Source organism: Pseudomonas sp. 3B-A001-10F, from assembly GCF_056313565.1.
The window spans coordinates 1-48260 of sequence record NZ_JBQYFW010000042.1 but is presented as its reverse complement, the minus strand read 5'-3'; the positions used below and the strand labels follow the sequence as shown (position 1 = coordinate 48260).

Here is a 48260-nt window from a genome sequence, read left to right as displayed (position 1 = left end):
ACATCGTTGGGTTTTACAACAACGAACGGTTGCACTCGAAACTGGGATATCTGCCACCGACCGCTTACGAGCGGGCGATGGCGTCAAAACCACCTATCGAGGTGTCCGGAATTAGTTGACCACTGCAGTCGGCCCCCTCTCCCTCCGGGAGAGGGCTGGGGTGAGGGGCTCTTGATCCAGCACCGGGATCTAAATCCACAGTCCATATCGAACAAGTATCACCACCCCGCCCAATTAATATTGTACGAACCCACCCCCCTTTCCAATACTCGCCCTCAGCAACCACCCACCCGGGCCGGATGCGAACAGGCGAGGGAATGCGCATGTCTTGCGCATAGCAACGGCCGATTGCCCGGGACGTGGATGCCGAGAGCCGCAAGGCTCCCTTCCCCGCTATCAGGAGATCGACTGCAATGATCATCGATATCAGCTGCTATCCCACGGATCTCGTGGACCTCGCCTGGAGGCATGACGGTGACCCGTTCACCGGCGAGCGTCTGCTGGAGATGATGGATGGCCCGTACATGGTCAACGGCAAGCCGCGCCGTATCGACAAAGCCTTCATCCAGCCACCGCAGGGCAACACGATTTACACCTGGACCGACGGCGACCTCAGCGGCCGCGAATCCATCGACGCCTACATGGCCTACACCCTGAAAATGGTCCAGACCTACCCGGACCGCTTCATCGGCTGCTTCGTCTACAACCCGCGCTGCGGCGTGGAAAACGGCGTCGAGGCGATCGAGCGCTACGTCAAGGAACACGGCTTCAAGATGGTACAGATGCAGGCCAACATGCATGCCTACCGGCCTGACCGTGCACTTGACTGGGTGCGCCCATGCTTCGAGAAATGCGCCGAGCTGGGCATTCCGGTCAAGCTGCACACCGGCGATGGGCCTTACAGCATCCCGTCGGAATGGGTGCCGATGATCAAGGAGTTTCCCAACGTCAACTTCATCATGGCCCACTTCGGCGTGCAGACCGGCGGCGTCTATGTGTTCGAACCGATGCAATGGGCGATGGAATTGCCCAACGTCTACTGCGAATCCGGCTGGTGCCTGCAATCGCGGATCGTCGAATTCGCCAAGGTCTTGCCGACGCACAAGATCCTCTTCGGCACCGACACCCCGCCGAACGAACCGGGCATGTGGCTGCGCCTGCTCGAAGTGCTTTGCCACGAGCCGCCGCAAGGCCTGAACCTCGACGAGGACACCCTCGAAGAGTATCTGGGCAACAACACCGCGCGGATGATCGGCCTTGAGCCAACCCCGCCACCGCGTTCCGTTTCCGAAGCAGAGGCGCAACTCAAGCGTCCCGTCACTACTCAACTGGCCAGGAGCTGAACCGATGATCATCGACACCCATCTGCACCCCACCAATCTGGTCGACGAGGCCTGGCGCCACACCGGCGAACCGTTCACCGGTGAGCGCATGCTCAAGTTGATGGACGGCCCGTACATGATCAACGGCAAACCGCGCCGCATCGACATGGGTTTCATCCAGCCGCCACCGGGCAACACCGGTTATCGCGACGGCAACCGCCGGGGCCGCGAGGGCGTGCGCGACTACATGTCCTACGTCGCCGAACTCTGTGTGAAGTACCCGGACCGCTTCATCGGCAACTTCAACTTCAACCCGCGCTGGGGGCCGGAAAACGGTGCGGCGGAGCTGGAATTCCACATCAAGGAATACGGCTTCAAGATGCTCAAACTGCACGCCAACATGCACGGCTATCGCCCGGATCGCGCACTCGACTGGTTGCGCCCGGCGATGAAGGTCTGCGCCAAGTACAACATCGTTGTGCTGATCCACACCGGCGACGGCCCGTACACGATTCCGACGATGTTCTACCCGATCATCCGCGAGTTTCCGATGGTCAATTTCATCATCGGCCACTTCGGTATCCAGACTGGTGGCAACTACTCATTCGAAGCGTTCTGGATGGCCATGGACACGCCGAACGTTTACTGCGAATCGGGCTGGTGCTTCCAGTCGCGGATCGTCGAATTCGCCAAGGAGCTGCCGCGCAACAAGATCGTGTTTGGCACCGATTCGCCGCCGAACGAACCGGGCATGTGGCTGCGCGAACTTGAGGTGTTGTGCTCACCGGCGCCGCAAGGCCTGGGCATCGATGAGGATCATCTCGAAGACTACCTGGGCAACAACATCGCCCGGTTGTGCGGGATCGAACCGACGCCACCGCCCAAGAATCTGGTCGAGGCCGACATACGCCTGACCACCACCTATCTGTAGCCATACACATACCCCACTGTAGGAGTGAGCCTGCTCGCGATAGCGGTGTGTCATTTAGCGGTGATAGTGACTGATACACCGCTATCGCGAGCAGGCTCACTCCTACAGGGGATCAGTGTTCAACCCAGGCACACAGCGACTTTACAGGCACGAAGATGACCCGGCGTTCGCTCGACCGGCAGGCCAACGGCTGGCCGCGCGATCGCCCTCTCAACCCTGCGTGCCTGCTTTTTACGAGGTGACACCATGACCCGTTCGACGCTCGGCGATTCTCAGGACTTTCACGTGTTCATCGACGCCTATCGCCGTGAGTACCCGGACGATGTGCTGACTGTCACCCCAGCGATTTCCGCCGATCAGGACGTCACCGCCCTGGTCGATGCCCTCGCCGCCCAAGGTCGCGATCCACTGCTGATCTGCGAACACGTCGGCAACCTCGGTGTGCCGGTGGCGACCAATCTGTTTGCCTCCCGAACCCGCATTGCCCGGCTGTTCGGCATCACTGCGGCGCAGTTGCACGAAACCTTCCAGACCCGCGCCAACCAGCCCATCGCACCACGCTATGTGGAGAGCGGTCCGATCCTCGATGAGGTCTTCGAAGGCGAAGCGCTGGACCTGGCGCTGCTGCCGATGCTCAAGCATTTCGCCAGCGATCGCGGCCCATACATCACTAACGCCATCATCATTGCCGAGGACCCGCTGACCGGCATCGCCAACATGAGCTATCACCGCTCGATGCGCCACGCCCGGCAAGCACTTGCGACCAGCCTGCATTCCCGTGGGCACTTGTGGCGGATGTTGCAGACCGCTCGCGAGCGTGGCGAAGAACTGCGCGTGGCGATGGTCGTCGGTGCGCATCCGTTGTTCATGCTCGCCGCCGCTGCACGTTTGCCCTACGGCAGCGATGAACGCGCTGTGGCTGGCGGACTGTTCGGCGCACCGCTGGAGCTGGTGAAAACCCCGCGCTACGGCATCGGTGTACCAGCGTATGCCGAGTTCGTGCTGGAAGGTGCGATCGACCCGGCGGCATACGCCGAGGAAGGCCCGTTCGGTGAGTTCAGCGGTTACTCCTCGGATCGTTCGACCAACAACGTGCTGCGCGTGGATACGCTGTTAAAGCGCAAAGACGCCTGGCTGGTCGACGTCATGGGCGGCCGCTACGCCGAACACCTGACCCTCGCCCGCCTGCCGCGCGAAGCGGAAATGAGCGAGAAACTGAAAGCGCGTTTCCCCGCCGTCACCGCCGTGCATTACCCCAATTCCGGCACGCACTTTCACTGCTACGTGGCGCTGGATCAGAGCCGCGACGGCGAGGCGCGGCAGATCATGCTGGCGCTGCTCGGCTGGGATCCGTACCTGAAAACCGTGATCGCGGTGGACAGCGACATCGACATCAGCGATGACAACCAGGTGCTGTGGGCGCTGGCCACGCATTTCCAGCCGCATCTGGATATTTTTACCATTGATGGCTTGCCGGGCAGTCCGCTCGATCCATCGTCCTCGGTGAATGGCACCACCTCGCGGATGGGCCTCGATGCAACTCGCGGCTCCGGGTTTGACGGAATCACGGCGCAGCTCGATCAAGAGGTACTCGAACGCGCGCGGGTTCTGCTCAAAGGACTTGAATCATGAACCGCCAGCGGATGGTGGTCGGTATCAGCGGCGCGTCCGGGTTTATCTATGGCGTGCGACTCCTGCAATTGCTCGCCGAGCTGAACATCGAAAGCCACCTGATCATCAGCCGTGCCGCGCTGCTGACCATGGCCCACGAAACCGACTACAAATTGGCCGACGTGACCGCGCTGGCCAGCCATTACCACCGCGCCGATGACGTCGCTGCCGGAATTGCCAGTGGCTCGTTTCGTTGCCTGGGCATGGTCGTCGCGCCGTGTTCGATGCGCACCTTGGCGGAAATCGCCACCGGCACGTCATCAGGACTGATCGGCCGCGCCGCCGACGTCACGCTCAAGGAACGCCGCACGCTGGTGTTGATGGCCCGCGAAACGCCGCTGACCCTCGCCCATCTGCACAACATGACCGCCGTCACCGAGATGGGCGGGATCATCGCCCCGCCGGTGCCCGCCTTTTACGCGCGCCCGGAGAACCTGACGCAAATGGTCGACCACAGCCTCGGGCGCGTGCTCGACCTGTTCGGCCTCGATGCGGGCGTCGCCACCCGCTGGCGAGAACACACAACCCCCTGTAGGAGTGAGCCTGCTCGCGATGACGTTGTATCAATCACATAAATGTCGGCTGATACACCGCCATCGCGAGCAGGCTCACTCCTACAGAAAAGCAGCATCACCCGAATTCAGTGTGCACCGGTCAATCAAAGGAGCCTCACCATGAACACCCCATTCAACGCCCCAACCCGCAACAGCAAAATCCCCGTGACCATCCTCACCGGCTTCCTCGGCGCGGGTAAAACCACCCTGCTCAATTACATCCTCAAGGAAAACCACGGCCGCAAAATCGCCGTGATCGAAAACGAGTTCGGCGAAGTCGGTATCGACGGCGACCTCGTCCTCAGCTCCGAGACCGAAGAAATCTACGAGATGGTCAACGGCTGCGTGTGCTGCACTGCCGAGGTTCGCGAGGACCTGGTGCGCATCGTCCGCGAACTGGTGGCGCGCCCGGTGCGCCTCGATCACATCCTTATCGAGACCAGTGGCCTGGCCGATCCGTATCCAGTGGCGCAGAGCTTTTTCATCAATGACCCGATCGCCGAAGAAGTAGAACTCGACGCGATCGTAACCATGGTCGACGCCAAACACATCGCTCAGCATCTGGAGGATCTGCAACTCGATGGCGTCGACAATCAGGCGGTGGACCAGATTGTCTGCGCCGACCGGATCGTCATCAACAAGGTCGATCTGGTCAGCACTGAGGAAGTGGAAACCCTGCGCGGCAAGATCCGTGGCTTGAACGCCACAGCGGATCTGGTGACCTCGACTCACGCGCAAATCGATCTTACGAAAATCCTCGGCATCGGCGCATTCGAATGCACGCAGAAGCTCATGGAAATCGGTGCTGAACCTGAGCACCACGACCACCACGATCATCATCACGAAGCGCCCGATCACGAACACGATCCAAGCGTGTCATCGGTGGGCATCGCCGTGGACGGCGCGGTCAACCTGATGGCTTTCCACCGCTGGATCAGCGAACTACGTTCCTCCCAGGCCGACAATCTGTACCGCATGAAAGGCGTGCTGGCGGTGGCCAACGAGGACCAGCGCTACGTGCTGCAAGGCGTGCACAGTCTGGTGGAATTCCGCGCCTCGACCGCGTGGGGCACGGAGCCCCGCTCGAGCAAGATCGTATTCATCGGCCGCGACCTCGACCGCGCGGCGCTGAACCAGGGCTTCGCCGCCTGCCTGGCAGGCTGAAACAAGGCATCGAAGCCGGTGGATGGCGGCTTCGCAGCACGAATGACTGATGTTCGCCACTTGGGGCTGCACAAGTCCCTGTGGGAGCGAGCTTGCTCGCGAAGAGGCCGTCACATTCAACCTCTCAGTTGACTGACATATCGCCTTCGCGAGCAAGCTCGCTCCCACAGGGTTCCACTGTGTCCTTGAGCTGATCAGCATCAGACGAATACCCCTCTCTACCGCATAAAAACAGCCAGAGGTGTTTCCCCATGTCGTCAGCCCCATCTCCAACGCAATCCGCCGCCACCGTGCACCCCGTCGACCGCATTTTACCGGTGCGACAGATGCTCACCCTCGGCCTGCAACACATGGCCGTGTCGTACATCGGCGCCATCGCCGTGCCGTTGATTGTCGCCAGTGCCTTGAAAATGTCTCATGCCGACACGGTGGTGCTGATCAGCACCACGCTGTTCTGCTCGGGCATCGCCACCCTGTTGCAAACCGTTGGTTTCTGGAAATTCGGCGTGCGCCTGCCAATTCTGCAAGGCGTGGCGTTCAGTAGCGTCGGCCCGGTGATCGCCATCGGCAGCAACCCGGAGGTGGGCTTTGCCGGGGTCTGCGGGGCGGTGATCGGCGCGGGGATTTTCACCATGCTGATAGCGCCGTTCGTGGGTCGATTGCGGCGATTTTTTCCGCCGGTGGTGACCGGTTGCATCGTCACCGTGATCGGCTTGCAGTTGTTCCCGATTGCCTATGAATGGGTCGGCGGCGGGCGCAACGCGAGCAACTTCGGCGCCCCGGCGTTTCTCGGTGTGGCGGTGGTGGTGTTGCTGACGATTCTGCTGGTCAACCGCTACGGCAGCCCGCTACTGCGCAACATGGCGGTGCTGATCGGCATGCTGATCGGTGCAGGCCTCGCGTATGGCCTCGGCATGGGCAGTTTCCACAGCGTCGAAGAAGCGCCGTGGCTGACCGTACCCTACCCGTTCTATTTCGGCCTGCCGACTTTCAGCCTGATCCCGATCGCGACCATGGTGGTGGTGATGATCGTGCAGATGGTCGAGTCGATGGGGCTGTTCGTGGCCATCGGCGACATCGTTGAAAAACCGGTCGAGGACAAACAAGTCATCAATGGCCTGCGCGCCAACGGCCTGGCCAGCACCATCGCCGGGATGTTCGCCGCGTTTCCGTTTATCGCCTTCATGGAAAACGTCGGCCTGGTGATTCTGACCGGCGTGCGCAGCCGTTGGGTGGTCGCAGTCAGCGGCCTGCTGATGTGCTCGATTGCCCTGGTGCCGAAGGCCGGCGCAATCATCGCCTCGATGCCGACCGCTGCCCTCGGTGGCGCTGGCATTGCGATGTTCGGCGTAGTCGCGGCGGCGGGCATTCAGACCCTCGCCAAAGTCGACTACGAGCGCAATCGCTACAACGTGCTGATCGTCGGTTTCACCATCGCCGCCGCGCTGGTACCGGTGCTCGCGCCAACCTTGTTCAAACAACTCCCCGAGTGGTCGCAGCCGTTCCTGCACAGCAGCGTGGTCATCGCCTGCCTGGTGTCGGTGCTGCTCAACGCCGCGCTGAATGGCGTCAGTGTGGCGGAAACCACCGCCAGCAAATCCGCCTCGCACATCCTTTAGTTTGGAGCTGCCCATGACTCAACTTCAGAACATCCTGATCAAGCACCCGGTCGCGGTGATGACCGGCCTGCGCGGCCCCCGCGCGCGGGCCGGCGCCGTGGACATCCGCGTGGTCAACGGGCGCATCGCCGAAATGGCCGCGAACCTTGAACCACAACCCGGCGAACGGGTGATCGACGCGCGCAACTGCGTGGTCTACCCGGGCTGGATCAACACCCACCATCACCTGTTCCAGAACCTGCTCAAAGCCGTGCCCGAAGGCCTGAATCAGGATCTGCAAGGCTGGCTGGCGAGCGTGCCCTACCCGCGCCTTAACCGCTTTACCCCGCAACTGGCGCGAATCGCTGCACGGCTGGGCATGGTCGAACTGCTGCTGTCCGGCGTCACCACCTGCGCCGATCACCATTACCTCTATCACGCCCACGGCAGCACCGAGACCGGTGATCTGCTGTTCGATCTGGCGGATGAGTTTGGCCTGCGCTTTGTCCTGTGCCGTGGCGGCGCGCTGGAATCGGCCAGCGCCCATCCGGGCTTCTCGAAAACCGCACTGCAACCGGAAAGCCTTGAGCAAATGGTCGGCGATATCGAACGGTTGAAATCGCGGTACCACCAGGACACCCCGGACGCGATGCGCCGCGTGGTGGTCGCCCCGACCACGCCAACGTTCTCGCTGCCGCCAACCCTGTTGCGCGAACTCGCGCACACCGCGCGCGGCCTTGGCTTACGCCTGCACACACACTTATCGGAAACGCAAAACTACGTGAATTTCTGCCGCGAAAAATACAATTGCCTGCCGGTGGAATTCGTCGCCGAGCACGAATGGCTCGGCCCGGACGTCTGGTTCGCCCATGCCGTGCATCTACAACCCGGTGAAATCCGCATGCTCGCGCAGACCGGCACCGGCGTCTCCCACTGCCCGGTGAGTAACGCTCGGCTGGGCAGCGGCGTGGCGCCTGTGCCGCAGATGTATGAGGCCGGCGTGCCGATTTCCCTGGGAGTGGATGGCGTAGCCTCGAACGAGTCCGGAAGCATGGTTGGCGAAGCCAACACTGCATGGCTGATCCACCGCGCAGAACAAGGCGCCTCGGCGACCACGGTGGAAGATGTCATTCACTGGGGCACGGCGGGCGGCGCGCAAGTGCTAGGCCTCGGCGCCGTTGGCACACTTGAAGTCGGTCAGGCGGCGGATCTGGTGATCTACAGCCTCGACCATCCACGCTTCTATGGCTTCCACGACAGCGCCGTCGCGCCCGTGGTAGCGGGTGAACCGATCACGGTGAAATACAGCCTGGTCGGCGGCCGCGTGGTCGTGGAGAACGGCGTGATTCCGGGCCTGGACATCGAACGCATGCGCGCCGAAGCATGGGAAGGTGTGCAGCAACTGATGAACGTCGACGACTGATTCCAATCCACCACAACTTCAATGTGGGAGCGAGCCTGCTCGCGAAGGCATATTGTCAGCCACTGCAACATTGACTGATCCAACGCTTTCGCGAGCAAGCTCGCTTCCACATAAAGCCGTCGCATTCGCGACTTTCGGCTTTCTCGACTAACGTTATTACCTCATCGGACAGAGCCCCAGCCCGCAATACAGGGCTCTTTTTCAAGGAGAGACTGATGACGTCGCGTCGCAACATCGAACAGACCTACCGCACCTGGTCCAGCCCGATTCTGCTGGAGCTGAAAAAACGTGAACACCAAATGGCGCCGGTCGAGCGTCAGGCCCTTGAGAATGTTCTGGTGGAAAGAAGGTTGCTGGACATCGGCGGCCCGGAGGGTATTGAACGTCGTCGCAACAGCGGTGGCTGACACTGCGCTTTCGCGAGCAGGCTCGCTCCCACAGGGTTTTGGGTAACTCACAAAGCGTGTGTTCACCGGCAATCACTGTGGGAGCGAGCCTGCTCGCGAAGAGGCCGTGTAGACGTCTTCATCATTTGGGCCGACGCACCGCCCTCACCCGCCCAGTGTCTCCGCCGCCGCAATAGAAGCGATCAGCGCCGTCGGCTTCCAGTCCGGAAACACCTTGCCCCGCGGGCATTTTCAGAGCCTCAAGGACCTTGCCATCCTGCGAATCGATCCGCCGCAGCTCACTCTCATCCGCCTCCCAAGTGCCATGCCACAACCCGCCATCCACCCAGGTCACCCCGGTGACAAACCGGTTCGATTCCAGCGTGCGCAGGATCTTGCCGGTCTGCGGATCAATCTGATGAATCTTGCGCTCGCGATACTGCCCGACCCATAACGAGCCATCCGCCCAGGCCATGCCTGAGTCGCCGCCATTCCCCGGGGCCGGGATGGTGTGGAGCACGCGCCCCGTGGCCGGATCGATCTTGTGGATGTGGCGATCAGCAATCTGGTACAGGTGCTGGCCGTCAAAAGCGGTGCCGCCGTCGGCGCCAACCTTGATCGTGCGCACGGTTTCGCCACTGGCCGGATCCAGTGCATTGAGCTGGCCGTCGCTGGCGAACCAGACCTGCTGGCCATCGAATGTCACGCCGTGAATGCCTTTGATGTCATCAAAAGGACCGTACTCGCGAAGGACTTCTGCATTTGAGTGTTTCATGGCAACTTCCTCGTGGATGTGTGGCTCCAGCCTAGCCATTGCCCAGTGACACCGGGAGTAACAAGATCGTCGCGAAACCCGGTAGCGGTGGCGTCATCCAACGCCGCGCCCGGCCGACACCGAACGCCTGCACTTTGTCCGCCCGCGCCAGAGCCTCCAAGGCGCGTTGCACCTGGCGCTGGCTGTTGCCCAAAGCCAATGCCAGCGCTGAACTCGACCAGGCCTCGCCGTCGGCGAGCAAAGCCAGTAACGCCGCGTATTTGTCTTCGATCGGCAGTGTCAGCAGTGCCAAGTCCTCGGCCATCAGCGCAAAGCCCCTTGGCGTTGCGGCGATATTCGCCAGTGGCTTCAGTGCCGCACGCAAGCGGCCAATTTCGACCCGCAGGCGAGCACGGTGCGATTCATCCGTGAGGGGGAAACCAAAGGCTGTGGCGAACAGCGTTTCGCGCGCCACATCGTCCGGCCAGGCTTGCGCAAGTAATCGTGCGAGACTGAACAGCACCGGCCGCGTGGCCAGCGCCACCGTCATGCCGGCACCGCGCACGCTGTATCGGCAGGCATCGACGATCAGTGTCGACGAGTTGAACAAAGCTTCAACCTGCGCCAGATTCACCCGTTGCGCCTGACCGGCAACGATCAGCCGCGCTGCCGGCGCAGCGAGCATGTGACTGGCGTGATCGACCTCGGCGCTCAGTGCGGTGATCCCGGCCTGTTGCGCCGCAGCCTGCGCCCGAGCCAGCGCCGCACTGGCCTTGTGTGCCTGGACCCGACGCACGGCGATTCCGGCGGCGATCAACTCATGAGCAGTACGCAGCGCCGGCGGCAACGGCGCCGGGTCAGTTTCACCCAGCAACGTTTCGGCCTCTTGCAGCTCGCCAATCAACAGCAACCGGCGAATCTGCAGATAGCGCGCGTGCGCCGCGTTCACGCCGTCACCGTGCGCCTGCAACACCTGGCGCGCCGCCTCCAGCGCCTTCACCGGCCAGCCCAGATCCCGCGCTGCCAGCGCCACTTCGGCCTCGGCGACCACACAACGCGCCCGCGACAGCGGTTCATTGCTGCCGAACGCCTTTATCGCCCGTTGCAACAACGCCTTGGCGCGGGGCAGATCACCGAGCTGAGCCATGGCAATTGCGCGCAGAGCCAGCGCCGGCGGATCCTCACGCAGAGCGACGTAGTTCAACGCGCCTAGCGGATCACCGGCGGACAGCGCGCGGCCGGCGGCGTTGATCAGCGAATCCATGGCTCGTCCGTCCCTCGGTGGCTGAATCGTGAGCTGAGTCTGATCGCTGATTATGGCGCGTTTGGACGCTTGATCGGCTGTTTCAGTTGTTGCAACATCGGCACAGCTTTTCCAATGGATGGAGTCGAGCATGCTGGATGCAAACGCTAGCCACATTACCTTCACTGTCGAAGGCGCCAACGCCGACCTGCAAGTCCTCAGCTTCACCGGTCGCGAAGCCCTCAACCAACCGTTCCGTTTCGATCTCGAACTCGTCAGCGCCCGCCCCGACCTCAATCTCGAAGAACTGCTGCACAAGCCCGGCGTCCTGACCTTCGGCCCGTCCGGCGAAGGCAAGATCCACGGTCTGGTCTATCGCATCGAGCAAGGCGACTCCGGCAAAACCCTGACCCGTTACAGCCTCAGCCTGGTGCCACAACTGGCCTACCTGCGGCATAACCACGATCAGCAGATTTTCCAGCAACTGACGGTGCCGAAGATCATCGCTCAGGTGCTGGAAGATCGCGGCATTCTTGCCGACGCCTACAGCTTCCAGCTCAACGCCGAGTACCCGGAACGCGACTACTGCGTGCAGTACGACGAATCCGACCTGCATTTCATCCAGCGCCTGTGCGAGGAAGAAGGCATTCACTTCCACTTCCAGCACAGCAGCAGCGGCCACAAACTGGTGTTCGGCGACGACCAGACCGTATTCCGCAAGCTGAAACCGGTGAGCTACCAGCAAGACTCCGGCATGGCCGCTGACAAACCGGTGATCAAACGCTTCAACCTGCGCCTGGAAACCCGCACCACCCGCGTCAGCCGCCGCGATTACGACTTCGAAAAACCGAAGATCCTCCCCGAAGGCACCGCGAAAAGCACCTTTGCCCCGGACCTCGAAGACTACGACTACCCCGGCCGCTTCACCACCCGCGAGCGCGGCAAGTTCCTCTCCACCCGCGCCCTCGAACGCCATCGCAGCGACTACAAACTCGCCGAAGGCAAAGGTGACGAACCAACCCTCACCAGTGGCCATTTCCTCACGCTCGCCGAACACCCGCGCGCCGAATGGAACGACCTGTGGCTGCTGCTGGAAGTCTTCCACGAAGGCAAACAACCGCAAGTGCTCGGCGAAAACGTCACCAGCGACGTCACCGACAACAAAAGCGATTTCCACCAGGGCTACCGCAACAGCTTCCTCGCCACCCCGTGGGACGCGCACTACCGCCCTGCCTTCGAACACCCGAAACCAAAAGTCCTCGGCAGCCAGACCGCCGTCGTCACCGGCCCCGCAGGCGAAGAAATCCACTGCGACCAGTACGGCCGCATCAAAGTGCAATTCCACTGGGACCGTGACGGTCAGTCCAACGACAAAACCACCTGCTGGATGCGCGTCGCCAGCGGCTGGGCCGGCGCCGCGTACGGCGGCATCGCCATCCCGCGCATCGGCATGGAAGTCCTCGTCACCTTCCTCGAAGGCGATCCCGATCAGCCATTGGTCACCGGATGCCTGTACCACAAGGAAAACGTCGTCCCTTACGACCTGCCGGCAAACAAGACCCGCAGCACGTTCAAAACCCTGAGCTCACCGGGCGGCAAGGGCTATAACGAGTTCCGCATCGAAGACAAGAAAGGCGTCGAGCAAATCTACATCCATGCCCAACGCGACTGGGACGAAAACATCGAGCACGACCAGAAGATCCGCGTCGGTAACGAACGGCACGACACCGTTGAAGCCAATACGCTGAGCGAGTTCAAGGTTGAGGAACACCGGATTACCCATCTGGATCGAATCAGCGAGATGCGCGCGGATGATCACCTGACGGTGGGTGTGACGCAGCATGTAAAAGTCGGCACTGCTCAATTCGTCGAAGCCGGCAGCGAAATCCACTACCACGCTGGCGACAAGGTCGTGGTAGACGCCGGCATGGAACTCACCGCCAAGGCTGGCGGCAATTTCGTGAAAGTCGACGCTGGTGGCGTAACCATCAGCGGCGCCGAGGTGAAGGTCAACACTGGCGGCTCGCCTGGGGTGGGCAGCGGCATCGGGATTTTGGTGCCGTTGACTCCCGGCGCAGTTGACACCGATAAATTCGGCCAATTGCCTGACAGCGCGCCGCGCAGTCACAAGGCGCGCTACCTGTTGCTGGATGAGAAAACCGGTGAACCTCTGGTGGGCACCCCATATACGTTGAAGCTCGCTGATGGCACCCGAATTGCCGGTTATACCAACGAAGAAGGAAAAACCTTTCAGGCACTCAGCAGCAGCCCGGCAGAGGTCGAACTGCTGACACCTGTTCGCAAACCCGAGCCTGAAGAACCGTTGATCAGGGCCGGGGAAAGCGCACCCAAGGAAATGACCCTGGACTTCAAAAACGCCAACTCGGAGGGCTGAATCATGCCGGTCATGCAACCACCTCAAACGCCACAAGGCTGCACGAACACCAGTATCGAAGGTACGGTCAAACAAGCACCGCTGCCCAATCCTGATAACAAACCTTATCTGATGGAAAAAGCCAATTACGCATCGCGGTTTCCCAGATTAACGATAAAAAAAGCCAAAGATGGTGACTTCACCGGCATGGAGCTTAAACAGCTGGTAATGAGTGGATTGATTCGGGCAGATGAATACCGCTGGGATTTCAAATGGGATTACAAAGCTGAAGTCTGCTTCGACATGTCGTCCCTCCCCCCCAAACCATTCCTGAGTTCCTCATGGCTGGGCGATGACGTGAAGCCAGATCCCACGCGACGCCATTCACTCTTTCCATTCCCTAAAGGTTCAGTCAAAGGATTATTACGGCGTCCCGACGTTATCATCGTCAAGACACGCAGCTTACGTTGGCCGGGACAAGCTGGAACGGATCATCAAGGTGTTGCGCACCCGGATAATCTGGAGAGGCTAGTGGAAGTGAAGTTTCCCGGGGACGTCCTCGGTATGGCACAGCGAGAGGCTTATCTGGATATAGCAGGTGGCCCAAACCGTTTTTCTGTACTCGAAATCAATGATTGTCGAGATGACGGCGAGCGTGAACGCGACCGCGAATACAACAGACAACATAAGCCGACTGGTGAGTTCAACCCACAGCAATGGCCTGTTTTGCTGCCCCCGGCCGGAGGCCCGGGGCAAGCCCCAAGACCCGCTCCGGTACCTGTTCCCGCGTACGGCCCAACAGCGACACCCAGACCGGCGCGGGTCGAAAGCTGGACGCAACTTCAAGAGGCCGTTGAAGGGCTCTTGGAGCAAGGTGCTCAGGGCATTCGAAGGCTATCGCAAGAAATGCAACAACACCTCGAAGACGCCGCTACGTGGCTCGGAATCAAGGGTCAATGGATTAGACGTGAGTCTCAAAAAGCCTGGGAATGGGTCAGTGAAACAGGTGCGAAGGTCGTTCGCTGGACGGATGAGCAACTCAGGGCTGCGTGGAAGGAAATTCAGCATTTCACCGACCTGACCTTGGAAAAGCTCAAGGAAATCGACTGGATGCAAGTATTGATTGACGTAGGAACAGTCGTTGCCACCGTTGTGGTGGCTTTTGCTATTGGAGCGGCACTGGTTGCTGCCGGTGTGCCTGCTGCTATCGTCGCAGCAATTTTGGTTATCGTTCGACTGGCTCAGCTTTCATGGGCCGTGCTGGTCACCATTTTGGGCGGCGCTGCTATCACTGCTGCGGCGACAGCCTGATAAAAGAGAGCTTTATGAATACATTGGAAAAACTGAGCGAACAAGCTCCAGACCTGACGTTTGAGCTACCCGATAACACCCCCGTTGTACGACTCGGGTTGATCGCAACCCTCTACTTCAAGGAAGGCTACTCGCTGCAAAGCAAGCGCAATGTCATGCAATGCTTCACCCGATTCAAGGAAGAGTTCGGCCAGCATCTGAAGGGACAGTTCGACGACCGCTACAAGAAACTGACAGATTCCGGATTCAGCAAAACCCAGGAAAAAATCCGCGAGTCAGGGCCGAACGAACAATACGAATGGCACATCAGCAGCGCCGCAACCGCGAACGAAGCTGCTGCGTACAGCCTGTCCGCACTGAACTCGTTCGAGGTGCATGGCGATCAAAAACGCTCATACCTGAAGATGACATTGCCCTGGAGTTTCCTGAAAGAGCCCGATGGCGTCGCGCGCTTTCAAGAATGGCTGGTTTACTTGTGCGATCAGGTTGAAGCCGAACATGGCTACGGCGGACTTTCGAGCATACTGCCCTACGACTTCGATCGTTACATGCCCATGGAATTTCAACTGGCGCAGCAATATGTCGGTCTGGAAGTTGACTCAATGGTGCACAACTTCAAACGAGAACTGCTTGATCACATCAAAGGTGTCAACTGGTACACCATTGTTGGCACTCGATTTACCGAGCAACTGGGAGGCAAAGACGGATTACGCCACGCCTTCAGCGGACGTGGCGACGTCGAGATGCTGGATTATCAGGGCGGAGTGATCATTCGCGCCGGCGCTTTACCCGAACTGGGCGCTATCCATGAACCTCTACCCGTCACCTATGTAGCGGTGAACCGTGTTTTGAAACAGCTTCGTAATCCAAAACCCGATCAACTGCACACTTATTCACCCTACGGTAACTGCTTCGAACAAGACAGTACCGAGCGCTGGTACGCGCGATTCGACCAAGACGATGCGCATTCGAAAACTCCAGCACGAATAGAGGCCGGTCAGCCTTGTAGCGCCGCGGGTTATTGGTTCAGCCCTGCACAGGCAAACTCCCGACGTTACTTCGACTTGGGGGAAACCATGCCTGGGTTCAGTGGCTCGAATTGGGGCGATACGCTTTGGTATTGGTCGGGGGAAGCGTGAGTGAATTCATCCGAGCAATCCGGCGCTTTTCAGCAGCTCCTGCAAGCCATTCGGCACCAAAGGCGCCTGCTCGCTGAAGCTTGAGCTGTCATGCCAGCGTGCAGTGAAGGGCGCGCCGTCGCTTTCATGGCCATCGATCTGTGCGTTGTCGTAGACGCCCTGATCGACGAACGTCGCGTCGTATACCTGGACAATTTCGTGACCCGGTTCGCCGTTGTAGACGAAGAGGCTTTCGAGTGTGCCGAGCAGACGCACGTCACTCATGGACAGGCCCAACTCCTCCTGCACTTCGCGCACGATTGCTTCGGCGCTGGTCTCGCCAAATTCAATACCGCCGCCAATAGGCCGAAAGCAGGTTTGCTGGCTGGCCGGGTCGCGAAATTCGTTAACCAGAATTTTGCCGTGGTGATGAAAAACGCAAAGTGCGAGCGCGCGAATGCGGTGTTCGGCCATGACTGAAGTCCATTTACAAGTGTGGGGGCGCGGCATTTAAACATGCTTTACGCGACACACCCGTGGACGTCACTGGAAAAGGGTCGCTTCAGACCGGAGAAATCGTTGCGAGCAGACCGATCAGAATGGTCAGTGTCAGAAAGCCACCCAGAAAAAACGCCATCTTGTTCATGTTGCTCTCCTCAATGCTGAGCTTGCGGTGCACTGGGCGCTTCGGGATGAAGGACTGCCGCGAGTGCCGAACCGTGGGGCTATTTTGAGCGGATGACTGAACTGGTAACAGAGGCAGATCCGGCGAAAAAATACGGATCAGATGCGCATCTGATCCGCATGGGCCATGGACTGATATTCAGATCGCGGCACAAGGGTTCAATTTCGGCATGGTTGATCTAGAGTCATTGCCGTCGCGACAACAACAAGAAAAATCCTGGAGTGAACATGACCGACCTGAACCTGCAACCCAACGTCGCCGCATCGCTGGGCAAATGGCACGAAATGATCCGCACCGGCGACCTCAGCGCCTTGCCCGGCCTGCTCGACCCGCAAGCCGTGTTCCGCTCGCCGATGGCCCACACGCCTTATCCGGGCGCGCCGGTGGTATCGATGGTCCTCAATACCGTGTTCGAGGTGTTTGAAGACTTCACCTATCACCGTGAGCTGGCGACTGCCGATGGCTTGAATGTGATTCTGGAGTTCAGCGCCAAGGTGGGTTCGAAGGAGCTGAAAGGCATCGATATGATTCGCTTTGATGAGGGCGGGAAGATTGTCGAGTTCGAGGTGATGGTGCGGCCACTCAGCGGTCTGCAGGCCTTGGGCGAAGAGATGGGCCGGCGGCTCGGTGCTTATCTGGCGTCCGCCAAAGCCCTGTAGGAGCTGCCGCAGGCTGCGATCTTTTGATCTTGATCTTTCAAAAGCAAGATCAAGATCAAAAGATCGCAGCCTCGTTTCACTCGACAGCTCCTACAAAACTATTTGCCATAAAAAAGCCCACTGACCGTCGCCGGTTCAGTGGGCTTTGTGTGTCAGGCGTTTAGTTACAGCGCCATGTCACGTGCAGCGTTTTCCTTCGGAGCTTCAGCCTTTTCAGCTGCAGGTGCGGCCGGGGCAGCAGCCTGACCGATCACTGGAGGTGTCGGCAGTTCGAGGATCTTGGCGGTGTAAGCCCACTCTGCAGCTACTTTGGCTGGATCGTTGTTCAGCTGAGTGCCGTAGCTTGGAACGATCTGGTGCAGCTTGGTTTGCCACTCTGGGGTCGCGACTTTGTCTTTGAAGACTTTCTGCAGCACGCTCAGCATGATCGGTGCAGCGGTCGACGCGCCTGGCGATGCGCCTAGCAGGCCGGCGATGGAACCGTCTTGTGCAGCAACGATTTCGGTGCCCAGTTTCAGCACGCCGCCAGCGGCTTCATCACGCTTGATGATTTGCACGCGTTGGCCGGCTTGCCACAGGCGCCAGTCTTCGGCTTTGGCGTTCGGGAAGTATTCCTTCAGCGCGTTCAGACGGTCTTCATCCGACAGCATCAGTTGGCCAGCCAGGTACTCGACCAGCGGGTATTCCTTGATGCCGACCTTGGTCATAGGCCAGATGTTGTGGGTGGTGGTGCTGGTCAGCAGGTCCAGGTACGAGCCTTCCTTGAGGAACTTGGTGCTGAAGGTCGCGAACGGGCCAAACAGGATGACGCGCTTGCCGTCCAGGACACGGGTGTCCAGGTGCGGAACGGACATCGGTGGGGCGCCAACCGACGCTTTACCGTAGGCCTTGGCCAAGTGCTGTTCAGCGATGGCCGGGTTATCGGTCACCAGGAACGAACCACCGACCGGGAAGCCAGCGTATTCCTTGGCTTCAGGAATGCCCGACTTCTGCAGCAGGTGCAGTGCACCGCCGCCAGCGCCGATGAAGACGAACTTGGCATCGGTTTCGGTTTTAGTGCCGTCTTTCAGGTTTTTGTAGCTGACGCGCCAAGTGCCATCGGCATTCTTGGTGATGTCCTGGACTTCGCTCGACAGTTTCAGATCGAAGTTAGGCTTGGTTTGCAGGTACGCAGCGAACTGGCGGGTGATTTCGCCGAAGTTCATGTCGGTACCCAACGGGCTCCAGGTGGCCGCGATTTTCTGGTTCGGGTCACGCCCTTCCATCATCAGCGGGACCCACTTCTTGATCACAGCCGGGTCTTCGGAGTACTGCATGCCGGCGAACAGCGGGCTCGCTTGCAGGGCTTCGTAGCGCTTTTTCAGGAACTTGATGTTGTCATCGCCCCACACGAAGCTCATGTGCGGCGTGGTGTTGATGAACGAGCGAGGGTTCTTCAGAACGCCTTGCTGAACCTGCCAGGCCCAGAACTGACGGGAGACCTGGAACGCTTCGTTGATCTCGACGGCTTTCGGGATCGTCACGTTGCCTTTGTCGTCTTCCGGGGTGTAGTTCAGCTCAGCGAGCGCCGAGTGACCGGTACCGGCGTTGTTCCAGCCGTTGGAGCTTTCCAGGGCGACGCCGTCGAGGCGCTCGACCATTTCCATCGACCAGCTTGGCTCCAGCTCATTGATCCACACACCGAGGGTGGTGCTCATGATGCCGCCGCCGATCAGCAGGACGTCGACTTTCTTTGCTTCGTCAGCATTGGCGGATGTCATCCCCATCGCCAAAGCCAGACCCAGCAGGGCTGTGTTCACTTTCTTAAACATCTGTTGCACCTATGATAAAACGCCTTCCGCCCGCCGCTGTTATCTGTATGCGATCCGCTTTGATGACGCTCAGGCTCGCGTCGCAGATTCCGGCACACTTCAATTTTGACGGGTGGGCACACAAGGCCGACATGCTGCATCGACCTCAGTTAATGTCCCTTCTGAACTGACTTCTTATCATTATTGGCTCAGCTACTTGAGCGACAGGGATTCCGTCAGCCCGCCCGAAGGCAAGCAAACTGAATAAGGTCAAACCAAGTTGGCGCGAAGAATATCACGTCAGGGCAAACCCGCGCGTCTGTTCCCGACTTGAGAGTCTTTTTCCGCTCAGGGACTTATCGGCCGCCAGTCGCTGAACATGACCCTCTGATGAGTGCGTCGACGCAGACCATCCTGCATTCAAGTGTAGTTGCCCAGACATTGAGCACTTTTGGGCAGTGCCTTGCTCAAGCATTATCTGCTACGTTGTACGACGACTGACAAATTAGTCGTCAACCCCATAACAACAAGGGAAACAACCTCAATGACCAAGACCCGACTCCTGATCGGCTTTCTCTGTGCCTTCAACGGTTACGCGATGGCCGCCTCTGCTCCGGCGGAAAAAGACGTTGCCCAAGCGGTGGATCATCTGACCCAGGCGATGCTGCACAAGGACATCGCCGAACTGAACGCGCTCACCGCGCCCAACCTGACTTATGGCCATTCCAGCGGCAAGATCCAGGACAAGAAAGAGTTCATCGCCGACATCGAAACCGGCAAGAGCGCGTTCAAGACCCTGGAAATGCAGCACCAGACCATCACCCTGTCCGGCGACACCGCGCTGGTCCGCCACCACTTTTCCGCACAGGCGCTGAAGGGGACCGAGGTGGTGCCGACGGAGATCGAGAACTTTCAGATCTGGCAGAAGCAGGATGGCAAGTGGTTGCTGGTGGGACGGCAGGCGTTCAAGTTCTGATCGTGGTGAATTTATCCAGCATTAGTGTTGGCTGAATTGACCTCTTCGCGAGCAAGCTCGCTCCCACTGTGTTCGGTGGCGCAGCGAATATTGCATTTACACCACGAAACCTGTGGGAGCGAGCTTGCTCGCGAAAGCGCTAGCCCGGCCAACACAAATACGATGGATTTCACCACTACAACCGAAACCGATCCACCGACTGCGCCAACTGCCCCGCCAGACTCGACAATTCATCCGTGGTATTCGCCGTTTGCCCGATCACCCGGCTGTTGCCTTCGGACATCCCGGCAATCATTTCCACCTGATGGGCGATCTCGTTACTGGCCTGGCTTTGCTCGCCAATCGTGCGAGTGATGTCGTTGACCAGTTGCGTCGTGCTCAACGTCGCATCGAGAATTTCGCGGATGGCCCGCTCGACATCCGCCGTCACCGCCATGCCCTTGTCGACCTGCGCGACACCCGCCTCCATGCTGCTGACCGCCTCGCGGGTGCTGTGTTGAATGCGCGCGACCATTGCCGCGATTTCCTGGGTTGAGGCACTGGTGCGCGCCGCCAGACTACGCACTTCGTCCGCGACCACCGCAAAACCCCGACCCTGCTCGCCGGCACGGGCCGCTTCAATGGCGGCATTGAGCGCCAGCAGATTGGTCTGGTCGGCAATGCTCTTGATCACCTGAATGATGTTGAAAATGGCTTCGGATTCCTGATCCAGCGTGCGGATCACCTGCGCCGACTGTTGTGCTGATCGGGCGATATCGTCCATGTCGCTGACCACTTGATGAATGACACCGCCGCCCTCCTTGGCCAGGGTTTCGGCCTGACTGGCCATGCTCAGGGCTCGTTCGGCGTGGCGGGTGATTTCCTCGATACTCGCGGTCATCTGGCTGGCGGCAGCGGCCATGGTGCCGGCGGCGACGCTTTGTTGCTGGCTGCTGTCGGCGACCTGATGGCAGCCGTGGCTGAGTTGCTCGCTCATGCCACTGACGCCGTGAGCATTGCGCCGCACCACGTCGATCATGTTGCGCAAGTCGCGCTGCATGGTTGCCAGTGTGCGTATCAGAGTACTGGCTTCGTCCTTGCCGGATGGCTCGGCAATCGACTCGCTGAGATTGCCGTGGGCGATGCTTTCGGCGATGCGACTGGCAGTCTTCAAAGGCCCCATGATGCTCAGAATGACCCAGCGCCCCTGTATCAAGAGCAACACAAGACTGGCGATCAACACCACGCCGAGCGCGACGTTGGCGCTGCGGATGGCTGACTCGGTGCCTGCGCTGGTCTGCCGCGTATTGGACTCGATCAACTCGCTCAACGCGGCCATTTGTTCTTCAAGCTGGCCAAACGCCGTGTTGAAGGTGCCCAGTTCCTGTTGAGCCGCATCAGGGTTGTCCAGCGCCAGCCCGACAATCCGTTCGCCCGCGTTGATGTAGGTATCGAGGCTCGGTTTGATCTGCTCCAGCGCCGTGCGCAATGCCGGATTGATCGGCAATTTGAGGTTTTCCTCGAGCACCTCACGAAAATGCCCGGCATGCTCGTTGATCGAATCGCGTACCTCGCTTGCCGTGCTGGTGCTTTTGCCCAGCCCGACCAGCATCGCCGAGTAGACATCGGCGCGCAGGGCGTCGTGCATCATGTCGGCTTCCATGTGGTTGCGCAGCGCGCTCATGCTGACCGCGTTATCGCTGACCGCCGAGGCCATCCGCTGATTGCCGACGTAACTGACCAGACTCACGATCAAGGCTGTCAGCAGACTTGTCACAATCAGCAACACTAAACGCAGTTTGATCGACACCGGATTTTCCTCACTCATCACGCCCGTAAACGCTTGTCAGCCTTCAGTTAAGCCTATTTGCGCAGGTCTGCCGCGCCAGAGCGTGTCAGCAGGTGTCGGCGTGCTGGCCAAAGGCAGCAAAACTTTCGGATTGCGCGGCAAGTCTCACTTTTCAACGCGCACGGCCAACGCCTTCATCACCGGTTAATGCCGGCAGGCTATTGAGTCCGTCGCTCTGAACATTCGTACAGCAAAAGGAAACGCCTATGAAACGCGCATTGTGGTTGGGTTTGCTCGGCACGTTCGCCATCGGTACCGCACACGCGGCGACGGAAAAAGTCGCGATCAATCTGGTCAGCGCTGACGGCGCGCCGCAGGCGATCGGCTCGGTCACCATCAGTGAAACGGCGTATGGCCTGTTGTTCACGCCTGACTTGAAATCTCTGCCGGCCGGCGTGCACGGTTTCCACGTGCATGAAAACGGCAGCTGCGAGGCCGGCATGAAGGATGGCGTGAAAGGCGCCGCACTGGCTGCGGGCGGGCATTTCGATCCGCAAAAAACCGCCAAGCACCTCGGCCCTTACGCCGACGGCCATTTGGGTGATCTTCCGGCGGTTTACGTGACGGCGGACGGCATCGCCAACTATCCGGTACTGGCGCCGCGCCTGAAGAAGATATCCGAGATCAAAGGTCACGCCCTGATGATCCACGCCGGCGGCGACAACCACGCCGACATGCCCAAACCACTGGGCGGTGGCGGTGATCGCATGGCCTGCGGGGTGATCTGACTCATTCCAGCGTGAAAGACGGGCAACCCGCCATGGCGTTGCCCGCGTCTGTTTTGCAATAACGCAGACTTTGCTGCGCCACGGAACTCCCGCCGCGCGCGCCCCTCTCACATTATGTAATCCTTCCCTTTTTGCTTCGCGCTTGTGGAGGAACACCGTCATGCGCAAGTTAGTGCTCGTTTCTTCTTTACTCCTATGCCTGCCCGTTGGTTCCGCTCTGGCCAAAGTCGATGCCGGAGATGTCGCCACTTCGGCCGGTGTCTCCGCGTCGCTGTACTCGACCTTCAAGGATCACAAAATGGTGATTCCGGCCCGTGACGACTTGTCTGCATTTGTCGCCAGTGGCGGGGCCATTCGTGGGGTTTATCTTGAATCGGTGCTGCAACAGGCTCGCCAGGAAAATCCTGGACTCAATGCCAGTGATGAAGATCTGGCCAACGCGATTCTGGTGCATTACGAAGGCCTGAATCAGTAGCCGTCACGGAAAACGCAGCCGATGGATGGCTGCTGAAGGCGCATAGGCAAAACTGTCCGACGGCCTCTATGATGGAGGCCATGACGACTTCTGTGCCCTTGCGCTCCCCCTGCCCGCCCGGCGCCTGCATCTGCGGGCGCGATCCGTTGCTGGAGACACCCGGCGCGGATTTGCGCATCCTGCGCCTGACCCGAGAGGAAGAAAAACGCCTGCTCGCTCGCCTCGAAATGCTCAAAGACCTGAATGACCTCAAACATCTGCAACAGCGCATGTCCGAACAATTGGGGATTCGCGTCGACGTCGCTCCCGGTTTCAACGAAGTGCGCACCATGCGCGGGATCGCTATTCAAATCGACGAGTTACCGGGCCTGTGCCGCAAGACCCGTGCAGCGATCCCGGCCGCCATTCGCCGCGGACTGGAAAACCACCCGGAAATCGCCTTCGAATTGCTCAACGCTCACGACTTGCTGCGCGACACCTGATCACTTTTTCAGCCCCAGGCGTTTGCGCATTTCGGCGGTGATGCTCTGGCGGGTTTTCTTCATGTCGGCCCACGGCTCGTCACCGACCTCAGCCAACCGCTCATGAACGTTGTGCACGTTCCACTGATTGCCACCCTTGAGCTCGGCGACCTCTTCGCGAAACAACGGCACCGACACCGGCAAGCCTTCGCGGGTGCGCGCGGCGTAAGCGCAGATAGTGGTGGCGCCCAGACCGTTGCGCAGGTAATCGATAAAGATCCGCCCGACGCGGTTTTTCGGCCCGGACACCGCAGAAAAGCGCTCCGGCAACAGCTTGGCGATATGACTGACGATGGCGTGGCTGAAGTCCTTGACCTCGTCCCAACCGAGTTTGCGGGTCAGCGGCACCACCAGGTGAATACCCTTGCCGCCGCTGGTTTTGAGAAACGCCTTGAGGCCCAGTTCATCAAGTACGGTCAATGTCAGTGCCGTCGCTTCGACCATGCTTTTCCATGGCAGTGCCGGATCCGGATCGAGGTCGAGAACGAAGCGATCGGGCTTGTCCAGATCGACCGTGGTTGCGTTCCAGGTGTGCAGTTCGACGGTGCTCATCTGTACCGCGCCGATCAGCGCCTCGGCATTGTTGATCAGCATCACCGGTTGCCCGGTGACGTCTTTGTCCAGCGTGGTAATGCCGGGGATCGCCAGGCGTTCGGCGTTCTTCTGGAAAAACAACTCACCGGCGATGCCGTCCGGCGCGCGCACCAATGCCACCGGACGATCCTTGAGCTGCGGCAGAATCCATTCGGCAACGCTGGTGTAATACTCGGCCAGTTGCATCTTGGTGGTGCCGCTGACCGCGTCGATCACGCGATCCGGGTGAGTGATGCGCACCTTGCCGTTGGCCAGTCCGGTTTGTGACGGCGCGGTTTCTGCGCTGCTCGCCGGGGCTTTTTTCGGCGCTTTCTTCGTGGCTGATTTCTTCGCTGCACTCTTCACCGGTTTCGCTCGCTCCTCAGTGATGGCTTTGGCCGGTTTGTCATTGCGTAAGCCATGAAACACGGCGTGGCGCACTGAACCGTCCTTGGTCATTTCGGCAAATGCGACTTCCGCCAGCAGTTTCGGCTTGAGCCAGTGCACGCCTTTGACTTCGAAGCCGCTGGGTGGATTGACCACCGCCGGCTTCTTCACCTGCAACGGTTTGAGCTGGGCCAGAATGCTTTTCAACGTCGACTCGTTGAAACCGGTGCCGACTTTGCCGGCGTAGCGCAACTCGCCGCTGTCGCGGTCATGCAGCCCCAGCAACAACGCGCCGAAGGCACTGCGCGAACCTTTCGGATCGGTGTAGCCGACGATGACGAATTCCTGGCGATGTTTGCACTTGAGCTTGATCCAGTCACTGCTGCGCCGCGATACATAGGGCGAGCCGAGGCGTTTGCCGATCAGGCCTTCCATCTGCATCTGGCAGGCGCTGTTGAGCAGCGCATCCGGGGTTTCGTCGAAGGCTTCGGAGAAGCGCAACAACCGTTGCTCATGACTGCCGAGCACCGTGGCCAGCGCAGCGCGACGTTCCTCGACCGGCACTTCACGCAGGTCGACACCGTTGAGATACGGCAGATCGAACAGGTAGTAGAGAATGTTGCCGCTGCTTCCAGCTTCAAAAGCATTTTGCAGGGCCTGAAAGTCCGGTACGCCGTGTTCGTTGGCGACGATCATTTCGCCGTCGAGCCACGCCGATTCCAATCCCAGCGCGGCCAGGGCTGCGGCCTGTTGCGGCAACTTGTGCGTCCAGTCATGACCGTTGCGAGTGAACAGTTGCACCTGATCATGATCGATGCGCGCCATGATCCGGTAGCCATCGAATTTGATCTCGTAACTCCACTGCCCTTCCGGCGCGCTGTCGACCAGCGTTGCCAGTTCCGGTTTCAGTTGTGCCGGCAGTTTGGCTTTTTGCGCACCGTTGAGCTTGCCGGTCGCAGTTTTGCGTGTCTTCGCCGCGGGCTTTTTCAGCGGTTTGCTTTGCTCGGCGGCCAGTTTGGGTTTGCCCACTAACGTGCGTTCGCTCAGCACACTGTCCGGTTCGGCCACCAACACGTCGTAATCATCCTGCGGCCGCGCGGCGCTGTCCTGATGCTTGATCAAAAACCATTGTTCTTTTTTGCCCGGCATGTGCGTGCGCACCAGGTTCCAGATACCGCCGAGCTTCTCGCCTTGCAGCTCGAACTTGAGCTTGCCCTTGGCGTAGGCCTTGTGCGGATCTTCCAGCGGTATCCACACGCCACGATCCCAGACAATCACATCACCGGCGCCGTAATGTCCTTCGGGAATGTTGCCCTCGAACGTTGCGTAATCCAGCGGATGATCCTCGACATGCACCGCCAGCCGCTTGACCTTGGGGTCGAGTGACGGCCCTTTTGGCACCGCCCAGCTCTTCAGTGCGCCATTGAGTTCCAGGCGAAAGTCGTAATGCAGGTGTGAAGCGTCGTGCTTCTGGATGCAGAACTGCAAAGCATGCTCGGCAGCGGTTTTACGTCCCGAGCGCTTGACGGCAGCCGGTTCCGAGGTCGCCGAAAAATCGCGCATGCGGTTGTAGTCGTCGAGGTTCCTGTTCATCGTGCACCTGCCTTGTTTCAGCCCATTCGGGTCACGGTCAGCGCCACCACTGCGATGCGGTCGACCCGTTGATAGCCGGGGTTGAGCAGTTCTTCGCCAAAAACATCCGGGTCGAGTTCGCGGTACGTCCAGCCGAAACGTTTTTCATCGAGGCGTGGCAGCACGGTGTCGAGAAACGGATCACGACCATCGACCATCGCCACACCGGTGTAGAGCAGCAGCGAGCCACCAGGCGCCAATCGATTCAAGGCCTGTTCGACGATGCGCAGCGAAAGCCCTGCCCCCAGCGTCCCGCCACCGTGGCGATAGGCGCGTTCCGCCGGGTCGGCCATGTACGGCGGGTTGGCGACGATCAGGTCGAACTCGCCGTCGACGCCCTGCAACAGATCACTGGCGCGCACGTCGACGTTAGCGACTTCCGCCAGTGCCGCGTTGATCGCGGTCAGACGCAACGCCGCAGGGTTGATGTCCAGCGCCAGCACCTCTGTCTCGCGACGGGCCCGGCCGATCAGAATCGCACCGACGCCAGCGCCGCAGCCGATGTCCACCGCGCGATGAATCGGCGCGAAGTTCTGCTGCAGATGGGCGTGGATCAATTGCGCAAAACGGTAGGTGTCGGGGCCGAAAAACACCGCGTCAGCGGCCTCGGTGGGAAATGCCGAATGGACGAACAGCAAATCATCCAGACTCGACCAGCGTACCCGACTCTTCAGCTCACCTTCGTAGTGATCAATGATCTGTGCGTCTTGCAGTTGCCGCTGTTCATCGGCTGACAACAACCCCGGCGTGAAAGGACGCGACCAGCCGAACACATCGCGCAAAGAGTCGGCCATCTGGCCCTCGTCACGCTGGTTGACCCGTTGATGGGTCAACGGCGTCGGCGTGGTGAACCGATATCCGTCTGCCAACAAGCGCCGGCCCAATTGCAGCAGCACGAGGTCGTTGGGGCAGAGTTGTTCTTCCTGATTCATCGGCGGTGTCCTTAAGGCAAGCGGGATTTAAGTTCGATAAAACGCCGGGTGGCGAGTAGCCCGGCCGGGTGTGCATGGCGGGCCGGGGCGAGCCAGGGGATCAAAATCGCCATTTGCGCCGAGGCATCCTGACCTTGCAGCGCGGTGTTGAGCGCCTGTACGTCGGGGTCCTGTGCAAGCCCTTCGATGGGCGCTGCGGTCTGACTGTGCCGCCGAACGGGTTTCGCTTTATCCGACGGCGTCCAGTCGCCGGCAATCCAGTCGTGCACCAGTTGTTTTTCGTAGGCATTGAACACGCCAAACATCGCCGCACCGTCGCCCGCGATCAGTTGCCAAAAACGGCTGGCCTGCGGGTCTTCGTGGCGCTTGATCCAGCCCTTGTTCTGCAACGCTTGGAGGAAACCGGGCAATTGCTCGGGTGCAGCCAGCCACTGATTGACGGTCTGCCCTTCGAAACGGCAGTAATCGGAATGCATGTGTTGGGCGAATGGGCACTTGCGCTCGAGCATCGCCAGCAATTGCTGCTCAAGGTCGAAGCCTTCAATGATTGCGCGGCTGCCCTGCCCCAGATCGTTGAGCCGATAGCCCAGCGCTACCCGGCGCAGAAACTCAGCGCGATCGGCCTCGAGCGGCAGCAGGTCAAGCGCCGCCTGCACGGCTTTTTGCGCATGGCCGGTGCTGGCGTTGTCGATGGTCACGTGCAGGGTGAAATAGTACGGATCGATGCCTAGCTCACTGAGTTCGTAACTGCTGATCAACAGGTGCAACGGCAGTTGTTCATAGCCGAGGTTGTAGCCGATCACCTCGGGCAAATAATCAGCACCACAGACACCGAGGGCCAGCTGTATCGCGCCTTGCAGGTAGCGTTCATCGTCGATGGCGCTGCTGTCCTGCAGATCGTGCTCGGCGAGCAATTTCTGATAAATCACCACGTGGTTCTGCGCCGGATTGCCTTCGCCCAGCTCTTCCAGAAAGGTTCGCAGCAGGCTCTGGAAACGTGGGTCCTGCCAGCGCGGCAACAGACCATAGAGCCAAGCGCCGTCGACCAGTTTGGTCGGTGCCACCGCTTGCAGGAAATACAGCGCCTGCGCCTTGCCACGGAAGAATTGCCGAGGCCCGCCGGCCTTGCGCTGCTGCAGATAGTCGGCGTATTGCCGGGCGACATCGGCGCAATGTTCGGCCACCCAGGCGTGCCACGTTGCCGGGTCTTCAGGCAACGAATCGCTAAGTTGCGCGGCGTGTTGCAGTTGCTCCTGCAAAAACGCCTGCGCGAGGTCTTGGGAATCGTCATCGCGCAACAACGCTTCATAGACCTGCCGCATGTTCCCGGCGGCGTTCATCAGGTGCGGTTGGGCAGGCGCGGCTTGCAGGGGTGTCAGGACAGTCATGGCAAAATTCTCGGTCGGTTGGCAGGGCGCTGTTCCACACGCCTCTACAGCAGCAGAGAGGCGGCGCCTGCGAAAAATTCAATCGACGTGAAAATTGCCCGGACGGACGGCCGTCGAATGCACTGAAACACCGTGTAGGAGCTGCCGAAGGCTCGGTCCGCGATCGCACGATCTTTTGATTGTGATTTTAAAAACAAGATCAAAAGATCGCAGCCTTCGGCAGCTCCTACAGGGTTACATCGTGCAATGGGTTGAGTTCGCGTAACGGTGAGGGATGGCTAACGTTCAGGGACGATGTTTTTGGGAGGGCAAAGGAATGCCTGTTACTGCAAAGGCGTGTGGATTACGCAAGGGACGCTATAGCGAGGCTGGACGTATTTATCTGCTCACCGCCGTCGTTTACGAACGTCAGTCAGTATTTTCGGATTGGCGTTTGGGAAGACTGCTGGTAGAGCAAATGCGTGCAGCCAATGACGAGGGAATGGTTCAGTCGCTGGCGTGGGTGGTGATGCCGGATCATCTGCATTGGCTGATTGAATTGAAACAAGGTTCATTGGCAGCGCTCATGTGCCGCGTGAAATCGCGCAGTTGTCGTTCGATCAATCTCAAGCGCGGCAGTCAGGGACGGTTATGGCAACGCGGTTACTACGACCGGGCGTTGCGTCGCGATGAAGATCTTAAAGCGGCGGCCCGATATATCGTTATGAACCCGATACGCGCCGGATTGGTTCGGCGTGTGGGGGACTACCCGTTTTGGGATGCCATCTGGTTTTGAAGATCAAAAGATCGCAGCCTTCGGCAGCTCCTACATGGAATGATGTACACCCTGTAGGAGCTGCCGAAGGCTGCGATCTTTTGATGTTGCTTTCAGGCCTGTCCTTTGGCCTGCTGTTCCAGATGCACCTGCAAATCCGGGTCGATCTGCAACGCTGCTGCCAGCTCATCCAGATAACTGCGCTCGGCGTCCTGCTGGTCATCCACCAGCATGACGCTGGCCAGGTACATTTCGGCGGCGACGGCTGGGTCACCGTTTGCCGATTGCGCTACCTCCTCAGGATCCAGCGGCTTGGCGACTTCAGCGTCGAGCCATTGTTGCAACTGCGGATCATCGGTGTGTTTGCCGATTTCGCTGCTGATCAGGTGTTTTTCGGATTCATCGATACGCCCGTCAGCCTTGGCCGCGGCGATCAACGCACGCAGCACCGCGTGGCTGTGCTCTTCAATCTCCGGGCCGGCCAGGAGGTTAGCCGTTTGCGGCGTTTGTTGCGGTGCCGAACTGGCCTGGCTGCGTTGCCAGGCCTGATACGCCTGAAAGGCCATCATTCCCAGCGATGCCAGCGCCGCATAGTTGGTGCCGCCGGAGCGGCTTTGCGTGCCGCCACCGCCACCCAGCGCCCCACCCAAAGCGCCGCCAAGTCCACCACCGGCACCGCCGCCGAGCAAACCACCGAGCAAGCCGCCCAAGCCGCCAAGTCCACCGGCAGATCCGCCGCCGCTGGCCGCGCCCGAGCCGCCACCGAGCAGTCCACCCAGCAAACCACCCAAACCATCGCCGGCAGACGCTGAAGATTGTTGGCCGGTCGAGGCCTGGCCTCGCAGCAGTTTTTCGAGCAAATCGCTGGTGTTCATGACGTTATCCTCAGGCATTGGCAGTGACTGCGTCTGGCAACGATAGACCCCTTAAGCCATAGCGCCAGCACCGTTTGGCTGACGCTCGAAGCCCTGACGGATTTCGCCCGCGTATTTTTTCGCCGGCCAGCTAAGATTGATCAGTGGTGAACCTTATCCCGGCCAGACCGGTCGATAGCTGCAACCCCGACCCGGTTTGCCGGCGCCCTGCTACTCAAGGGTGATACCCGGCTTGCTTCACTTTCTGGAGAACGCCCCCGTGATATCGACCGTACACATCGCCAGGCTCAAAGCATGGGGCGCCCATGGTTTTACCGCGACTGGCGTGGTCACAGCCTTCCTGGCCACCCTCGCCCTGCTGGAAAACCAGCCGACCCATTGCCTGATGTGGCTGGGCGTGGCGCTGATTGTCGACGGCCTCGACGGCGCACTGGCGCGCAAGGTCAACGTGCAGTCGGTGCTGCCGAGTTTCGACGGTTCGATCCTCGATCTGGTGATCGATTACCTGACATACGTGTTCATCCCGGCGCTGTTCATCTATCGCTACATTCCGTTGCCCGACTACACCCTGCTGCTGACCGTGTCGCTGATTCTGGTGTCGTCGTTGTTCTGCTTCTGCAACGTCAATATGAAGAGCAAGGACAACTACTTTGTCGGGTTTCCGGCGGCGTGGAATGTGGTCGCCCTGTGCCTGTACATCATCGGACCGGGACCGTGGATCACTTTTCTGACGGTTATCGGTTTGGCGCTGTTGACCGTGACGCGGATGAAGTTCCTGCACCCGTTTCGGGTACGCCGGTTCATGCCGATCAACATTGCAGTGACGGCGATCTGGCTGCTATGCAGTCTGTCGCTGGTGCTCAACCATCCGGTGATCAACCCGTTGGTGATGGGCTTGTGGTTGCTGATGTCGGCGTACTTTCTGGGGATCTGCATCTGGCGCACGGCGCTGGAGTGGTTTGATCGGCCGCAGGTGAAATAGGCTCAACTACCAAAATACCTACCCCTGTGGGAGCGAGCCTGCTCGCGAAGACGGAGTGTCAGACAACATTTTTGTTGAATGACACAGCGCTTTCGCGAGCAGGCTCGCTCCCACAAGGATCGCAATAGATTCGAAAGTCGGGGGTGAATCAGCGTTTAGTAATCACCACCTCCAGATACTCGCTCGGCACCACCAGCGAACCCTCTCCCGCCCGATTCAACCGATTGAGCAAATCCGCCAGATCACTCTCCAGTGCCTGCCCGCTCTCCGGCGGTAATGCCGCAAAGGCCTTGTGCACCGGCCCGTACCAATGGCGAAAGATGTCGATGAAATGCGCCGCCGAGCGATAGCGGAAATTGAAGTCACGCCGTGTCACCCGCAGCAGAAAATCACGGTCATCGAAATGTTTGTGCAGCCAGGCGTCGGAGCCCCAATTCGAGGGCGGCTGGGCGCCGGCAGGCGGCGGCAGATGACGGCTGAGCGTCTTGAACATCTGCCCAACAAAACCTTCCGGCGTCCAGTTGGCCAGACCTATCCGCCCACCACGGCGACAAACCCGCCCCAGCTCGGCCGCAGCCGTGTCCTGATCCGGCGCGAACATCACACCAAAGGTCGACAGCACCGCGTCGTAACTCTCATCGGCGAACGGCAGTGCCTCGGCATCAGCCACCTGAAACGTCACGTCCAGATGCTCCGCCCGGGCCCGATCCTGGCCGCGTTCCAACAAAGCCGCGATGTAGTCGGTCGAGGTGACCTGGCAGCCACGGCGCGCCGCCGCCAGCGTCGCATTACCGTTGCCGGCAGCGACATCCAGCACCTCTTCATCGCAACGCAGGTCACAGGCTTCGGCAAGGTTTTCGCCGACAATTTGCAACGTCGTACCAATCACGGCGTAGTCGCCACTGGCCCAGGCGACTTTCTGGCGTTCCTTCAGGGCTGTCAGATCAATCGGGGTACTCATAAGAGTGAACTCCGCTGCAGGTGGGGTCGGTGATCATTCGGCCGTCGTCGGATCGATGACCGTCATCACTCGCGCCACACTGTTGGCAGGAAATCCTCCAAGCCTGGCGTGTTCGCGTACCTGCTCTTCGTCAGGCGCGATGTACACGCAATAGATTTTGTCGGCAGTGACATAACTCTGTAGCCACTGCACCTGTGGCCCAAGTTCGCGCAACACCTGGCAGGACGTTTGTGAGACGTTTTTGAGTTCGGCTTCGGACAGCTTCCCGGCCCCTGGAATCTCGCGTTCAATCACGAATTTCGGCATGGCAACCTCGCGCTCTTGTTATGGGGCAAGGCCGGCAGTGACCCTGCTCAAGCACTATCGCGCTGCTGCCGGTTGGCGTCCCTGCCGATCGTCCGGCAAGCCGCGAAAACCGAGGGTTTGCCGATGAATGGTGGGATTCTGTAAAGCGTCTGGAACACCTGGAAGATTGCCAACGTTCGAGGATTGGTTTCTGATGCCCGCTCGCTTCTGGAACGGACTCTACCGATGTCACTGAAACTCGATTGGCTCGCGCATCACATGCACCACAGCGACCGTTATGCTCAATGGATCCACCAGCAATTCCCCTACGAATACATCGACCAACCGCTGGCTGAATGGCAGCGTGAATTTGCCGAGGGCCAAGGCAATGGCGACTGGTCTTGCCTGATCGCCATGGACGGTGAACATCTGGTCGGCGGCGCGGCGCTGGCACGCGATGACCTCGCCCTGCGCCCTGATCTTGGTCCTTGGCTGGCCTGCGTGTTCGTCAGTCCTGAAGCGCGCGGGCAAGGGCTGGCGGAGCGCTTGGTTGAAGGGATTTGTCAAGAAGCGAAAGAGTGCGGGTTTGCGCGTTTGTATCTGCATACGCAGACCAAGCAGGACTACTACGCCAAACGCGGCTGGCAAGTCCTGGAGCGTTTTCGCGCCTGGGGCAATGAACAATGGCTCATGGTCCGCGACCTCTGAGCCAGTGGTTTGCTGATCACGCCGCAGGCGCCTTAGCCTCCTCCAGCAACTGCTGGATCATCTGCTCCTGCGCATCGTAGCGACCTTCGCCGAAGTGGCTGTAACGCACCTGCCCCTTGGCGTCGATCAGGTAATGCGCCGGCCAGTACTGGTTGTCGAAGTTACGCCAGATCGCGTAGTTGTTGTCGATGGCCACCGGGTAGGTGATACCGAGCTTTTTCACCTGATCCTTGACGTTGTCGATGATCCGCTCGTAGCCGTATTCCGGGGTGTGCACGCCGATAACGACGAGGCCGTCCTTCTCGTACTTCTTCGCCCAGTCCTTGACGTACGGCAGGGTGTGCTGGCAGTTGATGCAGTCGTAGGTCCAGAAATCCACCAGCACCACTTTGCCGCGCAGGGCGTCTGCGTTCAGTTCAGGCGAATTCAACCATTGCACGGCGCCGGCGAGTGACGGCATCGCGCCTTTGCCCTCCTCCATCGGCGAGTCCGCGCGGACTTTGCTGACAAAGTAGTCGACCACTTTCGGCACGTTTTCCAACACGCGTTTTTCGACACTGGCGACGCCTTCGGAGGAGGTGTTGGCCAACAAGGTTTTATCGAAGCCGGTGGCAATCACCGCTGTCGTCGCCAGTACCGCAACCCCGGCACCACGACGCAACCAACCGGTGAACGGGATCGACGGTTTCAAACGGTTGACCAACCCGCGCCCGGTGAAGATCAACGTGCCCAGCGACAATGCACTGCCGGCGCCGTAAGCCAGCAGCAACAGGCTGGTCTGCGCGTTGGCGCCTTGCAGCATGGCACCGGTGAGAATCACCCCGAGAATCGGTCCCGCGCACGGTGCCCAAAGCAGTCCAGTGGCCACGCCGAGCATGACCGAACCCATCGGCCCGGCCTTTTTCCGGGTGTCCGGGTCCAGACGATTGCCGAGCATCACGAAGGGGCGTGTCAGCCAGCCGCCGATGCGCGCCGAGATCAGCGACAGGGCGAACACGCTCATCACGATCAGCGCGACGTACCGGCCACTGTTGCTGGCCTGGATCACCCATTCGCTGCTGACCACGGCGAGGCTGGAGATCAGCGCGAAGGTCAGGGCCATGCCGCCGAGGGTCAACAGTATCGAAGCGCGACTGCGTTGGGCGCCGGCAAACAGAAACGGCACCACCGGCAAAATACAGGGGCTGAGCACGGTCAGCAGACCGCCGAGAAATGCGATGAGGTACATAGTGAGTCACCCTTGATCAATGATTGTGACGAGCCGTTCAGACGCTCTGGCTTTCCAGCCATTGGCTCTGCGGCGTACGGCTGGCGCCGTTCTCGGTAAACATCTGCCCTTGTGGCGTGCGGCTGGAGCCGTCCGCTGCAATCAGGCCGTCGCTGCCCTGCTGGGCCACCGGCGTCAGTTGGAAGCAGGTGCTGCTGTGGCAGCTATGCTGTTCAACCGCAGCGTTGGCATGGGCGGCGACGCCGGCCAGGGAGAAAGCAATGGCGGTGAAAAAGCGCGCGACGTTGTTCATGGTGTTGTTCCTTCTATAAAGAGTTGGCTTGGTTGCCTTTGATGACTCAGTTGTCGTTGTTGCAGCCGTCGGCAAATTTGCTGTAATCGAGTACGCGGGTTTTGCCTGCAGAATCGAGGTAGGTCATGCGCGCCTCGACGATGCCGCAGGACACCGAGTTGTCCTGTTTCAGCGAGATGACTTTCTGGATATCCAGGTGGGTGCCGTAGGTGTAGGTTTGCGGGGTGACAGCGGCTTCGGCCCGGGCCGACAGCGTGCAGATGTTCAGGGCGGCAAACAGGCAGGCGGCAATTACGGATTTGTTGTTCATGGCGTTTTCCTCAAGGCTTCAGTGGGGGTTGAGCCGAGGCGATCTGTGTGGGCCTCGATGGAGCCTATTTGAGGCTCGCGAGGTATCGCCTCTGTGTCAGGAACTGGCGCGTTTCAATCGCTGTGTATCCCTGCCATCGGGGGATACACAGCGATACAAAACCCTGGAAAATTCGCGTTTTTGCGTCCCCGTGTATCCGTTGTGACGGCAGATACACTGCAATACAAAGGCAGGCAGGCGGCCCACCGCAGGCTCGATACACTGCACGGCAGTCCCTTTTGATAGAGGTTTGCACCGATGGATCATGTCGATCACATTCTCATCGTCGACGACGACCGCGAGATCCGTGAACTGGTGGGCAACTACCTGAAGAAAAACGGCCTGCGCACCACGGTGGTCGCCGATGGCCGGCAGATGCGCAGCTTTCTCGAAGCCAACACTGTCGACCTGATCGTGCTCGACATCATGATGCCCGGCGACGATGGCCTGCAGCTGTGCCGCGAATTGCGGGTGGGCAAACACAAGGCCACGCCGGTCCTGATGCTGACCGCGCGCAACGATGAAACCGACCGCATCATCGGCCTTGAAATGGGCGCCGATGATTACCTGACCAAACCGTTCGCCGCCCGCGAATTGCTCGCGCGGATCAACGCTGTGCTGCGCCGCACGCGGATGCTGCCGCCGAATCTGGTGGTGACCGAGGCCGGGCGCTTGCTGGCTTTCGGCCGGTGGCAACTGGACACCTCGGCCCGTCACCTGCTGGACAAGGACGGCACCATGGTCGCCCTCAGCGGTGCCGAATATCGCTTGCTGCGGGTGTTTCTCGATCACCCGCAGCGGGTGCTCAGCCGCGACCAACTGCTCAATCTGACCCAGGGCCGCGACGCCGATCTGTTTGACCGCTCGATCGACTTGCTGGTCAGCCGTTTGCGTCAGCGCCTGCTGGATGATGCGCGCGAGCCGGCCTACATCAAGACCGTGCGCAGCGAAGGTTACGTGTTCTCACTGCCGGTCGAGATTCTCGGGGCCCCGGCATGAGCGTCAATCTGCACTGGCCGCGCACCCTCGCCTCGCGCCTGTCGCTGATTTTCCTGATCGGCCTGTTGCTCGCTCAGGCGCTGTCGTTCGGTGCGCAGTATTACGAGCGTTACCAAAGCGCCAAGAACACCATGCTCGGCAATCTGGAAACCGACGTCTCGACCTCGATTGCGATCCTTGATCGCTTGCCTGCCGAAGAGCGCCCTGCCTGGCTCGAGCGTCTGGCGCGAAAAAATTATGGCTACCTGTTGAGCGAAGGCGAACCGGGCACACCGATCGAGGCCAGTGATGTGCCGGTGGCGGTCACCTCGATCACCGAAGCCATTGGTGAACGCTATCCGCTGACCTTCACCGATATTCCCGGACCGAAAAAACACTTTCAAGGCCATCTGTTCCTGAGCGACGGCAGCCCGGTGACCATCGACGTGCGCCCCGCCATGGTCCCGTTGTCACCCTGGTTGCCGGTAGTACTGCTCGGCCAATTGGCGCTGATGCTCGTCTGCACCTGGCTGGCGGTGCGCATTGCGGTTCGCCCCCTGACCCGGCTGGCTAACGCGGTGGAAACACTCGACCCCAACGCCCACCCGATCAACCTCGACGAAAGCGGCCCGAACGAAGTGGTCTACGCGGCGCGGGCGTTCAACGCGATGCAGGCGCGCATTGCCGCTTATCTCAAGGAGCGCATGCAACTGCTGGCGGCGATTTCCCATGACCTGCAAACGCCGATCACGCGGATGAAACTGCGCGCCGAACTCATGGACGATTGCGCCGAGAAAGACAAACTGTGGAATGACCTCAACGAGATGGAACACCTGGTTCGCGAAGGCGTGGCGTATGCGCGCAGCATCCATGGTTCGACCGAAGAAAGCCGCCGCACCAATATGGATTCCTTCCTCGAAAGCCTGGTGTTCGACTATCAGGACATGGGCAAGCAGGTGCAACTGGTCGGCAAGAGTGCGGCGGTCATCGACACCCGTCCTCATGCGTTGCGCCGGGTGCTGGTGAACCTGACCGACAACGCACTGAAATTTGCCGGCGCCGCCGAAGTCTGGGTTGAAGCCAACAAAGGCAACCTGGCGATCACCGTCATGGACCGCGGCCCGGGCATCGCCGACGCCGAACTGGCGCAGGTGCTGCAACCGTTCTACCGCGTGGAAAACTCGCGCAATCGCGATACCGGCGGCACCGGGCTGGGACTGGCGATCGCCCAGCAACTGGCCATGGCGCTCGGTGGTTCGCTGACGTTGAGCAATCGCCAGGGTGGCGGGTTGTGCGCGGAACTGAAGCTGCCGCTGCATCCATAAACGCTTTAACGGCGCCTGTTTAAACGCTACCGACCAGTACCGGTCGGTGGCCTGCACACCGCCGCGCCAATGCCTACAACTTCATCAGAATCCACTGACTGTGCGCCTTGGCTGATGCGCTTATGGTTGTGTTGCCCGTTTCGCACTGTTCACCATTGGTCGCCACTGTCAGATCTGACAGTAGCAAGTCAGCGCCGGGCTACGGTTCCATGACAATTGGCCCAACCTGTCGAGGCGCAACATGACTCTGCTCGAATCCGTTACCCACGTGTGTACGCGCCTGGCGCCCGGCGGCTGGCATTCGCTGATGCTCGCCCACGGCCTGGACTTGCTGGCTGAACCGCTGGCGGCGGAACTGCACAAGCCCCTGAAAATCGACCGGTCAATACCCGGATTTACCGATTTCGCAACGACCGGCAGCCGGGCGATCGAGGCTGGCGCACCGGCGCACAGCCTGCTGTATCACGCGCTGGCCTCGCCAAACGTGCTCAGCGATGAAAACGGCCAGACATTACAGCTGTTTCCCACTGCCGCCGAGATCGAGACCGTGCTCGACTATGTCTACAGCGTCAGTCCGCCCACGCTCGACAGCCTGCGCGACAAAGCCCGGGGCGCGCCGTTAGCGGTGGTCGCGTTTGCCAGTGAATATCGCTGCGCCGCCGACACCGTGCATGGCCGGCATGCCGACCTGTGCTTCTCGCGTACCGGTATCGCCCGCGTCGGCACCGCCCCCCCGTGCTATGACGCAACGCTGCGCAGTTTCCTGCCCTTCGTCGACGATGACCCGCACGGCATCCGGGTGATGCCAGTGCGCTACAGCGCCTACATTGCCGTGCAACTCAAGGGCGATGCCGAGCGCTTCGGGCCGATGGATTTTCAGGTGGACCTCGACCCCGGACTGGATTTCTGGGTGCCCGTGCACAAGCTGTTCAATGGTTCGCAGTGCCTGGAGGGTCTGAACCTGACGGTGACGCTGGGCAACCACCAGATCAACGAAAAACTGCGGCATGTCCATTTGCGCCACAGCGGTACCGGTTGGCAGGAACCGCAGATCAGCCAGCCACCCTTCGTCGTCACGGAAAATCTTGCGCATTGGGCCTCGACTGTAGATCTCGGCCCCGGTCTGCTGGTGCCTGAAGCCAGAGCCCGGCTGGTGGCGCCCGTCGAATATCAGGGGCAGCCCTTGTCCTTTGTGCTGCCGGCCAATACCGGCGGCATGGTGCACGGACGTCACCGGGTCGAAGCGGATGGCAGCATCGAAGACCTGAACGAGCATGAAGGTGTCGAGGCGTTGGTACGTCAGGGCGGTTATCGCGCCTTGCATTATCAGGACGGCACTGCCGATGGCTGGGTGTTGCCACGCTGCCCGATGCTGGAAAACCATTTGCCGGCCGTCGCCGCCTATTCGCTGATCGGCCCTCCGGACTTCTATCCGTTATGCAGTCAACGCAAGCTGTTGCACTGGGTCAGCGACGAACCAGCGTTACCAAGTTCCGGTCTCTGGCACGCCCGACTTGAAGCGCTCTCCAACGTACGCTACTGCGCCAACCTCGATCTGCAGGATCAACTGTTCACCCCGACTGACCGAGGGGTGAGCGCCATCGTTGCCCTCGCCGATCAAACCGACACGGTGCAATCCACTGCCCCGCTACCACCGTCATCGCGGCCGACCTCGCTGCCCGACGGCGCCGCCGGGGTGTTCGGGCCTGGCTGGGAGGTCGGCTGGGTTCGCCAGCGTACGGCAGACGACGAGTGGATCAACGTCCTCGCTGGCTATCAGATGGCCAGCCCGTTTCCCGAGGATGCGAAGATCTGCGCAGCGCTAGGTTCTTTCTGGCCCGGCGTGGCACCGGATTCGGCACGGGTCTTTGAGCCGCGCTCGACGCTGCACAGCATCATTCCCTTGACCGATGAGGAAATCGGCATGGGCGGCGTGGCCTGGGATAATCAGCGCGGCCCACAACTGATCACTCAAGACGATCGGCTGATCGTCCAGTACCACGCGTACGCCCATGCCGATTACACACAGGTGGCCCTCGATGGCCAGTTCTCCCTGAGCACGACCGGCCACACTGCGCAAACCGTCTATCAGCAGCGCGTGCGTTCGATGTATCGCGTGTACCGTGCGCTCGGCGCCGCCAGCGATAAATCCCTGCGCAATGCCTGGCCACTGTTGTCGTTCGTTGACGTGCAGCGGCCGAACGCGGAACTGGACAGCGCGCAGGCGCAAGCCGGGCAGCTCCTCGACGGCTGGGTGCAGCGCTTTTTGCTGTATAAGCGCGGTGCCGTGCAGATCCCTGCAAGTGATTTCAGGTTGCGCCACGTCGAAGTCGAAGAGCTGGTGATCTTGCTGATCAGCGCCGATGCAATCCTGATCAAACGCGACACCCTGCCATGGCGGGTCGCCCATGAAACATTTTGATGTTGTGGTCGTCGGTGCCGGCCCTGCGGGCTGCGCAACGGCAATCAGTTGCGCCCGTCACGGGTTGCGCGTGGCCTTGATCGAACGGCAGGCGTTCCCGCGGTTTCGCCCCGGCGAAAGCCTGCATCCGGGCATTGAACCGCTGCTCCGACAACTGGGGGTCGCCGAGCAGCTGTGTGGCCGCGGGGCCCGGCGCTTTGACGGCCACTGGGTGCACTGGAACGGTGCGCCGCGCTTCAATGTCTTTGGCGCCGATGATCGCGGCGCCTGGCAGGGTTTTCATCTGGAGCGGGCGCAACTGGACGCGACGTTACTGGCGCAAGCGGCCACGTTAGGGGTGGAGATCAGTCAGCCCTGCCGGGCACGGCGAGTGCTGACTCAGGCCAATCGGGTGATCGGCGTGGAGACCGACAGCGCACGCCTTTACGCGACCTGCCTGATCGATGCCAGTGGCGCTTGCGACTGGTTCGCTCGCCAACTCGGTCTGCCGGTTCGCCATTGTTCACCGCCGCTGGTGGCGCGTTACGGCTACTTGCAAGGTCACAGCGCAACCTATGCAACAACCGCGCACTTGCTCGCCGATCCTGACGGATGGACCTGGATCGCCCAGGTCGAGCCGCAGTTGCTGCACTGGACGCACCTGACGTTCGAGAACAACAGGCGCTCGACGAGGCTTCCCGAGGCCCTGCAAGCATTGCCAGCCGTAGGGCGGATACGCGGCGCCGATGTAACCTGGCGCATCACCCCGGCCGTCACCGGTGCTGGTTATTTTCTGGTGGGCGATGCTGCCAACCGGCTCGACCCGGCGTCCTCCCACGGCGTGCTCAAAGCGTTGATGAGCGGTATGCAAGCCGCGCAAGCCGTAGCGGATGGTCTGCGCCAACCGGCCTTGCAAACAGCGGCGCAGGCGCAATATCGCCAATGGCTGAACGCAGGATTCGCACGCGATGTGGCGCACCTGCGCGACTTCTATCGTCTGCATCCCTGCCCGCCGTCGTGGCTGCCTGCCGCATGACTTACAGGACGCTGGCGAGCACGCCCTCCTGGTGAAACTGCCGCAACAACGCCGATCCGCTGTCCATGAACGTTTCGGTGTCGGGCACCCCTGCTTCTACTGCCAGATCTTGCAATTGCTGGCGGCCATTAAGGTCAGGAAACGCTTCAATGCGCTGTAACAGGCGCCAGGCCAGCGGGCTCAGCTCGGAAAACTGCACATTCCAGTCTGCCGTGCGCCGCACCAGCAACAGGGTCGGATGCGCCGGCGGTGTGGCGGGCTGATGGTTCGGATCAAGTGCATGCACCGGCCACACATACGCCAATGGCCAGGCCAGTGCCGAGATCTGCAGCGGACGCTCCAGCAACAGCGCCGGATCGCTTGGCGGCAGCGCCTGAGCATCGGACTGCTGCAAGATCATCTCGACCCATTCGTAATGCGCCAGCTCCAGCAGAAACGCCGGCCACTCGCCCTCGCGCAACACCTGCGGTGGCGACGCGAGATAGTCGAGAAACGTTTCGGCAATCTCGCCAAACTTTGGGGTCTGCGCCCGCCACTCGCGCAAAAAGCCTCGTACCAGCAGGCTCCAGCGTTGTTCGCCGATGATCCGGATCAACACCGGAAACGTGCCGCTCAACAATTGCGAAACGTTGTTGAACACCAGATCGCGATAAACGTTGACCCGCGCCACGTTCATGTCGGCCGGTGCCGATTGATGTTCGGGATCGCGCAAATACCGGGTCAGCGCCTGTTGTTGCAGTATCAGGTTATCCACGAGGGCGACCTCCGGCTTGCAAATGGCGAATGGTCTGCAACTCGGCGACCAGTTCGGAAAATGCCGGGAAATTGAAATCCCGTTCAAGCAGCGTTGGCTGCGCGCCAAACCGCCTATAAGCCTCCGCCAGCAGAGACCACACAACCGGTTTGACTGAGGCACCATGGGTGTCGATTTTCAGCGTGTCGGACTCATCGAAATGCCCCGCCACATGCATCCCGACCACCCGGTCCGGCTCGATACCGGCGAGGAAGGTTTGCGGATCGAAGCCGTGGTTGATCGCGTTGACATAGACATTGTTGACGTCCAGCAGCAGGTCGCAATCGGCCTCGCGCAACACGGCATTGGTGAAGCTCAGCTCGTCCATGTCCTGGCGCGGGGCGGCATAGTAGGAGACGTTTTCCACGGCCAGGCGCCGGCCGAGAATGTCCTGAGCCTGACGGATCCGCGCGGCAACGTGCTGCACCGCTTCTTCGGTGAACGGCAACGGCAGCAAGTCATACAGATGCCCGTCATCGCTGCAGTAACTCAGGTGCTCGCTGTACAGCGGCACGTTGTAATGGTCGAGAAACACCCGAACCTCCTGCAAGAATCCGACATCCAGCGGCGCCGACCCGCCCAGCGACAGCGACAAGCCGTGACAGGACAACGGATAGCGCTCGGCCAGTTCACGTAACGCCGCACCGTGCGCGCCGCCGACTCCGATCCAGTTTTCCGGGGCGACTTCGAGAAAGTCGAAGGCGCCGCTACGGTCAGCCTGCAGGTCTTTCAGCAGACCACGGCGCAGGCCGAGGCCAACACTGGGTGGCATTGATGAGGGCGGCGTATGCATGGGATGTACCTCAGCAGTGGGTTTGCCACATTTGAGCCGCCGGATGTATTGCGGTTGTGTGCAGATGACCGGGCATTTGCAGCCCTGTGTGTCCCACCATCACGGCGATACACAGTGATACAGATTCTCTGCCGATCAATATTGTGGGAGCGAGCCTGCTCGCGAAAGCGTCAGCACTGCCATTACCAGAATCGCCTGAAATGCCGCCTTCGCGAGCAGGCTCGCTCCCACAGGTTTTCGTTGCTCACAAATACAGCGCCGCTCCCGGACCGGGGCTAGACTCCTTTATTACCCAGTCGAGGGGGCCGCAGGACGTCAGCCGTGCCCTGCCCAACTCCGTGACCACCGCCCGGTGGCGCACGCCTCGACCTTCGACGCCGCCGGACCGTGATCCTGTTTCAGGAGCACACATGATGGATGAGGCGAAGCTCAACCAATTCATGGGCAAACTGGTCAACGACATGGGCGGCGCGGCGATGCTGGCCAATGTCATCGTCGGCGAAGAGCTCGGGCTGTACCGGGCAATGGCCGACAGTCAGCCGATCAGTGCCGATGCCCTCGCTGCCAAAACCACCTGCAACCCGCGTCTGGTGCGCGAATGGCTCAGCGCTCATGCGGCGTCCGGCTACATGGAGCACCACGACGGTCAGTTCCGTTTACCCGAAGAACAGGCACTGGCCCTGGCCGTTGAAGATTCCCCGGTGTATGTCGCTGGTGGCCTCGGGGTGGTGGCATCGTTTTTCCACGACAAGGACAAACTGGTCAAAGCCATGCGCGGCAACGGTGCCCTGCCCTGGGGCGATCACCACCCGTGCATGTTCACCGGAACCGAGCGGTTCTTCCGGCCCGGCTACAAGGGCCACCTGATCGCTGAATGGCTGCCGGCGCTGGACGGCGTGGTAGCCAAGCTTGAGCAAGGCGCGAAAGTCGCCGATATCGGCTGCGGTCATGGCGCCTCGACCGTGATCATGGCCCAGGCGTTTCCCAACTCGCGTTTCGTCGGCTATGACTATCACGCGCCCTCGATCACCGTCGCCACCCAGCGCGCCGAGGAAGGTGGCGTCAGCAGCCGGGCGAAGTTCTTTCAGGGTTCGGCGAAAAGCTACCCCGGCGACGACTACGACCTGATCTGCTATTTCGACTGCCTGCACGATATGGGCGATCCGGTCGGTGCCGCCCGTCACGCCTATGAATCGCTGAAAGACGATGGCACGGTGTTGCTGGTCGAGCCGTTCGCCAACGACACGCTGGACGACAACATCAACCCGGTCGGGCGGCTGTTCTATGCGGCCTCGACGTTTATCTGCACACCCAACTCGCTATCGCAGGAAGTCGGCCTGGGCCTGGGCGCGCAAGCAGGGGAAATGCGTTTGCGCAAGGTGTTTACCGAGGCCGGTTTCAAGCAGTTCCGCCGGGCCACGCAAACGCCGTTCAACCTGATTCTGGAGGCGCGCAAGTAACCCGCGCGGGTCGCGTGCTAACCTGCTGGCACTGCCCATTTCGGAGCGCTGACCATGCTCGACAGCCCGACCCGCGAACACCTCGATACCTTGCAAGAGGTGATGGCCGATGGCGACTTCCTCGTCCTGACCGGAGCCGGCATCAGCACGCCGTCGGGCATTCCGGATTACCGCGACAGCGACGGTGTGCGCCGTGGCCGGCAGCCGATGATGTACCAGGAGTTCCTCGCCGCCCCCGAGTCGCGCCGCCGCTACTGGGCGCGGGCCATGCTGGGTTGGCCGAGGGTGCGTCAGGCGCAGCCAAATGCAGCGCACCAAGCGTTGGCCGGATTGCAGCGCCATGGGCTGATCCACGCTTTGATCACCCAGAACGTCGATACCCTGCACGATCAAGCCGGCAGTCACGATGTGATCGAACTGCACGGCAGCCTGCATCGCGTCCTCTGCCTGGACTGCGGCCAGCGCAGTGAGCGCGATTCGATTCAACAATTAATGGAAATGCACAACCCGTATCTGGCCGGGGTCGATGCCGTGCAGGCGCCGGATGGCGACACCCTGCTCGACCCGGCCTTCGAAGCGCGCTTTCAGGTGCCGCGCTGCCCGCATTGCGCTGGCGAGCGGATGAAACCGGACGTGGTGTTTTTCGGCGAGAACGTCGCGCAACCCACGGCGGCAAGGGCGATGGCGGCGGCAGAGAATGCAGCGGGGATGTTGGTGGTGGGTTCGTCGTTGATGGCATATTCCGCGTTTCGCCTGTGCCGGGTGATTGCCGATCGTGGCAAGCCGTTGATTGCGATCAATCTGGGCAAGACCCGCGCGGATGACTTGCTGGATTTGAAGATTGAAGCGTCGTGTGAACAGCTTTTGCCGTTGTTGGTTGAAGTGCTGGATCGGTGAGTTGCTGCACTTTGCGCTCGGCTCAGGACCCAAGCCCCTCACCCTAGCCCTCTCCCAAGGGAGAGGGAACTGACCGAGTTGTCAGGACTTAATATTGCGACCTGAAAATTTCGAGCCGAACCCATTTTTTGAAATGCCCCCCGATCAGCTCCCTTCCCCCCTCGCCCTAGCCCCTCTGCTAGGGGAGAGGGAACTGACCGAGTTGTCAGGACTTAATACTGCGACCTGAAAATTTCGGGCCGAACCCATTTTTTGAAATGCCCCCGATCAGCTCCCTTTCCCCTCGCCCTAGCCCTAGCCCTAGCCTTCTGCCAAGGGAGAGGGAACTGACCGAGTTGTCAGGACTTAATACTGCGACCTGAAAATTTCGAGCCGAACCCATTTTTTGAAATGCCCCCGATCAGCTCCCTTCCCCCTCGCCCCCTCTGGGGGAGAGGGTTGGGGTGAGGGGGTAGATCTCACAGTCGCCCGAGATCTTCAGCCTTGAGAATATCGAACAACGCCTGCGCCGCCGCCGACAGTTCATTGCCCGGCTCAGTCAGCACGCCGATGGCCCGCTGCACCGAGTCATCCAGGGTCAGGCAGTGGGCGCCGAGCTCCTGCATCTGCTCGGCGCACAACGCCGGCACGGCACTGACGCCCAGACCGCTGGCGACCATCCGCCCGACCGTGGCCAGTTGATGGCTTTCAAATTCCACCGGCAACTTCATGCCTCGCGCCTGCAGGTGCTCTTCGAGCATCACTCGCACCGTCGAAGGCCGCTGCAAGGTGATGAACGGCTCCTGCAATAACGTCTGCCAATCGATCTCGTCGCGCTGCGCCAGCGGCGAATCCTTCGATACCACCGCGACGAAGCGATCCACGTACAACGGCGTAAACGTCATCGAAGTGTTTTGCATCGGCTCAAACGCCACGCCCAGTTCCACCTGACGGTCCCGGACCATTTCCAGCACTTGCTCGTTGATCACGTCATTGACCGTGACGTTGACGTTCGGATAGCGCGCGCGAAACGTCTTGAGGATCGGCGGCAGCAGATTGCCGGCAAACGACGGCATCGCCGCCAGCGTCACCCGCCCGCGCTGCAAGCTGAAGCGTTGGCGCATTTCGTCTTCGGCGTTATCCCAGTCGGCGATCAGCCGCCGCGCCAGCGGCAGCAAGGATTCACCTTCCGCAGTCAGCGCGACATTGCGTGTGTTACGGCTGAACAGGCGCCCGCCCAGGCCCTCTTCCAGGGCTTTGATGGTCAGGCTCAACGCCGATTGCGACAGGTGCAGACGCTCGCAGGCCACGGCGAAGCTCAGGCTCTGTGCCACGGCGAGGAAGGCGCGGATCTGTTTGATGGTCATACTCGCTTCGCTCCAGTTGTAAGCTACAAGCGTTAAGCGGCGAGCCATGATGATCGTTCCCACGCTCCTGCGTGGGAACGCAGCCCGTGACGCTCCGCGTCACTGGACGCGGAGCGTCCCTAGAGGCATTACCACGCGGAGCGTGGGAACGATCAAAGCAGCACGCCATAACGCTATTATTGAGTTTTATCTATCAATCAACCTTAAAAATCAACTTAACAAATATATCCTCCAGCGAGACACTCCAACCATTCGGCTAGCCAGCCGCCCGCAAATAATAAAAGAGGTGCATATGGCAGGTTTCGACAAGCGCGTGAGTTCCTACGAGGAAGCCCTGGCCGGGCTTGAGGACGGCATGACCGTTATCGCCGGCGGCTTCGGTCTGTGCGGCATTCCGGAAAACCTGATCGCCGAGATCAAACGCAAAGGCACCCGCGACCTCACCGTCGTTTCCAACAACTGCGGCGTCGACGGTTTCGGCCTCGGTGTGCTGCTCACCGATCGTCAGATCAGCAAAGTCATCGCCTCCTACGTCGGCGAAAACAAGCTGTTCGAAGAACAACTGCTCAAAGGCGACATCGAAGTCATCCTGACCCCGCAAGGCACCCTCGCCGAGAAGATGCGCGCAGGCGGCGCCGGCATTCCGGCCTTCTTCACCGCCACCGGCGTCGGCACCCCGGTCGCCGAAGGCAAGGAAGTACGCGAATTCAAAGGTCGTAAGTACCTGATGGAAGAATCCATCACCGGCGACTTCGCCATTGTCAAAGGCTGGAAAGCCGACCACTTCGGCAACGTCATCTACCGTCACACCGCGCAGAACTTCAACCCGCTGGCGGCTACCGCCGGCAAGATCACCGTGGTTGAAGTCGAAGAAATCGTCGAACCCGGCGAACTCGACCCCTCGCAGATCCACACCCCGGGCATCTACGTCGATCGGGTCATTTGCGGCACGTTCGAAAAACGCATCGAACAGCGCACCATCCGCAAATAATTCAGGCTGACGGAGAATAAAACCATGGCACTTACCCGCGAACAAATGGCTCAGCGCGTCGCCCGCGAAATGCAGGACGGCTTTTATGTGAACCTCGGCATCGGCATTCCGACCCTGGTCGCCAACTACATTCCCGAAGGCATGGAAGTCATGCTGCAATCGGAAAACGGCCTGCTCGGCATGGGTCCGTTCCCGACCGAAGACACTATCGATGCCGACATGATCAACGCCGGCAAACAGACCGTGACAGCGCGCATCGGCGCGTCGATCTTCAACTCCGCCGAATCGTTCGCGATGATCCGTGGCGGTCATGTCGACCTGACCGTGCTCGGCGCGTTCGAAGTGGACGTCGAAGGCAACATCGCCTCGTGGATGATCCCCGGCAAACTGGTCAAGGGCATGGGCGGTGCGATGGATCTGGTGGCCGGCGCCGACAATATCATCGTGATCATGACCCACGCCTCCAAGGATGGTGAGTCGAAACTGCTATCCAAGTGCAGCCTGCCGCTGACCGGCGCCGGGTGCATCAAGCGCGTGCTGACCGACCTCGCCTACCTGGAAATCGAAAATGGCGCTTTTGTCCTCAAGGAACGCGCACCTGGCGTCAGCGTCGAGGAAATCGTCGCCAAAACCGCTGGTAAACTGATCGTCCCGGATCACGTACCGGAAATGCAGTTCGCTGCCCAGTGAGGAATTCGAAAATGCAAGACGTCGTAATTGTTGCCGCCACGCGCACCGCGATCGGCAGTTTCCAGGGCTCCCTGGCCAGCGTGTCCGCCGTTGATCTGGGCGCGGCGGTGATCCGCCAGTTGCTCGAACAAACCGGTCTGGACGGTGCGCAGGTCGATGAAGTGATCATGGGCCAGGTGCTGACCGCCGGCGCCGGCCAGAACCCGGCGCGTCAGGCCGCGATCAAGGCCGGCCTGCCCCACGCCGTGCCAGCAATGACCCTGAACAAGGTTTGCGGTTCGGGCCTCAAAGCCCTGCATCTGGGAGCGCAAGCGATCCGTTGCGGCGACGCTGATGTGATCATCGCCGGCGGCCAGGAAAACATGAGCCTGTCCAACTACGTCATGCCGGGCGCACGCACCGGTCTGCGTATGGGCCACGCGCAAATCGTCGACACCATGATCAGCGATGGCCTGTGGGATGCGTTCAACGACTACCACATGGGCATCACTGCCGAGAACCTCGTCGACAAATACGAGATCAGCCGCGAACAGCAGGATGCCTTCGCCGCAGCCTCGCAGCAGAAAGCCGCCGCCGCGATTGAGGCCGGTCGTTTTGTCGATGAGATCACGCCGATCCTGATCCCGCAGCGCAAAGGCGAACCGGTTGCCTTCAAGGTCGACGAACAGCCACGCGGCGACACCACTGCCGAAT

Annotated in this window: 45 protein-coding genes and 1 pseudogene; 28 read left to right on the top strand and 18 right to left on the bottom strand. The window is 60.4% G+C overall.

Features of this window, described 5'->3' with window-relative positions; genetic code table 11:
• The first annotated feature begins 413 nt into the window (after window positions 1–413).
• The 8 genes from AC0ZWN_RS26165 to AC0ZWN_RS26130 all read left to right on the top strand — a co-directional run bounded on the left by AC0ZWN_RS26165 (window position 414) and on the right by AC0ZWN_RS26130 (window position 9070).
• Window positions 414–1343 (top strand): amidohydrolase family protein, encoded by a 930-nt coding sequence (locus tag AC0ZWN_RS26165; protein ID WP_476337232.1) that lies wholly within the window; start codon window positions 414–416, stop codon window positions 1341–1343.
• 4 nt (window positions 1344–1347) lie between these two features.
• A complete protein-coding gene (locus AC0ZWN_RS26160) occupies window positions 1348–2253 on the top strand; it encodes an amidohydrolase family protein (RefSeq protein ID WP_476337230.1) in 906 nt (301 codons plus the stop codon).
• Window positions 2254–2499: 246 nt separating this feature from the next.
• Window positions 2500–3885, top strand: coding sequence for a UbiD family decarboxylase (locus AC0ZWN_RS26155; protein WP_476337228.1), 1386 nt, complete (start codon window positions 2500–2502; stop codon window positions 3883–3885).
• Window positions 3882–4499, top strand: coding sequence for a UbiX family flavin prenyltransferase (locus AC0ZWN_RS26150; protein WP_476337227.1), 618 nt, complete (start codon window positions 3882–3884; stop codon window positions 4497–4499). The genes AC0ZWN_RS26155 and AC0ZWN_RS26150 overlap by 4 nt, the downstream gene beginning before the upstream one ends.
• A gap of 99 nt (window positions 4500–4598) precedes the next feature.
• A complete protein-coding gene (locus AC0ZWN_RS26145; RefSeq protein WP_476337225.1) occupies window positions 4599–5642 on the top strand; it encodes a CobW family GTP-binding protein in 1044 nt (347 codons plus the stop codon).
• Between the two features lie 251 nt (window positions 5643–5893).
• Window positions 5894–7261, top strand: coding sequence for a nucleobase:cation symporter-2 family protein (locus AC0ZWN_RS26140; RefSeq protein ID WP_257358201.1), 1368 nt, complete (start codon window positions 5894–5896; stop codon window positions 7259–7261).
• 13 nt (window positions 7262–7274) lie between these two features.
• Window positions 7275–8663: an amidohydrolase family protein gene (locus tag AC0ZWN_RS26135; RefSeq protein WP_099758658.1), complete on the top strand. Its 1389-nt coding sequence runs from the start codon at window positions 7275–7277 to the stop codon at window positions 8661–8663.
• Between the two features lie 215 nt (window positions 8664–8878).
• Window positions 8879–9070 (top strand): hypothetical protein, encoded by a 192-nt coding sequence (locus AC0ZWN_RS26130; RefSeq protein ID WP_095047481.1) that lies wholly within the window; start codon window positions 8879–8881, stop codon window positions 9068–9070.
• Window positions 9071–9191: 121 nt separating this feature from the next.
• On the opposite strand, the gene AC0ZWN_RS26125 is transcribed toward AC0ZWN_RS26130, so the two are convergent.
• Window positions 9192–9824, bottom strand: a complete 633-nt coding sequence (locus AC0ZWN_RS26125; RefSeq protein WP_476337222.1) for a Vgb family protein — start codon at window positions 9822–9824, stop codon at window positions 9192–9194.
• Window positions 9825–9855: 31 nt separating this feature from the next.
• Window positions 9856–11067, bottom strand: coding sequence for a helix-turn-helix domain-containing protein (locus AC0ZWN_RS26120; protein ID WP_476337221.1), 1212 nt, complete (start codon window positions 11065–11067; stop codon window positions 9856–9858).
• Between the two features lie 130 nt (window positions 11068–11197).
• Between AC0ZWN_RS26120 and AC0ZWN_RS26115 the strand changes: the two genes are divergently transcribed.
• From AC0ZWN_RS26115 to AC0ZWN_RS26105, 3 genes are read left to right on the top strand one after another with little or no spacing between them, the layout of a single operon-like run.
• Entirely contained in the window at window positions 11198–13441 is a 2244-nt protein-coding gene (locus AC0ZWN_RS26115; protein ID WP_476337219.1) for a type VI secretion system Vgr family protein, read from the top strand.
• 3 nt (window positions 13442–13444) lie between these two features.
• A complete protein-coding gene (locus AC0ZWN_RS26110) occupies window positions 13445–14731 on the top strand; it encodes a VRR-NUC domain-containing protein (RefSeq protein ID WP_476337217.1) in 1287 nt (428 codons plus the stop codon).
• Window positions 14732–14745: 14 nt separating this feature from the next.
• A complete protein-coding gene (locus AC0ZWN_RS26105) occupies window positions 14746–15870 on the top strand; it encodes a type VI immunity family protein (RefSeq protein WP_476337216.1) in 1125 nt (374 codons plus the stop codon).
• A gap of 6 nt (window positions 15871–15876) precedes the next feature.
• On the opposite strand, the gene AC0ZWN_RS26100 is transcribed toward AC0ZWN_RS26105, so the two are convergent.
• On the bottom strand, window positions 15877–16323 hold the full coding sequence (locus AC0ZWN_RS26100) for an NUDIX hydrolase (protein ID WP_476337214.1): 447 nt from the start codon (window positions 16321–16323) through the stop codon (window positions 15877–15879).
• A 438-nt stretch (window positions 16324–16761) separates the two neighbouring features.
• Between AC0ZWN_RS26100 and AC0ZWN_RS26095 the strand changes: the two genes are divergently transcribed.
• Window positions 16762–17193 carry a nuclear transport factor 2 family protein gene (locus AC0ZWN_RS26095; RefSeq protein WP_476337213.1) on the top strand — a complete coding sequence of 144 codons (432 nt, stop codon included), beginning with the start codon at window positions 16762–16764 and terminating at the stop codon, window positions 17191–17193.
• A 164-nt stretch (window positions 17194–17357) separates the two neighbouring features.
• Here the strand turns inward: AC0ZWN_RS26095 and mqo are convergent, their stop codons facing one another.
• On the bottom strand, window positions 17358–19004 hold the full coding sequence (gene mqo, locus AC0ZWN_RS26090; protein ID WP_093438917.1) for a malate dehydrogenase (quinone): 1647 nt from the start codon (window positions 19002–19004) through the stop codon (window positions 17358–17360).
• Window positions 19005–19527: 523 nt separating this feature from the next.
• Here mqo and AC0ZWN_RS26085 point away from each other — a divergent pair.
• Window positions 19528–19959: a nuclear transport factor 2 family protein gene (locus AC0ZWN_RS26085; RefSeq protein WP_320337111.1), complete on the top strand. Its 432-nt coding sequence runs from the start codon at window positions 19528–19530 to the stop codon at window positions 19957–19959.
• A 175-nt stretch (window positions 19960–20134) separates the two neighbouring features.
• On the opposite strand, the gene AC0ZWN_RS26080 is transcribed toward AC0ZWN_RS26085, so the two are convergent.
• Together AC0ZWN_RS26080 and AC0ZWN_RS26075 are read right to left on the bottom strand one after the other, a co-directional pair.
• Entirely contained in the window at window positions 20135–20860 is a 726-nt protein-coding gene (locus AC0ZWN_RS26080) for a methyl-accepting chemotaxis protein (RefSeq protein WP_443200748.1), read from the bottom strand.
• A gap of 132 nt (window positions 20861–20992) precedes the next feature.
• Window positions 20993–21766, bottom strand: a pseudogene (locus AC0ZWN_RS26075) (MCP four helix bundle domain-containing protein); the annotation flags it as partial.
• A gap of 227 nt (window positions 21767–21993) precedes the next feature.
• On the opposite strand from AC0ZWN_RS26075, the gene sodC reads away from it, so the two are divergent.
• The 3 genes from sodC to AC0ZWN_RS26060 all read left to right on the top strand — a co-directional run bounded on the left by sodC (window position 21994) and on the right by AC0ZWN_RS26060 (window position 23472).
• Complete coding sequence (sodC, locus tag AC0ZWN_RS26070) at window positions 21994–22515, top strand: superoxide dismutase [Cu-Zn] SodC (RefSeq protein ID WP_449123195.1); 522 nt, start codon at window positions 21994–21996, stop codon at window positions 22513–22515.
• A gap of 160 nt (window positions 22516–22675) precedes the next feature.
• Window positions 22676–22990: a DUF2388 domain-containing protein gene (locus AC0ZWN_RS26065; protein ID WP_095047491.1), complete on the top strand. Its 315-nt coding sequence runs from the start codon at window positions 22676–22678 to the stop codon at window positions 22988–22990.
• 80 nt (window positions 22991–23070) lie between these two features.
• Window positions 23071–23472, top strand: coding sequence for a hypothetical protein (locus AC0ZWN_RS26060; RefSeq protein WP_476337209.1), 402 nt, complete (start codon window positions 23071–23073; stop codon window positions 23470–23472).
• Here the strand turns inward: AC0ZWN_RS26060 and ligD are convergent, their stop codons facing one another.
• The 3 genes from ligD to AC0ZWN_RS26045 are packed head-to-tail and all read right to left on the bottom strand — an operon-like array spanning window position 23473 to window position 28423.
• Window positions 23473–26064, bottom strand: a complete 2592-nt coding sequence (ligD, locus tag AC0ZWN_RS26055) for a DNA ligase D (RefSeq protein ID WP_476337207.1) — start codon at window positions 26062–26064, stop codon at window positions 23473–23475. It abuts the gene before it with no gap.
• A 17-nt stretch (window positions 26065–26081) separates the two neighbouring features.
• The gene (locus AC0ZWN_RS26050) at window positions 26082–27035 is read right to left on the bottom strand and encodes a methyltransferase (RefSeq protein ID WP_460098627.1); all 954 of its coding nucleotides are present in this window, start codon (window positions 27033–27035) and stop codon (window positions 26082–26084) included.
• Between the two features lie 11 nt (window positions 27036–27046).
• A complete protein-coding gene (locus tag AC0ZWN_RS26045) occupies window positions 27047–28423 on the bottom strand; it encodes an iron-containing redox enzyme family protein (protein ID WP_476337205.1) in 1377 nt (458 codons plus the stop codon).
• A gap of 316 nt (window positions 28424–28739) precedes the next feature.
• Between AC0ZWN_RS26045 and AC0ZWN_RS26040 the strand changes: the two genes are divergently transcribed.
• Window positions 28740–29198: an REP-associated tyrosine transposase gene (locus AC0ZWN_RS26040; protein WP_476337204.1), complete on the top strand. Its 459-nt coding sequence runs from the start codon at window positions 28740–28742 to the stop codon at window positions 29196–29198.
• Window positions 29199–29290: 92 nt separating this feature from the next.
• Here the strand turns inward: AC0ZWN_RS26040 and AC0ZWN_RS26035 are convergent, their stop codons facing one another.
• Window positions 29291–30052: a tellurite resistance TerB family protein gene (locus AC0ZWN_RS26035; RefSeq protein ID WP_476337203.1), complete on the bottom strand. Its 762-nt coding sequence runs from the start codon at window positions 30050–30052 to the stop codon at window positions 29291–29293.
• 259 nt (window positions 30053–30311) lie between these two features.
• Here AC0ZWN_RS26035 and pcsA point away from each other — a divergent pair, with 259 nt between their 5' ends.
• Entirely contained in the window at window positions 30312–31034 is a 723-nt protein-coding gene (pcsA, locus tag AC0ZWN_RS26030) for a phosphatidylcholine synthase (RefSeq protein WP_007919592.1), read from the top strand.
• A gap of 148 nt (window positions 31035–31182) precedes the next feature.
• Here pcsA and AC0ZWN_RS26025 read toward each other — a convergent pair whose 3' ends face one another.
• Complete coding sequence (locus tag AC0ZWN_RS26025; RefSeq protein ID WP_476337202.1) at window positions 31183–31995, bottom strand: class I SAM-dependent methyltransferase; 813 nt, start codon at window positions 31993–31995, stop codon at window positions 31183–31185.
• 33 nt (window positions 31996–32028) lie between these two features.
• A complete protein-coding gene (locus AC0ZWN_RS26020; RefSeq protein WP_093438958.1) occupies window positions 32029–32301 on the bottom strand; it encodes a DUF4242 domain-containing protein in 273 nt (90 codons plus the stop codon).
• Between the two features lie 225 nt (window positions 32302–32526).
• Between AC0ZWN_RS26020 and AC0ZWN_RS26015 the strand changes: the two genes are divergently transcribed.
• A complete protein-coding gene (locus AC0ZWN_RS26015) occupies window positions 32527–32988 on the top strand; it encodes a GNAT family N-acetyltransferase (protein ID WP_476337200.1) in 462 nt (153 codons plus the stop codon).
• A 16-nt stretch (window positions 32989–33004) separates the two neighbouring features.
• Here the strand turns inward: AC0ZWN_RS26015 and AC0ZWN_RS26010 are convergent, their stop codons facing one another.
• The 3 genes from AC0ZWN_RS26010 to AC0ZWN_RS26000 are packed head-to-tail and all read right to left on the bottom strand — an operon-like array spanning window position 33005 to window position 34818.
• Window positions 33005–34216: a cytochrome c biogenesis protein DipZ gene (locus tag AC0ZWN_RS26010; protein WP_476337198.1), complete on the bottom strand. Its 1212-nt coding sequence runs from the start codon at window positions 34214–34216 to the stop codon at window positions 33005–33007.
• A 37-nt stretch (window positions 34217–34253) separates the two neighbouring features.
• Complete coding sequence (locus AC0ZWN_RS26005) at window positions 34254–34508, bottom strand: hypothetical protein (protein ID WP_476337197.1); 255 nt, start codon at window positions 34506–34508, stop codon at window positions 34254–34256.
• A gap of 46 nt (window positions 34509–34554) precedes the next feature.
• Window positions 34555–34818, bottom strand: coding sequence for a DUF2790 domain-containing protein (locus tag AC0ZWN_RS26000; RefSeq protein WP_476337196.1), 264 nt, complete (start codon window positions 34816–34818; stop codon window positions 34555–34557).
• A gap of 297 nt (window positions 34819–35115) precedes the next feature.
• On the opposite strand from AC0ZWN_RS26000, the gene AC0ZWN_RS25995 reads away from it, so the two are divergent.
• The 4 genes from AC0ZWN_RS25995 to AC0ZWN_RS25980 all read left to right on the top strand — a co-directional run bounded on the left by AC0ZWN_RS25995 (window position 35116) and on the right by AC0ZWN_RS25980 (window position 40597).
• On the top strand, window positions 35116–35856 hold the full coding sequence (locus tag AC0ZWN_RS25995) for a response regulator (RefSeq protein ID WP_007919579.1): 741 nt from the start codon (window positions 35116–35118) through the stop codon (window positions 35854–35856).
• Window positions 35853–37160 (top strand): sensor histidine kinase, encoded by a 1308-nt coding sequence (locus tag AC0ZWN_RS25990; protein WP_476337194.1) that lies wholly within the window; start codon window positions 35853–35855, stop codon window positions 37158–37160. Before AC0ZWN_RS25995 ends, AC0ZWN_RS25990 begins: the two co-directional genes overlap by 4 nt.
• Before the next feature lie 241 nt (window positions 37161–37401).
• Window positions 37402–39582, top strand: a complete 2181-nt coding sequence (locus AC0ZWN_RS25985) for a hypothetical protein (protein ID WP_476337193.1) — start codon at window positions 37402–37404, stop codon at window positions 39580–39582.
• Window positions 39569–40597 (top strand): NAD(P)/FAD-dependent oxidoreductase, encoded by a 1029-nt coding sequence (locus tag AC0ZWN_RS25980; RefSeq protein ID WP_476337191.1) that lies wholly within the window; start codon window positions 39569–39571, stop codon window positions 40595–40597. Before AC0ZWN_RS25985 ends, AC0ZWN_RS25980 begins: the two co-directional genes overlap by 14 nt.
• A 1-nt stretch (window position 40598) precedes the next feature.
• On the opposite strand, the gene AC0ZWN_RS25975 is transcribed toward AC0ZWN_RS25980, so the two are convergent.
• Both AC0ZWN_RS25975 and AC0ZWN_RS25970 read right to left on the bottom strand, forming a co-directional pair.
• Window positions 40599–41351, bottom strand: a complete 753-nt coding sequence (locus AC0ZWN_RS25975; protein ID WP_476337190.1) for an HvfC family RiPP maturation protein — start codon at window positions 41349–41351, stop codon at window positions 40599–40601.
• Entirely contained in the window at window positions 41344–42183 is an 840-nt protein-coding gene (locus AC0ZWN_RS25970) for an HvfB family MNIO-type RiPP peptide maturase (RefSeq protein WP_476337188.1), read from the bottom strand. The genes AC0ZWN_RS25975 and AC0ZWN_RS25970 overlap by 8 nt, the downstream gene beginning before the upstream one ends.
• 413 nt (window positions 42184–42596) lie before the next feature.
• Between AC0ZWN_RS25970 and AC0ZWN_RS25965 the strand changes: the two genes are divergently transcribed.
• Together AC0ZWN_RS25965 and AC0ZWN_RS25960 are read left to right on the top strand one after the other, a co-directional pair.
• Window positions 42597–43643: a class I SAM-dependent methyltransferase gene (locus AC0ZWN_RS25965; protein WP_476337186.1), complete on the top strand. Its 1047-nt coding sequence runs from the start codon at window positions 42597–42599 to the stop codon at window positions 43641–43643.
• A 54-nt stretch (window positions 43644–43697) separates the two neighbouring features.
• Window positions 43698–44540 carry an NAD-dependent protein deacetylase gene (locus tag AC0ZWN_RS25960; protein ID WP_476337184.1) on the top strand — a complete coding sequence of 281 codons (843 nt, stop codon included), beginning with the start codon at window positions 43698–43700 and terminating at the stop codon, window positions 44538–44540.
• A 458-nt stretch (window positions 44541–44998) separates the two neighbouring features.
• Here AC0ZWN_RS25960 and AC0ZWN_RS25955 read toward each other — a convergent pair whose 3' ends face one another.
• Window positions 44999–45886: a LysR family transcriptional regulator gene (locus AC0ZWN_RS25955; RefSeq protein WP_099758637.1), complete on the bottom strand. Its 888-nt coding sequence runs from the start codon at window positions 45884–45886 to the stop codon at window positions 44999–45001.
• 292 nt (window positions 45887–46178) lie between these two features.
• Between AC0ZWN_RS25955 and AC0ZWN_RS25950 the strand changes: the two genes are divergently transcribed.
• From AC0ZWN_RS25950 to AC0ZWN_RS25940, 3 genes are all read left to right on the top strand, one after another.
• Window positions 46179–46877 carry a CoA transferase subunit A gene (locus AC0ZWN_RS25950; RefSeq protein ID WP_016983257.1) on the top strand — a complete coding sequence of 233 codons (699 nt, stop codon included), beginning with the start codon at window positions 46179–46181 and terminating at the stop codon, window positions 46875–46877.
• A 24-nt stretch (window positions 46878–46901) separates the two neighbouring features.
• The gene (locus AC0ZWN_RS25945; protein WP_093439005.1) at window positions 46902–47567 is read left to right on the top strand and encodes a CoA transferase subunit B; all 666 of its coding nucleotides are present in this window, start codon (window positions 46902–46904) and stop codon (window positions 47565–47567) included.
• Window positions 47568–47578: 11 nt separating this feature from the next.
• Window positions 47579–48260, top strand: a 682-nt coding sequence (locus AC0ZWN_RS25940; protein ID WP_476337181.1) for an acetyl-CoA C-acyltransferase, incomplete at its 3' end; no start/stop codon positions are given.

Bases quoted from the DNA above. Each gene is read 5' to 3' on its own strand.
- AC0ZWN_RS26165 (WP_476337232.1), top strand. From the start codon at position 414: ATGATCATCGATATCAGCTGCTATCCCACGGATCTCGTGGACCTCGCC.
- AC0ZWN_RS26160 (WP_476337230.1), top strand. From the start codon at position 1,348: ATGATCATCGACACCCATCTGCACCCCACCAATCTGGTCGACGAGGCC.
- AC0ZWN_RS26155 (WP_476337228.1), top strand. From the start codon at position 2,500: ATGACCCGTTCGACGCTCGGCGATTCTCAGGACTTTCACGTGTTCATC.
- AC0ZWN_RS26150 (WP_476337227.1), top strand. From the start codon at position 3,882: ATGAACCGCCAGCGGATGGTGGTCGGTATCAGCGGCGCGTCCGGGTTT.
- AC0ZWN_RS26145 (WP_476337225.1), top strand. From the start codon at position 4,599: ATGAACACCCCATTCAACGCCCCAACCCGCAACAGCAAAATCCCCGTG.
- AC0ZWN_RS26140 (WP_257358201.1), top strand. From the start codon at position 5,894: ATGTCGTCAGCCCCATCTCCAACGCAATCCGCCGCCACCGTGCACCCC.
- AC0ZWN_RS26135 (WP_099758658.1), top strand. From the start codon at position 7,275: ATGACTCAACTTCAGAACATCCTGATCAAGCACCCGGTCGCGGTGATG.
- AC0ZWN_RS26130 (WP_095047481.1), top strand. From the start codon at position 8,879: ATGACGTCGCGTCGCAACATCGAACAGACCTACCGCACCTGGTCCAGC.
- AC0ZWN_RS26125 (WP_476337222.1), bottom strand. From the start codon at position 9,824: ATGAAACACTCAAATGCAGAAGTCCTTCGCGAGTACGGTCCTTTTGAT.
- AC0ZWN_RS26120 (WP_476337221.1), bottom strand. From the start codon at position 11,067: ATGGATTCGCTGATCAACGCCGCCGGCCGCGCGCTGTCCGCCGGTGAT.
- AC0ZWN_RS26115 (WP_476337219.1), top strand. From the start codon at position 11,198: ATGCTGGATGCAAACGCTAGCCACATTACCTTCACTGTCGAAGGCGCC.
- AC0ZWN_RS26110 (WP_476337217.1), top strand. From the start codon at position 13,445: ATGCCGGTCATGCAACCACCTCAAACGCCACAAGGCTGCACGAACACC.
- AC0ZWN_RS26105 (WP_476337216.1), top strand. From the start codon at position 14,746: ATGAATACATTGGAAAAACTGAGCGAACAAGCTCCAGACCTGACGTTT.
- AC0ZWN_RS26100 (WP_476337214.1), bottom strand. From the start codon at position 16,323: ATGGCCGAACACCGCATTCGCGCGCTCGCACTTTGCGTTTTTCATCAC.
- AC0ZWN_RS26095 (WP_476337213.1), top strand. From the start codon at position 16,762: ATGACCGACCTGAACCTGCAACCCAACGTCGCCGCATCGCTGGGCAAA.
- mqo (WP_093438917.1), bottom strand. From the start codon at position 19,004: ATGTTTAAGAAAGTGAACACAGCCCTGCTGGGTCTGGCTTTGGCGATG.
- AC0ZWN_RS26085 (WP_320337111.1), top strand. From the start codon at position 19,528: ATGACCAAGACCCGACTCCTGATCGGCTTTCTCTGTGCCTTCAACGGT.
- AC0ZWN_RS26080 (WP_443200748.1), bottom strand. From the start codon at position 20,860: ATGGCCGCTGCCGCCAGCCAGATGACCGCGAGTATCGAGGAAATCACC.
- sodC (WP_449123195.1), top strand. From the start codon at position 21,994: ATGAAACGCGCATTGTGGTTGGGTTTGCTCGGCACGTTCGCCATCGGT.
- AC0ZWN_RS26065 (WP_095047491.1), top strand. From the start codon at position 22,676: ATGCGCAAGTTAGTGCTCGTTTCTTCTTTACTCCTATGCCTGCCCGTT.
- AC0ZWN_RS26060 (WP_476337209.1), top strand. From the start codon at position 23,071: ATGACGACTTCTGTGCCCTTGCGCTCCCCCTGCCCGCCCGGCGCCTGC.
- ligD (WP_476337207.1), bottom strand. From the start codon at position 26,064: ATGAACAGGAACCTCGACGACTACAACCGCATGCGCGATTTTTCGGCG.
- AC0ZWN_RS26050 (WP_460098627.1), bottom strand. From the start codon at position 27,035: ATGAATCAGGAAGAACAACTCTGCCCCAACGACCTCGTGCTGCTGCAA.
- AC0ZWN_RS26045 (WP_476337205.1), bottom strand. From the start codon at position 28,423: ATGACTGTCCTGACACCCCTGCAAGCCGCGCCTGCCCAACCGCACCTG.
- AC0ZWN_RS26040 (WP_476337204.1), top strand. From the start codon at position 28,740: ATGCCTGTTACTGCAAAGGCGTGTGGATTACGCAAGGGACGCTATAGC.
- AC0ZWN_RS26035 (WP_476337203.1), bottom strand. From the start codon at position 30,052: ATGAACACCAGCGATTTGCTCGAAAAACTGCTGCGAGGCCAGGCCTCG.
- AC0ZWN_RS26025 (WP_476337202.1), bottom strand. From the start codon at position 31,995: ATGAGTACCCCGATTGATCTGACAGCCCTGAAGGAACGCCAGAAAGTC.
- AC0ZWN_RS26020 (WP_093438958.1), bottom strand. From the start codon at position 32,301: ATGCCGAAATTCGTGATTGAACGCGAGATTCCAGGGGCCGGGAAGCTG.
- AC0ZWN_RS26015 (WP_476337200.1), top strand. From the start codon at position 32,527: ATGTCACTGAAACTCGATTGGCTCGCGCATCACATGCACCACAGCGAC.
- AC0ZWN_RS26010 (WP_476337198.1), bottom strand. From the start codon at position 34,216: ATGTACCTCATCGCATTTCTCGGCGGTCTGCTGACCGTGCTCAGCCCC.
- AC0ZWN_RS26005 (WP_476337197.1), bottom strand. From the start codon at position 34,508: ATGAACAACGTCGCGCGCTTTTTCACCGCCATTGCTTTCTCCCTGGCC.
- AC0ZWN_RS26000 (WP_476337196.1), bottom strand. From the start codon at position 34,818: ATGAACAACAAATCCGTAATTGCCGCCTGCCTGTTTGCCGCCCTGAAC.
- AC0ZWN_RS25995 (WP_007919579.1), top strand. From the start codon at position 35,116: ATGGATCATGTCGATCACATTCTCATCGTCGACGACGACCGCGAGATC.
- AC0ZWN_RS25990 (WP_476337194.1), top strand. From the start codon at position 35,853: ATGAGCGTCAATCTGCACTGGCCGCGCACCCTCGCCTCGCGCCTGTCG.
- AC0ZWN_RS25985 (WP_476337193.1), top strand. From the start codon at position 37,402: ATGACTCTGCTCGAATCCGTTACCCACGTGTGTACGCGCCTGGCGCCC.
- AC0ZWN_RS25980 (WP_476337191.1), top strand. From the start codon at position 39,569: ATGAAACATTTTGATGTTGTGGTCGTCGGTGCCGGCCCTGCGGGCTGC.
- AC0ZWN_RS25970 (WP_476337188.1), bottom strand. From the start codon at position 42,183: ATGCATACGCCGCCCTCATCAATGCCACCCAGTGTTGGCCTCGGCCTG.
- AC0ZWN_RS25965 (WP_476337186.1), top strand. From the start codon at position 42,597: ATGGATGAGGCGAAGCTCAACCAATTCATGGGCAAACTGGTCAACGAC.
- AC0ZWN_RS25960 (WP_476337184.1), top strand. From the start codon at position 43,698: ATGCTCGACAGCCCGACCCGCGAACACCTCGATACCTTGCAAGAGGTG.
- AC0ZWN_RS25955 (WP_099758637.1), bottom strand. From the start codon at position 45,886: ATGACCATCAAACAGATCCGCGCCTTCCTCGCCGTGGCACAGAGCCTG.
- AC0ZWN_RS25950 (WP_016983257.1), top strand. From the start codon at position 46,179: ATGGCAGGTTTCGACAAGCGCGTGAGTTCCTACGAGGAAGCCCTGGCC.
- AC0ZWN_RS25945 (WP_093439005.1), top strand. From the start codon at position 46,902: ATGGCACTTACCCGCGAACAAATGGCTCAGCGCGTCGCCCGCGAAATG.